At 40.5% G+C, this 57,384-nt stretch carries 47 protein-coding genes and 1 riboswitch; of the genes, 8 read left to right on the top strand and 39 right to left on the bottom strand.

The features are described from left to right. Window positions 1–103 precede the first annotated feature (103 nt). From LKD48_RS10390 to LKD48_RS10335, 12 genes are all read right to left on the bottom strand, one after another. Window positions 104–1,537 carry an NCS2 family permease gene (locus tag LKD48_RS10390; protein WP_308731986.1) on the bottom strand — a complete coding sequence of 478 codons (1,434 nt, stop codon included), beginning with the start codon at window positions 1,535–1,537 and terminating at the stop codon, window positions 104–106. Further along, window positions 1,524–2,666 carry a DUF4317 domain-containing protein gene (locus tag LKD48_RS10385; protein WP_066562826.1) on the bottom strand — a complete coding sequence of 381 codons (1,143 nt, stop codon included), beginning with the start codon at window positions 2,664–2,666 and terminating at the stop codon, window positions 1,524–1,526. The genes LKD48_RS10390 and LKD48_RS10385 overlap by 14 nt, the downstream gene beginning before the upstream one ends. A gap of 40 nt (window positions 2,667–2,706) precedes the next feature. Continuing rightward, window positions 2,707–3,900 carry a pyridoxal phosphate-dependent aminotransferase gene (locus tag LKD48_RS10380; RefSeq protein ID WP_308731985.1) on the bottom strand — a complete coding sequence of 398 codons (1,194 nt, stop codon included), beginning with the start codon at window positions 3,898–3,900 and terminating at the stop codon, window positions 2,707–2,709. A gap of 30 nt (window positions 3,901–3,930) precedes the next feature. Beyond that, window positions 3,931–4,788 carry a patatin-like phospholipase family protein gene (locus LKD48_RS10375; RefSeq protein ID WP_066562831.1) on the bottom strand — a complete coding sequence of 286 codons (858 nt, stop codon included), beginning with the start codon at window positions 4,786–4,788 and terminating at the stop codon, window positions 3,931–3,933. Window positions 4,789–4,897: 109 nt separating this feature from the next. Next, window positions 4,898–5,515: an NUDIX domain-containing protein gene (locus tag LKD48_RS10370; protein WP_118613995.1), complete on the bottom strand. Its 618-nt coding sequence runs from the start codon at window positions 5,513–5,515 to the stop codon at window positions 4,898–4,900. 225 nt (window positions 5,516–5,740) lie between these two features. Then, window positions 5,741–7,402, bottom strand: coding sequence for a type 2 periplasmic-binding domain-containing protein (locus LKD48_RS10365; RefSeq protein WP_308731984.1), 1,662 nt, complete (start codon window positions 7,400–7,402; stop codon window positions 5,741–5,743). Between the two features lie 15 nt (window positions 7,403–7,417). Beyond that, window positions 7,418–8,293, bottom strand: a complete 876-nt coding sequence (locus LKD48_RS10360) for a sugar ABC transporter permease (RefSeq protein ID WP_331466837.1) — start codon at window positions 8,291–8,293, stop codon at window positions 7,418–7,420. Next, the gene (locus tag LKD48_RS10355) at window positions 8,290–9,663 is read right to left on the bottom strand and encodes a carbohydrate ABC transporter permease (RefSeq protein WP_308731983.1); all 1,374 of its coding nucleotides are present in this window, start codon (window positions 9,661–9,663) and stop codon (window positions 8,290–8,292) included. Before LKD48_RS10355 ends, LKD48_RS10360 begins: the two co-directional genes overlap by 4 nt. Before the next feature lie 103 nt (window positions 9,664–9,766). Further along, window positions 9,767–11,056, bottom strand: a complete 1,290-nt coding sequence (locus LKD48_RS10350) for an extracellular solute-binding protein (RefSeq protein ID WP_308731982.1) — start codon at window positions 11,054–11,056, stop codon at window positions 9,767–9,769. Between the two features lie 119 nt (window positions 11,057–11,175). Next, window positions 11,176–12,900, bottom strand: coding sequence for a sensor histidine kinase (locus tag LKD48_RS10345; RefSeq protein WP_227102305.1), 1,725 nt, complete (start codon window positions 12,898–12,900; stop codon window positions 11,176–11,178). Continuing rightward, complete coding sequence (locus tag LKD48_RS10340; protein WP_308731981.1) at window positions 12,887–14,443, bottom strand: response regulator transcription factor; 1,557 nt, start codon at window positions 14,441–14,443, stop codon at window positions 12,887–12,889. Before LKD48_RS10340 ends, LKD48_RS10345 begins: the two co-directional genes overlap by 14 nt. 117 nt (window positions 14,444–14,560) lie before the next feature. Then, on the bottom strand, window positions 14,561–16,816 hold the full coding sequence (locus LKD48_RS10335) for a glycogen/starch/alpha-glucan family phosphorylase (RefSeq protein ID WP_331466836.1): 2,256 nt from the start codon (window positions 16,814–16,816) through the stop codon (window positions 14,561–14,563). A 195-nt stretch (window positions 16,817–17,011) separates the two neighbouring features. Between LKD48_RS10335 and LKD48_RS10330 the strand changes: the two genes are divergently transcribed. Next, the gene (locus LKD48_RS10330) at window positions 17,012–17,890 is read left to right on the top strand and encodes an AraC family transcriptional regulator (RefSeq protein WP_308731980.1); all 879 of its coding nucleotides are present in this window, start codon (window positions 17,012–17,014) and stop codon (window positions 17,888–17,890) included. Window positions 17,891–17,947: 57 nt separating this feature from the next. On the opposite strand, the gene LKD48_RS10325 is transcribed toward LKD48_RS10330, so the two are convergent. The 3 genes from LKD48_RS10325 to LKD48_RS10315 are packed head-to-tail and all read right to left on the bottom strand — an operon-like array spanning window position 17,948 to window position 22,067. After that, on the bottom strand, window positions 17,948–19,855 hold the full coding sequence (locus tag LKD48_RS10325) for an ABC transporter ATP-binding protein (protein ID WP_308731979.1): 1,908 nt from the start codon (window positions 19,853–19,855) through the stop codon (window positions 17,948–17,950). Next, entirely contained in the window at window positions 19,855–21,615 is a 1,761-nt protein-coding gene (locus LKD48_RS10320) for an ABC transporter ATP-binding protein (RefSeq protein WP_308731978.1), read from the bottom strand. Before LKD48_RS10320 ends, LKD48_RS10325 begins: the two co-directional genes overlap by 1 nt. Window positions 21,616–21,617: 2 nt before the next feature. Beyond that, a complete protein-coding gene (locus LKD48_RS10315) occupies window positions 21,618–22,067 on the bottom strand; it encodes a MarR family winged helix-turn-helix transcriptional regulator (RefSeq protein ID WP_308731977.1) in 450 nt (149 codons plus the stop codon). A 196-nt stretch (window positions 22,068–22,263) separates the two neighbouring features. Between LKD48_RS10315 and LKD48_RS10310 the strand changes: the two genes are divergently transcribed. Further along, the gene (locus LKD48_RS10310) at window positions 22,264–22,629 is read left to right on the top strand and encodes a metal-dependent transcriptional regulator (protein WP_308731976.1); all 366 of its coding nucleotides are present in this window, start codon (window positions 22,264–22,266) and stop codon (window positions 22,627–22,629) included. Between the two features lie 2 nt (window positions 22,630–22,631). Further along, complete coding sequence (locus LKD48_RS10305; protein ID WP_308731975.1) at window positions 22,632–24,380, top strand: hypothetical protein; 1,749 nt, start codon at window positions 22,632–22,634, stop codon at window positions 24,378–24,380. A gap of 41 nt (window positions 24,381–24,421) precedes the next feature. Here LKD48_RS10305 and LKD48_RS10300 read toward each other — a convergent pair whose 3' ends face one another. Together LKD48_RS10300 and LKD48_RS10295 are read right to left on the bottom strand one after the other, a co-directional pair. Then, the gene (locus LKD48_RS10300; protein WP_066558101.1) at window positions 24,422–25,300 is read right to left on the bottom strand and encodes an ROK family protein; all 879 of its coding nucleotides are present in this window, start codon (window positions 25,298–25,300) and stop codon (window positions 24,422–24,424) included. Between the two features lie 95 nt (window positions 25,301–25,395). Then, window positions 25,396–26,337 carry a type I phosphomannose isomerase catalytic subunit gene (locus LKD48_RS10295; RefSeq protein ID WP_308731974.1) on the bottom strand — a complete coding sequence of 314 codons (942 nt, stop codon included), beginning with the start codon at window positions 26,335–26,337 and terminating at the stop codon, window positions 25,396–25,398. Between the two features lie 188 nt (window positions 26,338–26,525). Between LKD48_RS10295 and LKD48_RS10290 the strand changes: the two genes are divergently transcribed. After that, on the top strand, window positions 26,526–27,098 hold the full coding sequence (locus tag LKD48_RS10290) for a thymidine kinase (RefSeq protein ID WP_227100657.1): 573 nt from the start codon (window positions 26,526–26,528) through the stop codon (window positions 27,096–27,098). A 64-nt stretch (window positions 27,099–27,162) separates the two neighbouring features. On the opposite strand, the gene LKD48_RS10285 is transcribed toward LKD48_RS10290, so the two are convergent. Genes LKD48_RS10285 through LKD48_RS10275 form a run of 3 tightly spaced genes read right to left on the bottom strand, consistent with a single transcriptional unit; the run spans window position 27,163 to window position 31,887 of the window. Further along, complete coding sequence (locus LKD48_RS10285) at window positions 27,163–29,004, bottom strand: ABC transporter ATP-binding protein (RefSeq protein WP_308731973.1); 1,842 nt, start codon at window positions 29,002–29,004, stop codon at window positions 27,163–27,165. After that, a complete protein-coding gene (locus LKD48_RS10280; RefSeq protein WP_308731972.1) occupies window positions 29,001–30,899 on the bottom strand; it encodes an ABC transporter ATP-binding protein in 1,899 nt (632 codons plus the stop codon). Before LKD48_RS10280 ends, LKD48_RS10285 begins: the two co-directional genes overlap by 4 nt. Further along, window positions 30,892–31,887 carry a glycosyltransferase gene (locus LKD48_RS10275; RefSeq protein WP_118612271.1) on the bottom strand — a complete coding sequence of 332 codons (996 nt, stop codon included), beginning with the start codon at window positions 31,885–31,887 and terminating at the stop codon, window positions 30,892–30,894. Before LKD48_RS10275 ends, LKD48_RS10280 begins: the two co-directional genes overlap by 8 nt. A 165-nt stretch (window positions 31,888–32,052) precedes the next feature. Here LKD48_RS10275 and LKD48_RS10270 point away from each other — a divergent pair, with 165 nt between their 5' ends. Beyond that, complete coding sequence (locus LKD48_RS10270; protein ID WP_308731971.1) at window positions 32,053–32,262, top strand: hypothetical protein; 210 nt, start codon at window positions 32,053–32,055, stop codon at window positions 32,260–32,262. On the opposite strand, the gene LKD48_RS10265 is transcribed toward LKD48_RS10270, so the two are convergent. The 3 genes from LKD48_RS10265 to LKD48_RS10255 form a co-directional block, all read right to left on the bottom strand. Further along, on the bottom strand, window positions 32,259–34,154 hold the full coding sequence (locus LKD48_RS10265) for a helix-turn-helix domain-containing protein (RefSeq protein ID WP_308731970.1): 1,896 nt from the start codon (window positions 34,152–34,154) through the stop codon (window positions 32,259–32,261). The two genes, LKD48_RS10270 and LKD48_RS10265, sit on opposite strands and share 4 nt — an antisense overlap. A gap of 62 nt (window positions 34,155–34,216) precedes the next feature. Then, entirely contained in the window at window positions 34,217–34,579 is a 363-nt protein-coding gene (locus LKD48_RS10260) for a type II toxin-antitoxin system HicB family antitoxin (RefSeq protein ID WP_308731987.1), read from the bottom strand. Then, complete coding sequence (locus tag LKD48_RS10255; RefSeq protein ID WP_118612274.1) at window positions 34,563–34,820, bottom strand: type II toxin-antitoxin system HicA family toxin; 258 nt, start codon at window positions 34,818–34,820, stop codon at window positions 34,563–34,565. The genes LKD48_RS10260 and LKD48_RS10255 overlap by 17 nt, the downstream gene beginning before the upstream one ends. Window positions 34,821–35,116: 296 nt before the next feature. Here LKD48_RS10255 and LKD48_RS16545 point away from each other — a divergent pair, with 296 nt between their 5' ends. Both LKD48_RS16545 and LKD48_RS10245 read left to right on the top strand, forming a co-directional pair. Then, window positions 35,117–35,275 (top strand): thymidine kinase, encoded by a 159-nt coding sequence (locus LKD48_RS16545; RefSeq protein ID WP_334303537.1) that lies wholly within the window; start codon window positions 35,117–35,119, stop codon window positions 35,273–35,275. After that, window positions 35,272–36,285, top strand: a complete 1,014-nt coding sequence (locus LKD48_RS10245; protein WP_308731969.1) for a helix-turn-helix domain-containing protein — start codon at window positions 35,272–35,274, stop codon at window positions 36,283–36,285. Before LKD48_RS16545 ends, LKD48_RS10245 begins: the two co-directional genes overlap by 4 nt. On the opposite strand, the gene LKD48_RS10240 is transcribed toward LKD48_RS10245, so the two are convergent. The 13 genes from LKD48_RS10240 to LKD48_RS10180 all read right to left on the bottom strand — a co-directional run bounded on the left by LKD48_RS10240 (window position 36,271) and on the right by LKD48_RS10180 (window position 51,454). After that, entirely contained in the window at window positions 36,271–37,164 is an 894-nt protein-coding gene (locus LKD48_RS10240) for an ABC transporter ATP-binding protein (RefSeq protein WP_308731968.1), read from the bottom strand. The genes LKD48_RS10245 and LKD48_RS10240 overlap by 15 nt on opposite strands. 61 nt (window positions 37,165–37,225) lie before the next feature. Then, a complete protein-coding gene (locus LKD48_RS10235) occupies window positions 37,226–38,290 on the bottom strand; it encodes a FecCD family ABC transporter permease (RefSeq protein WP_308731967.1) in 1,065 nt (354 codons plus the stop codon). Further along, complete coding sequence (locus tag LKD48_RS10230; protein ID WP_308731966.1) at window positions 38,287–39,285, bottom strand: FecCD family ABC transporter permease; 999 nt, start codon at window positions 39,283–39,285, stop codon at window positions 38,287–38,289. The genes LKD48_RS10235 and LKD48_RS10230 overlap by 4 nt, the downstream gene beginning before the upstream one ends. Then, window positions 39,282–40,367, bottom strand: coding sequence for an iron-siderophore ABC transporter substrate-binding protein (locus tag LKD48_RS10225; protein ID WP_308731965.1), 1,086 nt, complete (start codon window positions 40,365–40,367; stop codon window positions 39,282–39,284). The genes LKD48_RS10230 and LKD48_RS10225 overlap by 4 nt, the downstream gene beginning before the upstream one ends. Window positions 40,368–40,496: 129 nt before the next feature. Then, window positions 40,497–41,672, bottom strand: a complete 1,176-nt coding sequence (locus tag LKD48_RS10220) for a cation:proton antiporter (protein ID WP_308731964.1) — start codon at window positions 41,670–41,672, stop codon at window positions 40,497–40,499. Between the two features lie 142 nt (window positions 41,673–41,814). Further along, a riboswitch (Fluoride riboswitch) is annotated at window positions 41,815–41,898 on the bottom strand. A 56-nt stretch (window positions 41,899–41,954) separates the two neighbouring features. Further along, window positions 41,955–42,617, bottom strand: a complete 663-nt coding sequence (locus LKD48_RS10215) for a GntR family transcriptional regulator (RefSeq protein WP_308731963.1) — start codon at window positions 42,615–42,617, stop codon at window positions 41,955–41,957. Window positions 42,618–42,634: 17 nt separating this feature from the next. Next, window positions 42,635–44,035 (bottom strand): hydroxymethylglutaryl-CoA lyase-like TIM-barrel protein, encoded by a 1,401-nt coding sequence (locus tag LKD48_RS10210; RefSeq protein ID WP_308731962.1) that lies wholly within the window; start codon window positions 44,033–44,035, stop codon window positions 42,635–42,637. A gap of 144 nt (window positions 44,036–44,179) precedes the next feature. Continuing rightward, window positions 44,180–45,283, bottom strand: a complete 1,104-nt coding sequence (locus tag LKD48_RS10205; protein WP_308731961.1) for a hypothetical protein — start codon at window positions 45,281–45,283, stop codon at window positions 44,180–44,182. A 269-nt stretch (window positions 45,284–45,552) separates the two neighbouring features. Continuing rightward, window positions 45,553–47,541, bottom strand: coding sequence for a helix-turn-helix domain-containing protein (locus LKD48_RS10200; protein ID WP_308731960.1), 1,989 nt, complete (start codon window positions 47,539–47,541; stop codon window positions 45,553–45,555). A 77-nt stretch (window positions 47,542–47,618) separates the two neighbouring features. Beyond that, the gene (locus LKD48_RS10195) at window positions 47,619–48,395 is read right to left on the bottom strand and encodes a hypothetical protein (RefSeq protein WP_308731959.1); all 777 of its coding nucleotides are present in this window, start codon (window positions 48,393–48,395) and stop codon (window positions 47,619–47,621) included. A 75-nt stretch (window positions 48,396–48,470) separates the two neighbouring features. Then, the gene (locus LKD48_RS10190; protein ID WP_308731958.1) at window positions 48,471–49,028 is read right to left on the bottom strand and encodes an RNA polymerase sigma factor; all 558 of its coding nucleotides are present in this window, start codon (window positions 49,026–49,028) and stop codon (window positions 48,471–48,473) included. Between the two features lie 85 nt (window positions 49,029–49,113). Next, window positions 49,114–50,481, bottom strand: a complete 1,368-nt coding sequence (locus LKD48_RS10185; RefSeq protein WP_308731957.1) for a hypothetical protein — start codon at window positions 50,479–50,481, stop codon at window positions 49,114–49,116. 73 nt (window positions 50,482–50,554) lie between these two features. Then, window positions 50,555–51,454, bottom strand: coding sequence for a glycosyltransferase family 2 protein (locus LKD48_RS10180; protein WP_308731956.1), 900 nt, complete (start codon window positions 51,452–51,454; stop codon window positions 50,555–50,557). 213 nt (window positions 51,455–51,667) lie between these two features. Here LKD48_RS10180 and LKD48_RS10175 point away from each other — a divergent pair, with 213 nt between their 5' ends. Then, window positions 51,668–51,886, top strand: a complete 219-nt coding sequence (locus LKD48_RS10175) for a DUF1858 domain-containing protein (RefSeq protein ID WP_066558154.1) — start codon at window positions 51,668–51,670, stop codon at window positions 51,884–51,886. 413 nt (window positions 51,887–52,299) lie between these two features. Here LKD48_RS10175 and LKD48_RS10170 read toward each other — a convergent pair whose 3' ends face one another. The 3 genes from LKD48_RS10170 to LKD48_RS10160 all read right to left on the bottom strand — a co-directional run bounded on the left by LKD48_RS10170 (window position 52,300) and on the right by LKD48_RS10160 (window position 57,191). Then, window positions 52,300–53,961 (bottom strand): DUF3794 and LysM peptidoglycan-binding domain-containing protein, encoded by a 1,662-nt coding sequence (locus LKD48_RS10170; protein ID WP_308731955.1) that lies wholly within the window; start codon window positions 53,959–53,961, stop codon window positions 52,300–52,302. A 257-nt stretch (window positions 53,962–54,218) separates the two neighbouring features. Then, window positions 54,219–55,157 (bottom strand): glycosyltransferase family 2 protein, encoded by a 939-nt coding sequence (locus LKD48_RS10165; protein ID WP_308731954.1) that lies wholly within the window; start codon window positions 55,155–55,157, stop codon window positions 54,219–54,221. A gap of 36 nt (window positions 55,158–55,193) precedes the next feature. After that, entirely contained in the window at window positions 55,194–57,191 is a 1,998-nt protein-coding gene (locus tag LKD48_RS10160; RefSeq protein WP_308731953.1) for a DUF7657 domain-containing protein, read from the bottom strand. Window positions 57,192–57,384: the final 193 nt, after the last annotated feature.

Raw genomic sequence — 57,384 nt, 5'->3', positions numbered from 1 at the left:
AATATCGCCAGCCATAGCATGGCTGACGATACAAAAATTTATTATTTTTTATTGTCCTCTTGACGGGGAGCATACCACTTTCGATGGCGATGCTTTTTTATTTTTAAACTACTAAGAAGAACTTTAATAAGAAGATTGCTGAAATAATGTAAGTCAGCACGGATACATCCTTTGCCTTTCCAGTAAATACCTTCATGACAGTGTAGGAAATCAGTGCAAGACCAATACCATGTCCGATAGATCCAGAGATTGGCATAGAGATTAACATGATTGCTGCTGGAACAGTCTGATAGATATCAGTAAAATCTACCTTTGACAGACCAGAGATCATCAGGATACCAACATAAATCAGTGCTGAAGATGTAGCTGCTGCCGGAATAATTGCTGCGATTGGTGCGATGAACATACATGCCAGGAATAAGATTCCAGTTGTAAATGCAGTCAGACCAGTTCTTCCGCCTGCCTCAACTCCAGATGCAGACTCTACGAATGTTGTAACTGTTGAGGTACCAGTTATTGCACCTGCTACAGTTCCAACTGCATCTGCTAACAGTGCTTCCTTCATCTGCGGCATATTTCCGTCCTTATCAACCATACCTGCACGTGATGCAGTACCAACAAGTGTTCCGATGGTATCAAACATATCGATAATGCAGAAGGTAATGATAAGTGTGATTGCTGTGAACCAGCCGATCTTTACAAAACCTGCAAAATCAAAATGGAACAGAGTTGTCTCTGCCATATCTGCAAATGGAGGTACGAAGCTTGCACCCTCAAGACTTGCAAATGGATTAGTTCCAAGGAAAATTGCCTCACCTGCCCAGTAAATAATGGATGCTGCAAGCATACCAAGAATTACAGCTGCCTTTACACCCTTCTGTGCCAAAACGATGATGACAAATAAACCAATAAACATAGTTACTACTGTCAGAACCATCTGGGTGTAGCCGCTTCCCATTGCATCCTGAGCAACACTCGGTGTCAGTGCACCAAAGAAATCTCTCATTACAAAGAATGGTCCGCCATTCTCTGAATAGATACCAGCATTTGAACCAACACCGATATTTAAAAGCATAAGACCGATTGCCGGGGAGATACCAAGACGAACACCAAGCGGAATCGCATTTACAATCTTGTCACGAATATTTAATACAGACAGGATAATAAAGATAATTCCTTCAAGTAAAATGATGCACAGTGCTGACTGGAAAGACTCCAGATAGCTCATGCCCGTCAAACCAACAATATTGGCAACAACTACAGCAAAAAAGCTGTTTAATCCCATACCAGGAGCCATGGCAAATGGCTTATTTGCAACAAACGCCATTACCATCATACCGATAAAGGATGCGATACAAGTCGCTAAAAATACACCATTCCATAAATTCTGTCCCTCTGCACCAAATCCAGTCAGAAGATTCGGATTTAAGGCGATGATGTACGCCATCGTCATAAATGTGGTCAAACCGGCAATGATTTCTGTTTTCACTGTCGTATGGTTCTCCCTGATCTTAAAGATCTTCTCAATCTGTTCCATTTGTACCCTCCATAGTTACATTCATTCCATTAATTTGTACGCCGTCCTCCATCGGAATTACAATGCAGCGGCGTCCCTCTACTAATTGGATCTGTACAAGATCCATGCGCTGCGGACTGACCTTTATTGTCACATCCGGAGTCTTGACGGCAACGCTTTTTGCCTCAACTAAGTTTGCCGCCTGAAAGAAAGCATCCTCTCCTGCAGTCTCCTCATAGACTTGCTCGAAATTTTCAAGCTTTTCTTCTTTGATTCCACTATTTTGAAGAAGCTTTTTTACATCTGATTTTTGAAGCTTGAAAGGCTGCGGCTCTTCCTTATGCTCCTCAATCAGCTCTGTCAGATTCTCCTGAATCTGGCAAACAGTATCATAGTTTACAACATCTCCGACAGTCTCCTCTATGATCTCCTGAAATACAGCCTTCTGTGTCTTAAAGGACATAGGTGCCGGACCACCGATACAATCATTGATAAAGTCCTCGTGAAGCTCCTCTGTCTTTTTTGTATAGTACAAAAGGCTGTGAATATTACTGCTGCGATCGTCAAATGCAGGGAATAAAAAGGCATTTACAGGAGCCTCTATCCACTGATCACGCATACGTTCCTCGACGCGGTTTGTCTGTGTATTGTAGCATAAACCAGCCTCTGACAGCTTAACAGGACAGATGCAGCAAAGAATAAATTCATATACCTCCTCTGAAGCATCATCCATATCTAAGTTGTCGCTTCCTCTTCCCGGAACGTCATAATTACAATGGATCATAACTACATAGTAGCTTTCGCCAAAATGATATGTCTCTGCTACCGACTTGTAAAACTCCTCTAAAACAGTTTCATCCTTTAATCCAGTCGCCTTTAGCTGCATCAAACGCTTATGGCCTTCCCCCGAAAGTTCCTGATCAAGCGTGTAATCGAGTGAATGAAGATTTTTACCCAGACTTCCAGAAAGCGCCTTTCGGAAAATTTCAAAATACTTGTCGATTTCCTCCTGTGACAGCGACAAAAACATATCGCTAAATGTCATGCGGATCTGCTGCTCACCATCTATCAGGCAGCCGCAAATGCGGTCAATTGCACCGCCGTCTCTCTTAAAAAGACTTTTTATCTCGGATACTTCTTTTTTGTTCATTCGAAACACTCCTTGTTTATTACGTTTTTGTTTGCCTGACTTATCTGTCTGGATACTCTGTCTTTACAAAGCGCTCCAATGCATCGAGTGAGCGCACAACCTTCTCTGTATCGATGCAGTATGCCATACGAAAATATCCAGGGCATCCAAAGGAATCACTTGGAACTAATACCAGGTCATACTTTAATGCCTTGTTGCAAAATGCCACTGCATCCTCCTCAAGAGCCTTTGGAAAAATATAAAATGTTCCTGACGGACGCACACAGGAAAATCCTAACTCAATGAGTTTGTCATAGAGCAGGTTCATGTTAGTCTCATAGACAGTCATATCAGACGTCTCATCTAACACATCCTCCACACCCATCATAATAAGTGATGATGGACAGTTGTGTCCGATTCCTCTTGAGATTTGGGACATCATTGGCACTAACAAATCAGCATCGGTACATGTTGGATTAACAGCAACATAACCTATACGCTCACCTGGAAGAGAAAGTGACTTGGAAAACGAATAGCATGAAAGCGTATTGTCATAAAATTTTGATACATATGGTGCTTTCTTTCCATCAAATACGATTTCTCTGTATGGCTCATCGGAGATTATAAAAATATCATGGCCATACTCTTTTTGCTTGTCTTCCATTAGCTGCGCCAACTTTTTTAGCGTTTCTGCTGAGTATACAGCACCAGATGGATTGTTCGGTGTGTTGATCAAAACAGCTGACACATTTGACGTCAGCATCTTTTCAAACTGTTCAAAATCCACCTGAAAATCAGCTGTGTTTGCAGGTACCACTCTCAGATTTGCTCCTGTCATGCCTACATAGCAGTTATACTCTGGAAAATACGGTGCAAATGTAAGCACATCGTCTCCCGGAGATGTTACTGCACGAAGTGCATGAGCTAAGGCTCCCGCAGCTCCTGAGGTTGGAAAAATATGATTTGCCGTATAGTTCATATCAAAACGCTTGTTAAGCGATGCAGCCACCTTTTCTTTAAATGAAGGCAGTCCGACACTCGGGCTGTAGCCGTGAAGCTCGCTCGATGTCTTTGTCTGAAGTAGGCGAATAGTATTGTCTGTGTAGTCCTGCACAACAGGAACAGATGGATTTCCTAAACTGTAATCAAAAACGTTCTCGTATCCAATCTCCTGTCCTCTCTTTGTTGCAAATTCGGATAATGTACGGATCACTGATTTTTTCTGAAGCATGTCTTTATATTTTTGTGTTACCATACTGCCCTCCCATTCTGCCGCCTATGCGGCTCATTTACTTAAAAATGCATGAATCTGATCCAAATTTTTCATTGCATCCTCTCGGCCAAGCTGATACAATGCTTTTAACTTTTCTGGATCCTTTTCAAGTCTTGACACTTCGATCAGACGACTTGGGCGAAGCACCATGACTTCACCTTTTTCCTTTAATTCATCAATCTTCTTTAGTGTTTTGTTGTATATCACATAGCGGTGTGCCATCGCCTTAGCCAGATTTGGATAACGATGAAGGATTTTGTTTATGGCACCTTGAAATTTCATTTTTTTCTTTTGGTACCCTTCAGGTCTTGTTAAAATAACAAGATCTTTTTTGTATCCCTGTCTGCGAAACCACATGATCGGAATAGAATCGGCAACGCCGCCGTCAAGCAGCTTATATCCATCTATTTCTACCACCTTTGATACAAGCGGCATTGATGCAGATGCCTGCATCCACTTAAGATCATCTCTGCCGCAATCTGTGCATTTGTGATAAACAGCCTTTCCTGTTTCCACGTCTGTGCAAACCACAAAAAATTCTGCTGGATTTTTGGCAAATGCCTCATTGTCAAATGGATCAAGAATCTCTGGTATCTGATGATAGCATAAATCAACATCATAAATATCACCTGTTTTTAAAAGTGAATGAAGTGTGCCATAACGCTTATCACCACAAAACTTCATATTGTAACGCAGAGTTCTTCCTATCTGTCCAGACTTATAGTTACAGCCAAATACAGCTCCCGCCGAAACTCCAATCACGCCGTCCACCTGGATTTTTTCTTCCATCAAAACATCCAGAATACCTGCCGTATACATTCCTCTCATGGCACCGCCTTCAAGAACAAGTCCTGTTTTTACTTCTTTCATGATTTGCCTCTCTTTCCAACCTTACACATTAAAAGAGCTTTTTTATATTTTTGCGAAACAAGGCTATCATACCACGGTTCATGAAAAACATCAAGGCAATTACACTTTCTTACTGCTCATCCAAAAATGCCAGCGGATCTCCTTTGGTATGAATAAAGTGCATAAGCATGTATGCACACATAATTGCTACATTTTCTTCCTTTAAAATGCGCTTACATTCTTCACGGTCTGCTAATACAATCTCGATATCCTCTGATTCTTCCTCGTGCTCGTTTGTTGGTGTTCCACTACAGTAGCCATAGATTGTTCCGCAGCTTTCGTCTGTCATACCGACTGTCGTAAAAAATGGTCTTGTGTATGCACCTTCTGTAACCTTTGGCTCGAAAACAAGCCCTGTCTCCTCGTAAATTTCACGTATACCTGCCTGTGCCATCTCCTCACCTGGCTCTACAAGTCCTGCCGGAAACTCATACACATATGCATTGATTGGATAACGAAACTGCTTTATAAGCACGATTTTATCCTTTTTTTCTCCATATACACTATAAATAATTACACCATCAGATGTATTTTTATGAGTTGCTGCTTTAAGCTGCGTTGGATCCTTCTTTCTGGATGCCACATAATATTTGCCTGTTTTTCCATTTCTTTTTTCAACATCAAAATTATAGAGATTTAAAAATGGATTATCAGTTACCTTCTCTACTCCTTTTACGCGATCTACCATAGCTGTACCTCTCCTTACCGGCATTGAACAAATCTTTACACTATGCCATATTTTCAACTCGATTCCGCTAGAAATCAGCCTTTTTTATTATACCGTACTCGTGCGCAAAAGAAAAGCCCGCAAAGCAAAGTTTCCCTTGCCTTACGGGATATCGGTTAGTATTCATGGCTTAGTCGAAACCATTGCACCGAAGGGCTTTCGTAACATAGTACCGTGAAACATACATTATCGTACAGCCTCCCTGACTTCCTGCGTGATAGTCTCGCCTCCATTTTCATACCATTTGGTGACAAATTCATCAAATGCATCAATGTCACGCTCTCCTGTGACGATCTGAAGGTAATATTCTTTTTCCATTTGGCGAAGCTTCCACCACTGCGTGCCCATAGTTTCTGTCTCATCAAAATAAAGTGATTCAACCTTATTTGTTTTTGCATCCGCCAGCAAAGAGCAGGCTGTGATTCGGGAGGTGTATGCCGCCCACTCCTCTGGCGTAGCACTATCTGTGTTATCCAGATAGGCCTTACAGGATCTATAATATGAATACTCCAATAAATCAAGATCTTCTGGTTCTTTTTTTCCTGAAAGCACATCTGTTAATTCGTGATAACATTTTGTCAGCGCATAGCTGTAATCAACATTGATTGCAAGTGGTCTGGCTGTTGGGTCTACATTGTTCTGATAATATTCTTCAAACTCACTGTTATATGTTCCATCATAGCGCACATAATCAAACAATCCATTTATAATTTTGCAGGCGATCTCAGGATGTTCATAACCCTTTCTCACAACAACATACTTGTAAGTTGGATTTTGTGAATAATAGCTTGTGCTTCCATCGTCATCTGTCTGAATAAGAAATGGCTCCCAAACAGCATCGGGATTAGCTGCAATAGCTTCCATAAGTGGATTATTCGCTGCCCACCAAGGTCCAAAAAATGATCCGCAAAGTCCCTTCGTTATGAGTTCAATATTGTTTACAGAGGTACGAAGCAAAAAATTCTGATCTAATATATTGCGCTCATACATGCTTTTAAGCTTAGCCAATGCATCTTTTGCCTGCGGCAAAACTGATCCGTAAGAGACCTCTCCATTTTCATCTTCAATCCATTGTTTCGGATAGGCACCATTTGCTGCAAACACAATATCCATCAAATATTCGCTGCTGTAGCCGCACTCACCCGATAACTCCGGATCACATACAAAACCAACTGTCTTGCCTTCTCCATTTTCACCAGGATCCTTCTCTATAAATGCCTGAACAATTGCCTCTGCATCCTCTATTGTTTTAGGACTTTCAAGACCTAGCTTATCCATCCAGTCGCGCCTTAGCCATAAAAGGTTTGGACCATCATCAATATTTGTCTCTGGAATTGCCATTATTTTTCCATCAAAGGTAACACCATCTATTATGCCCTCTCCATAGCTTGCATAAATATCTTTGATTCGGTCTGTCAAACAATTTTCATAACTTTTTGTCAAATCCTCAATCAAATCAAGCGCTACGAGCTGGCGCAAATCCTCAATACTCCCTACAAGCATTAAATCTGGAAGATTATCAGAAGACATAGCCACTGACACACTGACATTATACTGATCATTCTTTTCCTCAAATACATCCTTATTTTGAATGTTAAAGTACTCACGCAGATAACGTGTATAAGCATTGTTCTCGTAAGTCTCACCTTTAGGAAGATTGGAGTTATTTGCTCCAGTCATTTTTCCAAGCGTGTATGTTACAAGCTCTGGATATTTGCCATCAGGTGTTGTACTGGCATACTCCCACTGCTCTTTTTTTGCTAATTCGTTTGCCGGCACTGTCTGACAAACAGACAGCACCGATACAAACATCACTGCCAACACACTTTTTGGAATTTTCTTTTCCATAGACATTCTCCGTTTTTATCCCTTAACAGCTCCTGATACACCTTCCTGGTAGCATTTTTGCATTGACATAAATAAAATGACAATCGGAATGGAAATCAGCACGGCACCTGCTGCGAAGCAGTTAAACCAACTGTTTACATATTCCTTTTCAAGCATGTTCCAAAGACCAATTGATACCGTATAGTACTTTGCATTCGCACGGCAAATTACTTTCGCAAAGATAAAATCAAGCCATGGTGCCATAAATGCCTGCAGGATCGTGTAGACAATAATAGGCTTACTAAGCGGAATAGTTATCTTTGTAAACACCTGAAATCTTGTCGCACCATCCAGATAAGCAGCCTCATCAATAGACTTTGGAATAGTGTCAAAAAAGCCTTTTGCAATATAAAAGCCTAAGCCCGCACCGCCAGAATATACAAGCACTAATGCTACACGAATCATCGCACCCTCTGACAGACCAACTGACTTTAAAATATAGTAAACAGCGATCATTGACATAAAGCCCGGAAACATACCAAGAACAAGTGCAATGTTCATCATCGGTTTTCTCATCTTAAAACGCATACGTGACATACAATATGATACCGACAAAACAAAGAAGGTAGAGATTGCGCAAGAGAAAATTGAGATGATAAGTGTATTAATAAACATCTGCGGAAAATTTAAAATCTGCGTATCTGTAAACAGCTTCTTATAGTTGTTCAGTGTAAATGTCTTCGGAATAAGTGTGGAAATATATTGTCCACTCTCTCCTCTAAAGCTGATCATAATAATCCACGCAATCGGAATGACCCAAATAACTGCCAAAACAGCAAGAATCACATGAACTATTGTGTTTGTAATAAATCTTTTGCTTTTTGCCGAAGCAGTATTTTGCTTTTTCATCATTGGAAGCCCTCCTCATTCTTATAGGAACCTGTATTCCGATACGTGATCAGTGATACAACGGCCAGAACCACGAAGGTCAAAATACCGATGACTGCACCAAGATTATAATACTGGTTATCAACTGTCAGCTTATACAGCCAGGTAACGAGAAGATCCGTCCTTCCTGCTGTTGATCCTACAGGTGTAGGATTTCCGCCTGTCAGCAGATAAATTACATTAAAGTTATTTACATTTCCAGTAAAGGTTGTAATAAGATATGGACCTGTTACAAACAGCATATACGGCAGTGTAATTGAGAAAAATGTTCTCACCGGACCTGCACCATCCACTGTTGCCGCCTCATACAAATCTGCCGGAATATTCTGAAGAACACCAGTTACCTGAAGCATGGTAAATGGAATACCAACCCAGATATTGATTACAACTACCATCACTCGTGCCAGCGTTGTATTTGACCAGAACGGAATAGCCTTTTCAATGATGCCTGCATTTAATAATAGCGTATTTACAATACCATTCTGACTAAAGATCGTTCTCATTAACAGCAGTGAAACAAACTGCGGAACTGCTGCTGAAAGGACAAAGCAAAAACGCCAGAATGCCTTACATCTTGTACCCTTACGGTTGATGACAATTGCAAGAATCATACCTAAGATATAGTTACTAAAAGTCGCTGCTACAGCCCAGATAAGAGTCCAACCAAGTACTGACCAGAATGTACTTCCAATGGAATCACCAATATTTAATACCTTCGCAAAATTTGCCAGTCCTACCCAATTAAAGATTGTTGTATGAGCATCTACTTTACTATAATTTGTAAATGCCATACAGATCATAAATACAAGCGGAAGAACTGTAAAAATTAGTATGCCAAGAATTGGCAGCGTAAGAAGTGTACGATGCAGATCTTTATCAAAAAGACTCTTGATATCTTCCTTAAAAGTAGGAATCTTTTTGCCAGCCTCTGCCAGACACTGCATTTTATATGCACTCTTTACGCTTCCACGCCAGAAAATAATAAATGCAGCAACTAAAAAGCATGTAGCCACACCAAACAAAAGCATAAGAAGTGAATTATCACCCTTTGTATACTCATAAATCTGCTTTGCCTCACTCCATACCTTCTGCTGCTCCTGTCCTCCAAGGTGAACAAGATCTACAATATAGCCTGCACCTTTCATCACCATAAATGCAATAAAAGCAATTTCAATGGCAAGCATGCCAAGACCCTTTATTATCTGATGATGTGCAATGTTTCCGAGTCCGAGTACAACCATGGAAAGCTTTGTCAATGCATTTCCCTTTGTAACTGCTTTCGCAACAGAGTACGGATTATCAAATTCTTTGCCCCCTTTTTTCTTTTCGGACATAAAAAACCTCCCGTTCAATCTTAATAGTTACATGAATTTGAAAATAAATGCCCCAGGCCCGCAAGGCGGAACCCGGAGCTCTTTATTTTATTTCACTTTTTATTTAGTCAACGATGCTCTGATTCATTGAATCACTTAACTTATCAGTCATCTCTTCTGCATTATCTAATGTAACCTCACCGTTTACGATAGACTTACCGAAGTTCTCTGCCGGTGTCCAGTAGTTATTCATAGCGCTTACGAACGGCTGCAGGATAGAAGTCTCATCAAATGTCTCATTCTGAGCGATTACAAGCTCATCCTTCTGAATTTCTTCTTCCGCTAACAGATCAGTATTGCAAGGAACGATGCTTCTTGCATCATAGTGCATCTGCTGTGACTCCTCATTTCCAAGGAACAGTGCAAGTGCTACTGCTACCTGCGGATACTCACAGTTAGGATTTACACCGATTGCCTTAGAACCTGCGAATGATTTCATCTGGAGTTCTTCACCGTCTAAGTTGTAGGTTGGAAGCTTTGCTATTCCAAGATTGTCACCCATTGCTTCTGACAGCTTGGTGTAATCCCAAGAACCACTAAACATTGCATTGATGCTTCCATCACACATACCAGAAACGCCAACACCTGACTCATCATTTACAAAGTTCTTATTTCCTACAAGATTTACAAGATACTTGGTAACTGCTGCACCCTTCTCACCAGCAAAATCAATGCCAGCTTCCTCATCTTTGCCATCCTCACCAAACAATGTGCAGCCGTTTCCTACATAGAAAGCGCCAATGTACCAGGAGTTTGTTAATGGGAAGGAAACCTTACCCTTTTCCAACATGGTATCAAGACTCTTAATATCGTCCTCACCATATACGCTCTTATCGTAGAACATATACCAGGTATTAGTAGTGAACGGAACACCATATACACAATCATTTACTGTTACAGAATCTATGATTGCCTCGGAGTTTGTATTCTTAATATAATCAACAGTTTTGCCGCCAAGCTCTGCGATTGCACCTGCATCAATCAGTGTCTGTAGCTGGTCATTTGCAAACATGTAAACGTCTGCAGAACCAGATGGATCCTGAGAAATTGTCTTTCCTGCATCTCCCTCTGAGCAGGTACCATACTCAAATGTAAGATCCCAATTTACATGAAGCTCATTGAATGCTTCGCAGCGCTTCTGCAGCCACTCGCCGTACTCTTCTGCCTGATCCTCTGCTGGTCCCCATACAGTGATAGTTGCTGTAATCGGATCCTCTGCTGAATAATCTACTGTTTCTTCCTCTGCTGCCTCTGAACTTGTCTCTTCATCAGCAAATACACTCATTGCACCGCCAAAAGTTGATAAACACATAGCGCCTGCTAAAAATAAACTGGATGCTTTTCTAAATTTCATAATACAAAATCCTCCCTGTTTTCTGTTTCCATTCGGAAATCCTTATGTCATTATTATAAGAAATTTTGGTGATTTCGTATATATCAAAAATATTAGATTCATGTTGTTTTTTTCTGAAATTACGATATCCTCTTTGGAATCCTGATACTCGCCTTAGTTCCCTGCCCTATTTTGCTTTCAATCTGCAGACTATACTGTTCTCCATAGTAAAGCTTTATGCGCTCATTGACATTTCTAACGCCATATCCCTTTGACTCTTCTGTTAAAATACGAGCCGCCTGCTCATCACTCATGCCTACACCATTATCTGCTACAGTCAAAACTATCAGATCACCATCTTCCTTTCCAGTAATCGTCAGCTTTCCTCTGCCGTCTGTCTTCACATCGATTCCATGAGCAATAGCATTTTCAATAAGAGGCTGAAGCATAAGATTTAATGACTGATACTGACCAATTGATTCATCTACATCAAACTCCACATCAAATTCGTAGTCATGCATCATCAGCTGAATATCAAGATAAGAACGCATGTTACGAAGCTCATCTGAGAGTGACATGACATTCTTTCCTTTGTTTAACGAGGTTCGGTAAAAGGTAGAAAGTGCCAGCGTAATTTTACTTATATCTTCCGCATCTGCCTCAATTGCCTTCCAATTAATTAACGACAGCGTATTGTATAAGAAGTGGGGGTTGATCTGCGCCTGAAGCGCCTTCATTTCATATTCCTTTTCTTTAATGCGTCCTTCATAAACTTCCTTGATTAAGGTATTTAATTGAAGAAGCATTGAATCAAAACCATTGACAAGATCACCTATCTCATCACGGCTGTCACTAGTAATATTAACCTCAAAATTTCCCTGCTCTACCTCTTTCATTCCAGATCTAAGTCTTCTAATCCTCTTTGTAACAAAGCTCGTCAAAATCATCATGGCTATCACTGACATCAGTGTCATAATAAACACCGCAATAAGCGCAATTCGTGTAATTGGCGTTACTGACCATACTATTAAGCTATTTGGCTTATACAAACATGCTGTCCATCCAGTCGCAGATGATGTTTCTGAAAGAATCGTATACTCATTTTCCTGATTTTTCTTCTGATCAAGAAGCTGCGCGGCGTTTAACTCATATTCCCGATATTTTTTATCAAAGAATGCTTTTTCATACACTGCATTGCCCTTCTCATCGAAAATAACAATGCCATAATTATTCTGAAGTGTCTGCTTAAATGTCTCAAACATGCTGTCATACTCAACGCTAATGTACAAAATACCATCTAATCCATAGCGCTTTAGCATACTCATTGGGCTTACCCCAAACACAATTTCTTCATTTTTATCAACAAACCACTGCATTTCTCCAGAATCTGCCACACTCCTATACCAATTAGTATCTATAATCTCTGAAATTGGTGCCAGCGTGTCACCATGCTTGATCATATCCTTATCTACATAAATCGTAACTTTGCCAACATCGTTGTGAAAATATTTCAGTGAAGCAAGCATTGGGTCAAGTATCGTAACAAGCTGATTGTACATCTCATACACTGAATCATACTGGTATCCAATCACCTGTGAGATTGTCTGGTTATAACAAATATAGTTATTTAAATTTGTGTAGATTGCAAGCTTATTTTCCATTGAGGCAAGTGCCTGATACAGATACGATTCCATACTGTCTCTCTCATTTTGCAATAAAATCTGCTTCATCTGAACATAAGTAACTGACAGCACCGCCACAACAGGAAGAAAACCTGACAGCGCATATACAATGGCCAGCTTATAACCAAGCCTTACATTTCTAAACCAACTGACAATTCGGCTGCCAAGCTTACTTTTCTTCAATCATTTCATCCCCGCTTTCTCTAAATTTTTGTGGACTAATTCCATAATACTCACGAAAGCTAGAACAAAAATATGAAACATTTGGATAACCGCATGCAGTGCTTATATCTACAATTTTCATCATCGTCTGCTCCAAAAGATCCTTTGCCTTTTCCATACGAACGCTCTTGATAAAACGATTCAAATTCTGACCCGTTTCTTTTTTAAATACACTGCTTAAGTAGCTTGGAGCCCTATAGACAAGCTCACTTAGTCGCTCCACACTCATTTCATCTCCATAATGAGCAGCAATGTAGCGCTTGACAGCCTCCACCTCACGATGGCCTGTCTGTACTCTTCCTGAAAATGTCTTTTCCAATAGATTTATGGAATCGCTTACAATATCTGTAACCTGAACAAAGTCAAATGAACGATAAAGCTGATCAATCTTCGTATTTAACTGCTTCTCTCCCTCTCCTGGTACTGCATCATAAATATCCTTTAGTAAGTTGGCAAATAAAAATTTGATATACATCTGGGAAAATGCAGTCTGGCTTCTGTATCTCTGGCTGAAACGCTCAAAATGATCACGCAGGCTCTGAACATCCTTCATTCGAATATCCTGCTTCATCTGCTTAATTAATGTATCATCATCTATTTTAATGATCTCACAATCACTGCTCTTCATTCCACTGTAAAACAGTCTGACATTCGGATGATAAAATTTATTTTCCATAAGCTCCTCAAGCTCATCCATTGCGCAAATAATCTGCTCTGCACATGAAATTTCTGAAGAAATGGATGCTGTACAACTATTTTCATATTCCTCTTTAATCTGATCTAGCAGCTTATTTGCAAACTCAATAGGATCAATAGATCTATCTTTTAATAAGATGATAGACTGCTGCGGAGTCAGATTTAAATAAAGAAAGGCTTCGCTAGCGCAAACTTCTTTTATTTTTTTTGCCAGAATGCGCTCCTGCAAATCAACACCATTTTTTCCGAAAAAATCATCATCTGTCTCAAGCATTAGAATACGGCAAAAACAATCAACGTCTGATTTTGTCAAAACACCGCCGCTTTTCTCAAGCACTTCTGCTACATTTACTCCATTTACAATCTGATATAGTGCATGCTCACGCATTTGCTGCATACTCTTTTTTTTCATATTTTTCTCGGCACGTTCTGCTTCAAGTTCCTGAATGACCCGTGTAATAGTCTCTTTAAACTCACTCGGATCAACTGGCTTTAAAATGTAATCAGAAACACCTAGACGCACTGCTTTTCTGGCATAGTCAAACTCACTGCAGCCCGAAAAGATTACGCATTTCATATCCTCGTTTCTGTCGTCTTTTTTACATTCCTCTATCAGCTGAATGCCGTCCATAAATGGCATCTTTACATCTGTAAGCAAAATATCTGCCGTATGCTCCTTTAAATACTCAAGCGCATCTCTTCCATTTGCAGCCTCAGCAATCTCACATGGCAGCTGCATGTGGCGCAGCAGCATTTTAATGCCATTTCGTTCAATTCGCTCATCGTCTACCACCAATATCTGATACATATCCCCCTATCCTTTCTGTACGCAAATTATCTGTATTCCATTTTACCCTAATAAACGATGAAAATCAACGAAAAAAAGGTGGCAGCGTGTTTATGCTGCCACCTTTTTTAATATTTATTATAACTTCCAGATTTCTTCGTTATATTGTGCTATAGTACGGTCGGATGAGAAAAATCCTGCCTTTGCGATGTTGATGAGCATTTTCTTTGCCCATTTCTTTCTATCTGCGTAGTCATTAAGCACCTGCTCTTTGCGTGCTATATACTCTTTTAAGTCAAGGAGGGTCATAAACCAGTCTTTATTTATCAGTTCTTTATGAAGCTGTGTTAAGGTTTCTTCGTCTCCTGCTTCAAGCATTTGCTCACTGATAAGGAAATCGACTGCTGTGTGTATGTCTTCGTCTTTTGTGTAGTAATCTTTTGCACAATAATCTGCATTTTTATAATGTTCAATTACCTGCTCGCTGCTCTCTCCGAAGAAGTAAATATTATCTTCTCCGACAAGCTCTCCAATCTCTACGTTTGCGCCATCTCTTGTTCCTAATGTTACTGCACCATTTAACATAAACTTCATGTTTCCTGTTCCTGATGCCTCCTTTGATGCTAAGGAGATCTGCTCGGAGATATCACATGCCGGTATAATTTTTGATGCCTTTGTTACGTTGTAGTTTTCTACCATAACTACGCGCAGATATGGGCTGACTTCTGGATCCTGCTCTGTGATCTGCTGTAAGCAAAGAATTGCATGAATGATATCCTTTGCGATTGTATAGGCTGGCGCTGCTTTTGCGCCAAAGATCAGCGTTACTGGTGTCTTAGGAAGCTTTCCATTCTTGATTTCAAGATATTTATGAATTGCCCAGAGTAAATTCATCTGCTGGCGTTTATACTCGTGAAGACGCTTTACCTGAATATCAAAAATAGAATTTTCATCAATAACAACACCCTGTGTATGCTTTAAATAGTCAGCAAGCTGGCGCTTTTTCTCCTTCTTGATCGCAAGAATGCTGTCTAATACGCTGTCATCATTTTCGAATGAAAGCAGCTTTTCAAGCTCACAGGCATCCTTTTTAAAACCACTTCCAATCTTATTTTCAATTTCCTCTGAAAGCTCCTCATTACATGAAAGCAGCCAGCGGCGGAAGGTGATTCCGTTTGTCTTGTTGTTGAATTTCTCCGGATAAATTTTGTAAAAAGCATTAAGCTCTGAATTTTTCAAAATTTCAGTATGCAGGTAAGCAACACCGTTTACACTGTGACCATAGTGGATATCCATATGTGCCATGTGAACTCTGTCATTCTCATCAATAATCGCTACCTTCGGATCTGAATATTTTGCCTTTACACGCTTATCAAGCTCCTTGATGATCAATACTAACTGTGGAACAACCTTCTCTAAATATGCAAGCGGCCACTTCTCAAGTGCCTCTGACAGAATTGTGTGGTTTGTATATGCGCATACCTTTGTGACAAGTTCAACTGCCTCATCCATAGTGATGCCGCGCTCAAGAAGCAGACGGATCAGCTCAGGAATAACCATTGACGGATGAGTATCATTGATCTGAATAGCAGCATACTCATCTAAATCGGTCAGCTTACAGCCGCGTGCCGTACACTCATCTAAAATCAAGTGTGCTGCATTGCTTACCATAAAATACTGCTGGTAGATACGAAGTAAGTTTCCTGCCTCATCACTGTCATCTGGATATAAGAACAGTGTCAGATTCTTTGCGATATCTGTCTTGTCAAAGCTTATGGTACCGTCCTTAATAAGACTCTCATCTAAAGTATCAACATCAAACAGATGAAGCTTATTCGTGCGTCCCTCATAGCCTGTCACCTCAATGTCATACATGCGTGAGGTCACTGTCAGATCACCAAATGAAACTGGATAGCTTACATTAGTTTTGATCAGCCAGCTGTCTTTTTCAATCCATGGATTTGGTGTTTCCTTCTGGAAATTGTGATCAAACACCTGCTTAAACAGACCCATATGATAATTCAAGCCTACACCATCACCGTGCAGATTTAATGTTGCCATGGAATCCAAAAAGCATGCTGCCAGACGGCCAAGTCCACCGTTTCCAAGAGATGGTTCTGGCTCGATCTCTTCGATCTCACCAATATCCTTTCCTGCTGCTTCAAGTTCTTCCTTTACAGTCTTGTAAAGACCAAGATTGATAAGGTTGTTTGATAACAGCTTTCCAATCAAAAACTCTGCGGAAATGTAATATACCTTCTTCTTTCCAGCTTCGCTTTCCTTCTTTGCTGCCAGATCCTTTGTCATATCAAGCAGTGCGTAATAAATCTCCTTATTGGTGCAGCCAGATAACGGCTTATTATATTTCTTTTCACAAATTTCGTTTACCATCATTATTATTAAAACTCCTTTCATGAGTTGATGTGTGCAGTTTACTGCTTTTTTTGTCATTTTTCTTGCATTATGCCGCCTTTTTATGGTACTATCCTATCATGATGATACCAGGGTCAAAAGCTCCAACCACCGATCGTGTTTGCACGATGAGGGGGTTGAGCTTGGGACCCGCAAAAACATAAGGAGAGAGCCACGATGCAGATACCTGAATACGAAAATTATCATGAGACAAAATCACACAGCACACCTGATTTTCCTTACAATGCGTATATTTGTTCTATTCCACTTGATTTTGAGAAGGTGCCTCTTCACTGGCACGATGAGGTGGAAATCATCTATATTAAAAAGGGACGTGGGCGCGTCACATTAGATTTTACCTCTCTTTATGTAGAGGCAGGTGATATTATTATTGTCAGTCCCGGTCAGCTTCATGCAATCGGCCCAGCTGAATATTCTATGGAATATGAAAATATTATTTTTTCACTTGATCTTCTTTGTACTGGAAGCATGGATGCTCTAAGCAGTGAATTTTTTGAGCCTTTTTTGGCTGGTACCATTGGCTTTGAGCATCTTGTCTGCTGTGATGATGAACATTACCCTGTTCTCTCATCATGCCTAAATCATATTGACAGTATCAGCAGCAGTTTTCCAAAAGGCTACCGCCTTGCAATTAAGGGGGCTCTTTTTACCTTCTTCTACACCATATTCACAAATTCCACCGATATTCCTGCTCCCAAAAACGACCCTCACATTGAACGACTCAAAAGTGTCCTAAAATATATCGAAACACACTACATGAGTTCAATATCAATTGATGAGATTTCCGCTGTTTCTGGTTTTTCTGCTTCTCATTTTATGCGTTTTTTTAAATCTGCAATGGGTACCTCTTTTACTTCATATCTTTCCTCATATCGTCTTTCAATGGCAGCGCGTCTTCTCATGCTGACAAATGACTCTATTTTAGATATTGCCCTCTCCTGCGGCTATGAGAATCTTTCTTATTTTAACCGTTCATTTAAAAAACGATACAAAAAGACCCCCAGCGAATACCGCCGAGGGTCTAATGAAACATAACGATTTATTCGTTTTATCTTTTATTTATTTTTGCTCTTTGTGGTTAAAACTATGCACTCACTCGCTAATCTTATTTCCGGTGTATAACTGATAATATTTGCCTTTTTGTGCAATAAGATCATCATGAGTTCCGCGCTCAATGATGCGTCCCTGCTCTAAGACCATGATGCAGTCGCTGTTCTTAACGGTAGACAGACGGTGCGCGATAACAAATGTTGTTCTTCCGTGCATCAGCTTGTCCATACCATCCTGAACAATTTTCTCAGTTCTTGTATCAATGGAGCTTGTTGCCTCGTCAAGAATTAGTACAGGCGGATCGGCAACAGCTGCACGGGCAATGGCAAGAAGCTGTCTTTCACCCTGACTTAAGTTAGCACCATCTCCTGTGAGCATTGTGTCGTAGCCCTGCGGCAGTCTGCGGATAAAGCCATCTGCATTAGCAAGCTTGGCTGCTGCATGTACCTCTTCTTCTGTCGCATCAAGTTTTCCGTAACGAATATTTTCCATAACAGTTCCAGTAAACAGATGTGTATCCTGAAGAACAATTCCTAGTGAATGACGAAGATCATCCTTTTTGATCTTTCCGATATTTATACCGTCATAGCGGATCTTTCCGCTTTGAATGTCATAGAAACGATTGATCAAATTGGTGATTGTTGTCTTTCCTGCACCTGTTGAACCTACAAATGCAATCTTTTGTCCCGGCTGCGCATATAAGCTTACATCATGAAGTACCATCTTATCATCGTTGTAACCAAAATCCACATGCTCAAATACAACATCGCCTTTAAGCTGTCTATAATCTGTCGTACCTTCTGCCTTGTGATAATGCTTCCAAGCCCATGTGCCCGTTCTCTTATTTGATTCAGTGATTGTGCCATCTGCATTTACAACAGCATCTGTAAGAGTAACATATCCATCATCTACCTCTGGCTTTTCATCAAGCAGACGGAAGATTCTATCACCGCCGGCAAGTGCCATAACGATACTGTTTAACTGATTGCTGATCTGGTTGATTGGCTGCTGGAAGCTCTTATTTAATGTCAAAAAGCTTGCCAGACTTCCCAAAGTAAAGCCACCGATTCCATTGATCGCAACAAGACCACCAACGATTGCAACAACAACGTAGCTTAAGTTTCCAAGCTGTACATTGATTGGTCCTAAGATATTAGCATAACGGTTTGCATTATAGGCACTCGCATACAGATCGTTGTTTAACTGGTCAAAGCGCTCAATACTCTCATCTTCGTGACAGAATACCTTGACAACCTTCTGACCATCCATCATCTCCTCGATAAAGCCGTTTAAGGCACCGATATTTTTTTGCTGTGATACGAAAAACTTTCCGCTCTTAGAAGCAGCTGTCTTACTTGCCCATATAACAAGCATAACCATAACAATAGAAACAAGTGTAAGCGGCACACTTAAGATGATCATGTAAATCAGTACATTTACAATACTGATTAAGCTGTTGATAAACTGCGGAATACTCTGGCTGACCATCTGGCGCAGCGTATCAACATCATTTGTGTACATTGACATGATATCGCCATGCTTATGTGTGTCAAAATATTTAATTGGAAGGGATTCCATATGTTTAAACATATCATTACGGATGTTTCTCATCGTTCCCTGAGTAACATACACCATGATCTTAGTATTGCCAAAAGTAGCTGCAATACCAATTGCATATAAAATACCCATCTTGATAATTGCCTGCAGAAGCTCTGAATAATCTGGGTTAGCCTGACCTAAAAGAGGTGTAATATAACCGTCAATCAAAGTCTTCATAAACATAGTTCCCTGTACATTTGCATATACGCTGACAACAATACAGATAAGTACAAGCAGACAATGAACTGGATAACGCTTCAGCACGTAGGACATGATGCGTTTAAATACCTTTACTGGATTTTCGACCTTCTGCTTTGGTCCGAAATCACGTCTTGGTCCTGGTCCTGGCATTACTGATCACCGCCTTTCTCATCAAAATCACCGCTTCCGCCTGTCTGAGACTCATATACCTCACGGTAAATCTCATTTTTAGCAAGAAGCTCTTCATGTGTTCCAATTCCGTTAATCTTACCATCATCCATCACGATGATACGGTCTGCATTCTGCACACTTGAGATACGCTGTGCAATTATGATCTTTGTCGTATCCGGAATTTCCGTTGCAAATGCCTGACGGATCTTTGCATCAGTTGCCGTATCAACTGCACTTGTGGAGTCATCAAGAATCAGAATCTTTGGCTTTTTAAGAAGTGCTCTTGCAATACAAAGACGCTGCTTTTGTCCGCCTGATACGTTATTTCCGCCCTGCTCAATGTAAGTATTGTAACGCTCTGGGAAACGCTCAATAAATTCATCGGCACAGGCAAGCTTACAGGCACGGATACACTCCTCATCAGAAGCTGTTTTATCACCCCAGCGAAGATTTTCAAAAATGGTTCCTGAAAACAGGACATTTTTCTGAAGAACAACGCTGACCTGATTACGAAGTGCTTCCATATCATATTTTCGCACATCCAGACCGCCAACCTTTACAGAACCTTCCTGCACATCATAAAGGCGGCTGATCAAATTAACAAGACTTGACTTTGCACTTCCCGTTCCGCCGATCAAACCAATTGTCTCACCTGAACGGATAGATAAATTGATATCAGACAAAATCGGCTTTTCGCTTCCTGCATTATATCGGAATGTAACATGATCAAACTCGATGCTGCCATCCTTTACATCTGCAACTGGCTGATCTGGGTTCTTTAAATCCGGCTTTTCGTTTAATACTTCGCAGATACGCTCTGCACTTGCAATACTCATTGTAAGCATAACGAAAACCATAGACAGCATCATTAAGCTCATTAAAATACTCATGCAATAATTTAATAAACTCATCAACTCTCCAGTTGTCAGTGCAACACCGCCTGTTCCGATGATCATTTTTGCGCCAATCCAGCTGATTGCCAGAATACAGCCATATACAGCAAAATTCATAACCGGGGAATTTAATGCAACAACGCCCTCTGCCTTAACAAATATCTTGTAAATATTTTCGCTTGCCTTTACAAACTTATTCTTTTCATAATCCTCACGCACATAAGCCTTTACAACACGAATAGCAGAAACATTCTCCTGAACACTCGCATTTAACGCATCATACTTCGGAAATGCAGCTGTAAAATATTTTCTTGCTCTGTTGACAATAAAAAACAAAGCAATGCCAAGAACAATGATAACGCCTAAGAAAATTGTAGAAATTCTTGCATTTGTAATAAATGCCATTGCAAGTGCACAAATCAGACTGGCCGGTGCTCTCATACACATACGAAGTATCATCTGATATGCATTCTGAATATTAGTTACATCCGTGGTCAGTCTTGTTACGAGACTGGCAGTTGAAAATTTATCAATGTTGGAAAATGAAAAGGTCTGAATATTATCATACATTCCTTTTCTAAGATTACGGGCAAATCCTGCTGATGCTTTTGCACCATACACACCGCCCATGATTCCGGCAAATAAGCCGATTGCTGCGATCACAAGCATGCCTGCACCAACCACACAGATATGCTTCATATCGCCCTTATTGACACCGTCATCAATAATGGAAGCCATCAGATAGGGAATCATCATCTCCATCAAAACTTCCAGAATCATGTAGCACGGTGTCGCAATTGATGCACGCTTAAATTCTTTTACATATGCACCTAGTGTTTTTATCATGGCTACTCTCCTCCTGTTATTTTCTCTACATTTTTACAGATCTTTTCCAATACCTCAAAGCAGATCCTTCTCTCTTCATCTGTAATACCAGCCTCCATCGCATCATGTGCTGAGTCGATTACTGCAATCGTATCAAGGTGAACCTTTTTCCCTAACTCTGTCAGTTCTAACCGCTTAAGCCTTGCATCATGCTCATCGGTAGTCCTTGTCAGATACCCCTTTTTCTCCATCAGCTGCAGGATGTTTGTCACCGTTGAACGGGCAATACCAAAATTTGATTCGATATCCTTTTGGTAGACTGGTTGCTGTGCGTGATACAAAAAGCCCAGAATCCACCCATGCATGTTAGTGATTTCATCAAAACCAGCTGCCGCGAGGCTTGTGTGAATGCCTCTCTCCACGATATGATTGACCCTCTTTAGGCTAAAGCATATCGACTTTTCCTTTTCCATACAGCCTTCCTTTCCCGGAACGCAAAATAGTTCGATTCCGAATTGTTCGATACAGAATTATTATAATACCTGATTTTATTTTGTCAATGACTTTTTTTCGCAAAATGAATCGGCGAAGTTATGTTGAACTTTTTTCATATTTATGGTATTCTTATAGGTAATTGACTTAGATATATTTTACACAGGAGGTTTGCTTATGCAAATACATGAATCTGCCGAAAACTATCTTGAAACAATCCTTATGCTCAGCAAAAAGCTGCCAGTTGTGCGCTCTGTCGATATCGCAAATGAATTGGATTTTAAAAAATCAAGTGTCAGCATCGCAATGAAAAATTTACGAGAGGGCGGAAAGATTACCGTAACTCAAGCCGGTTATATTTATCTTACTGACAGCGGCCGTGCGATTGCCGAAATGATCTATGAGCGCCATGAGTGGCTGACAAATTGGCTTATTAGCCTTGGCGTTGACAGCAGCATTGCTGCTGAGGACGCATGCAAAATGGAGCATGTAATCAGTAAGGAGAGTTTTGAAGCACTGAAAAACCATTTTGGTCAGTTTTGATTATGAAAACACGAATAATTCATACTGACAGGATAAAACAATTTCTTCACGCTTTTCTATTTTGCTTTTTTATTTTCATCACTGCTTGTATGATGAGCGGCTGCGCAAAGTGCCCGCCAATCACATTCTCTTCTGTATTAGATATTCAGGCTGACGAATCAGGTACACGCACGATGTCTGTTACAGCCAATAAAAGGACACTGCAGAAGCTTTTCCACAACAGCAATTTTTCTTTTCAAAGCTTTATCACGGCTAACTGCCCTAAGGGACTTGAATGGAATTATGTGGACACTGCTTCTGCCTATGAGTTGACTTTTGTTCTTTCGTTTAATTCGCTAGATGAATATCAGGAAAAAATTGATGCGCTTACAGGCATTGAACAATTTTCTTCAATTTCACGACCGCAAGTCGGTGTAAAAACTGGCTTTACCTTATCTGAGCCAGATGATGTGATGGCTGTTTTTGCCTGGTTTACTGATGCTCTTAAGGAGCGCACAGGACTTAGTGACTCAAAGCTTTTATCCTACCTGTCTCAGCAGGAAAATGAACTTATCTATAACGGACGAAGCTATAAAAGCCAAAATAATGCACTTGTCTGCAACGCAGAAAAAATTCTTGATGCCAAGCGAATTGATATTTTAACATCACTTTCTCTTGACAAATGGAACCGTACTATCTATATCATCTTTCCTGATGAACTGCGTGACAATGCTTCTAATGTAAAAAGCTATCTTGACGCTATCGTCCCAGATGGAATTGAGGCTGTCTGGAATAATGATACCACATGGCAGCTGACCTTCAGCGCTGAAAGCTTTAAAGAATTATGTGTTCAGACAAGCCAGCTGTTTCAGTCATCAAGCCAATCACTTGCGTCTGAATCGATTATCGCTGAAAACTCTATGAAAATCGTGCACTCTTATGCAGAACCATTTCAGTTTTCCTTCTTTGTTCCCGATTCAGGAACAGCAAGGGCACGCTATTTCTACAGCACCGACACAAATGCAGCACTTGCTGTATACGACAATGATCATACGCTTCAAAAGCTTCCGCTTGCACGCGATGGTTATGATGGCTATGTCTGTCTGTTTGATGATCTTGTGGAAGGGGGATGCACCTATAACTATGATGCCATCTTCCAATATCAGCCGCAGCAGATCACAGTTTCTACACAGATAAAATCTATACAGCTTCTGACGCGCACAATTACTCTCTCACTCGGCGAGGTACCTAAGCTTCATCAAAAGCTTATCACAGATACTGCAAAGCGTGATACTTACAATTTCGGAACTATAACCGCCAAAACTGATGATGAAAATCACCTGACTCTGTTCTTTACACAGACTGGCACACCATCTTATCTCGCAAAGGGATTTGAAGCTTTCTTTGGCGGAAAGGAATCAATTGACTACTGTTCTCATACTATGGCGCTGTTTCAGCCAAAGCATACATATCGCTTCACAGAAAGTATGGACTTTTCCAATTTTCTTGTGCAGCCAGATGCAACATTAATTACTGTTATGGTGCAGCTTCCAAACGGTACTTCCATAATATCTGATTCTCTTGAAAGCAGTCTTACAACAGAAAACAATATCTTAGATAATGTTTACTCTGCCAAGACAACAGATAATGTTCTGTCACTTACCATGACGCTGTCTCAGCCAAATGCTGTCTATTATCTTTGTCTGCTTTCACTTATTATCATTGTAAGTGCGATTCTTTTTTCCATATACAAATGGCTCAGCCACCGCTAAACGCGGTGCTGAGCCTTTCATTTTATCTGTATTAATCAGATTTATTTTGCTGCTGTAAGTGCATCCATTCCAAGCTTTGCACAGCCAAGGATTCCCTGATTGTCATTCAGGCTTGGAAGCACAATGTAGTTTTCGATATCGGAAAGCTCCTCTGTGTCAATGTACTTGTTGACCATACGAAGCGTTTCCTTACGAATCAGATCCATCACATGAGTCTGATGCATAACACCGCCGCCAAGTACAATACGCTCTGGTGAGAGAAGCATGATCATGTCTACAAGACCCTGTGCCACATAGTAAGCCTCTAACTCCCAAACTTCCTTCTTGTCAGACAGCTCATATGCCTTCTTGCCCCAGCGCTCTTCAATTGCCGGACCGCTCGCCATACCCTCTAAGCATCTTCCATGATATGGGCATTTGCCCTTATATGTATCATTTGGATGAGGTGCTACTAAAATATGACCGCCTTCCGGATGTTGCATACCGTGAAGCATCTTTCCATCTACAATAACTCCTGCTCCAATTCCTGTTCCAACTGTGATATAGATGCTGTTCTTTAAGCCCTTTGTGATGCCCCATGTTGCCTCACCAAGCGCTGCTGCATTTACATCTGTATCAAATCCAACAGGAATCTGCAGTGCCTTCTTAAACTCATCAAGTACCGGATACCACTTCCATGCAAGCTTTGGTGTATTGCCGACACAGCCATACTTTGGAGACTGCTCGTTTAAGATAACCGGGCCAAAGAATCCGATTCCAAGTGCTTCAACTTGCTGCTCCTTGAAATATGCAATCATCTTCGGCATTGTAATTTCTGGTGTCTCTGTCGGAATGGATACACGATCCAAAACTTCCCCATTTTCATTGCAGACAGCAAGCACCATCTTTGTGCCGCCGCCCTCTAATGCGCCAATTCTCATTTCTATTCTCCTCTATTTCCCTTGTCTTCTATTTTTTTTATTTTCTTTTTTGAAGGGATCTTTCCTGTTTTATTTTGATTTTGGCTGATTACTTCTTACTTTTCTGTGATATAAGAATAAATCATCATCAAATTCTTGCCCTCTGCCTTCATCTTTCCATAACATGCCGGAACGATAAGGTGAGTGCCCTTCTTTACTGGAGTGCCGTCAAAACTTCCCTCTCCATCCAGAACACTGATATCTACAAATGGCTGATTCCAATCAAACTCTGCTGTTCCATTTACAGTTGCCTTGCATACAGTATAGCACGGGCAGCTTACAAGCTTCTCGGCCTCTGCACCTTCAACGTCAAGCTTTTCATGCTCTGCCACTGCCGGTTCAAATGGTGCCTTAATAACGTCAATACTCTGCTGTACATGAAGTGCTCTCGGCTTTCCATCCTGCAGACGATCATAGTCATATACACGATATGTAATATCACTGTTTTGCTGAGTCTCAAGAATCAAAGTTCCACCCTTAATTGCATGAACACAGCCTGGATTGATCTGGAAGAAATCACCCTTCTTTACAGGAATCTCGCGGATAAATTCTTTCCAGCGCTTGCCGCGGATCATCTCTTCTACTTCCTCGTGATTCTTTGCATTGTGACCGATCACGATAGTGCCGCCTTCCTTTGCATCAAGAATGTACCAGCACTCCATCTTGCCAAGAGAGCCATTCTCGTGCTCTGCTGCGTATGCATCATCTGGATGAACCTGAATGCTAAGATCTGCCTTTGCATCAATAATCTTAATCAAAAGCGGAAAGCGGTCTCCCTGTACATTGCCAAATAATTCTCTGTGATTTTCCCACAGCCAGCTTAATGTCTTTCCCTTATACTCGGTATTCTTAATTGTACAGTCTCCGTGCGGATGAGCACTGATTGCCCAGCACTCTCCTGTATTATCTCCCGGAATGTCATAACCAAAATCATCCTTTAAACGGCTTCCGCCCCAAATCATCTGCTTAAACACAGGCTCAAGTAATAAAAGTTCCATGGTAGTTCCTCCTTATGCGATACAAACAGCACTTGCAGATGCTGTTTCTTCTGTGTAAAGTATATCGAATTTGGGCAGAAGTTACAAGTGATATTTTCGATAGGTTTGGGAAAAGTCCTTCTCCCCTTGACCACACGTGCAAAACAGAGTATAGTTAGGAGCAGCATATTATGAAGGGAATTAAAGACATGGCTAAGCTTGTATTTAACTATGGAGCAATGGGCTCCTCTAAAACCGCTAATGCACTTATGGTTGCATATAATTACGAAGAACGAGGGCAGCACGCTCTGATTTTAAAACCGGCTACTGACACTAGAGATGGCATTCACACCGTTTCTTCAAGAATCGGTCTTTCAAACACATGCCGCCTGATTGACGAATTTCTGGATGAATTTACAAAAAATCCAGACTGTGTATTAAATTACAATGCGATTATCGTTGATGAAGCACAGTTTGCTTCTCCAGAGCAAATTGATTTATTTTCTGATATCGTAGATACCTGGCAGATTCCTGTCTTATGCTATGGACTAAGAGCTGATTTTCAGAATAAATTTTTCCCAGGCAGCCGCCGCTTGATGGAAATTGCTGATGAAATCAAGGAAATCAAAACGATCTGCTGGTGCGGCAAAAAAGCAACCTGCAATGCCCGCTACGATGATCACGGTATTATAAAAGAAGGCGCCCAGGTGGTACTAGGCGCAAATGATAAGTATATTGCTCTGTGCAGAAAGCACTTCAAGGAGGGAAATTTAGGAAAATGATTTATCACCCGGGACAGATTGTGAGCCGCCGTTCCTGTCCCGGTGGTTTCTCCGGTGGTTTTTCTTATTTATAGTACTGTGCCTGCGCATTCCACATCTGACGATACAGTCCGTCTTTACTGATCAGCATCTCGTGGTTTCCCTGCTGCACAATCCTGCCATCGCAAAATACGATGATATCCTTTGAGAATCGGCACGCAGACAAACGGTGCGATATAAACAGAGCTGTTTTATCCTGCACAATCCGATGAAAATCGCTGTAAATCTCGCTCTCGGCAATCGGGTCTAGTGCCGCTGTCGGCTCATCAAGAATAACAAATGGCGCATCCTTATAAATAGCGCGTGACATTGCTGTTTTCTGTGCCTCGCCACCTGAGATTTCCATGCCAGTTTCAGAAAAATCTCTATTCAAAATAGTATTTAAACCGTCTGGCATCTTATTATATAAGCGCATCAGATCCACACGGCGAATGGCATCCATCGCGCGCTCCTCATCTACCTTTTCTCCTGCCGCAATGTTCTCCCCAAATCTGAATGAAAAAATTTTAAAATCCTGAAAGACAACTGCGAACAGCTTGCGATACTGCGCCTCTTCGTACTCCCTGATATCCACTCCATTTAAGAGAATATATCCTTTGGTTGGGTCATAAAGCCTGCATAAAAGCTTAATAAATGTAGTTTTTCCTGAGCCATTCAGCCCTACAAATGCCGTACTTTCTCTGGCACTTATCTTTACATTAACATCACGCAGCACATACTGTTCTGTCCCTGGATAGCGAAAAGATACATCTACAAACTCAACTTCCGGATTTTCCATATCAGTCAAACTAACAGGGCGAGACGCCTTTTTCATCTTATTTTGCAGACCCATGTACTCAAGATACTCATCCATCTGCATTCTGTCATGATGTAGTCTGCTCCATCCTGCAAACAAATCAGTCATTCCCTGAATGAACTGCTGCACAGCACCTGCATAACGCACGATATTTCCGATTGTAATCATCCCACCGTATGCACAGAATGCCACATACAGATAGATGATTCCGCCTACACACGAGGAAAGCATTCCCTGTAAGCCAAAATGACACACATCATTCTTGGCATATTGAAGCGTCATTCGTCTCCAGTTTGCATTCATCTGATCACCGTAATGTTCCATCATCGGCTCCTGATGAAAAATCCGAATGTCCTTTCCTGCCTTTTGGGACAGTACAACTTCATTCATCATATAGCTGTTTAAACGATTCTCATCCTCATGCTCCTTGTGGATTGCCAAACGGCGTTTGCCTTGCTCTAATACAGAGCGACGATTCAGATACAACACAGCAAACAATGCAACTATTGCTATAATTCGAAACAGCGTTTCCTGTGTCCTAGCTGTCTTTGAAAACTGTTTTGCAAAAAATGGACCGATTGTGATAATTGCTGCCACCATACGAACTGCCGCCGTCAATAGAATTTCAAGCTGTGTTAGAAAACGCTCAAACACATCCTTCTCGCGCTTTCGGTACTCATCCTGGCGTGCCCGAAGAGTACGCACGCGCTCATCCCCGATCTGCTCATAATCCATCTGCATTGTTTTTGTCATGATGGGTTCTGTCATTCGATGCTGCATGCCCCACCACATAATATTTTTCTTTTTTGTGACAAGATGACGAAGAATTGCTGTGACAAAACTCGCGCCTGTTCCTGCAAGAACAAACAGTGCCATTTCCTGCATAGAACGTCCAGAATAGAGTGCATCTAGTAGCATTGATGAGAGAAAAATTGCAATAAACGGGAAAATGCCTTCCAACAAGACACCAATCAGAATGATCTTCCATCCCGGATTGTACTCATTTAGAAGGTGAATCATTTGAATATACGTTGCCGCATCCTCGCGAAACTGTGACTTTTTCATCTTCATGCGCACACCTCCTCTACACCATCTTTGTTTACCCGATAATATTTTCCCTGTATCTCAAACAACTGCGCATATCGGCCATTTAAGCAAATCAGCTCATCATGTGTTCCCTGCTCAATGATCGTTCCATTCTCTAACAGCAAAATACGATCACAAAAACGCGTGCTTGCCAGTCGATGTGAAATAAATACTGATGTTCGTCCTTCCACCATCTCCATATATTTCTGATAAATCTGCTGCTCGGCTAATGGGTCTAGTGCTGCTGTCGGCTCATCTAAAAGAAGCATCGGTGCATTTTTATATAGCGCACGCGCCATCCAAAGTTTCTGGTTTTCTCCTCCGGAAAGTGCGATTCCATCATCAAGAATACTAGCACCAAGCGGTGTATCTTCTTTTTGAGGCAAGCTGCTAACTTTTTGCCATAGTCCGGAAAGCGTTAAACATTCACGCACCCGCTCACGGTCAATGTGTGTTCCAACATCGGATGCCACATTCTGGGCAATAGTCATAGGTAGAAGCTTTACATCCTGAAAAACAACTGCAAGCAATGAAAAATATTCCTCTTTACTATATTCTTCCTGTGGTCTTCCATTGATAAAAATCGTACCCTGCGTTGGACGATACAGTCCACAAAGAAGTTTTACAAGCGTTGATTTACCAGCACCATTCAGACCGACAAGTGCGATTCGTTCACCTTGGCGCAGCGTGACATTGATATCCTTTATGGTAGGTTTTGTGCTACCCGGATAGGTAAAGCCTACATGTTCCAGACGAATTTCAACTGCATCGCCTGCTAATTTATGCGCTGCCTTGTCTTTTGTTTCCGATTTTTCATTGATACTGTTGTCTTTTTCAGAAATAGTTCCACGAAAAGCTGATTTTTCCCATGAGTACAGAAACTGACGAAGACGTGAATAGTCAAAGCTTAGCCGTCCCAGTTTTTCTCTGCTGTCAAGAAGTGCACTGCATGCCTCTTGACAGCTTGCCGCAACCGCTGTATACCAAACAAAATCTGAAACTGCCATATTGCCATTTATGATTTTCCAAATAAAATAAAGGTAGATTCCAAAATCACGTATAAAGCAAAAAGCTGCATCGCAAATATTAACTGCAAAATAGCCGTTCTCCCAATGCTTCACGTAGCCGTCAGCTGTTGCCTGTTCTCTATGAAAAATGGCAGTCAGCCACCCAGTCAGATCATACATGCGAATGTCCTTGCCGCCAGTTAAATCACAGGCGCATTCCTCCACATATTTCATCTTTCGGCTTGCCTTATCTGCTTTGGGGCGAAGTTGTCTGTCAAACGCTGCCGCACGCTCCTTTAAACCTAAAATCAATAGTGCAGGTACCCATACAAGAAGTACAGCTACAATGCTTTGTCTTATTAAAATCGCACTGTATAAAACAAGTCCTGCTGTAGCAGTCAAAAAACGCTGCCAGATCATGGAGCCATCACGCAGGACGGAATTATTTCGATACAGCGAGTCAAATACTGCATGTGCATCATCATTAAATTTTTTGCTTTCTAACACATTATAATCTACGTACAGTCTTTTCTTTAGCATACGCAGATTAAAATCATCCTCAAATGGTCCCTGCATACGTTTTATGTAGGCATCAAGTGCGCTTTTTATCATGTTTCCCATTGCCAAAATAAGAATCAATATACCTACCTGCTGCACAAGCTGTTTTAATTCAATATGCTCCTCCAACCCACAAAGCACCTGCTTTGGAAGTCTCGCATTTAAAAGTGGAAGCCCCACGGCAATTATAGAGAGGGCAATCACCGCTGCCGCCATGCGCGGCTCACGCCTAAACTGCTCCTTCCAGTGCCATGCAGCATTAGAAGTGAATGTGTATGTGCCATTCGTTTTCATTTCAATTTTCTCTTTACTCATGTAACTCACCATCCATCCTTACGACTTCCTTTCCCTTTTCTAAGTCCCACAGCATTGCAAGTAAAATCATGCGCTTGAATGGTTTTAAATTCGTGAGGATATAGCAAAGATACTTCTGCGACTCTGACTGAAAAAGCTCATACTGCTCTTTTATAAATGTATCATTCGGATCATTTTCCTTCACTGTGTAAGTATATACACGTATCATCCACATCACTAGTGCATACGCATTTTCCTGTTCTAGCTCTGGAAAATCGCGTTTCGCATCTTTATATCGCTTGATTACTGAATCCAGCTCATCTACTCTTTTTTGATGAGAATTTGTATTAACAATACTATCTTTACGAATATAATAATTATATTTACTTTCAGGCAAGTACACTAATTTTTCTGTTTTTCTAATCAAATCATACATTACACTAATATCCTCGTATATTACTCCAATTGGAAAATATACACCCTGAAATAATTTTCTTTTATATAATTTATTCCACACATAGTTTTGAATTTTCCTATCAAACAGTAATTCTTTAACTGCTTGCTTCTGATTCATTACAATTAAGGATTTATCTTTTGGTTTGGCAATTTTTTCACCCATTTCTATTTCGCTATATGCTACCATGGATATATCAGCATCATATTGACATATCAAATCATATAATAACTCAAAAAAATCCTTTTCTACTGTATCATCACTATCTACAAATCCAATATATTGCCCTGTCACCATATTTAAAGCAAAATTTCTTGCTGCAGCAGCTCCACCATTTTTTTTATGTACCACCTTTACTCTATTGTCTTTTCGAGCGTAAAAATCACAAATATCGCCAGATTTATCAGTTGATCCATCATCCACAAGAATGATCTCCAAATTGGTATAGGTCTGACATAAAATACTTTCAATACATCTTGCAAGATACTTCTCAGTATTATATATCGGAACGATTACGCTAATTCGTTCACATATTATCTCATTTTTACCTTCCATAGCTTTATCTCCTTTTTTCTGTTTTTATATCATAAAAAAGTCCTTTTCGTAAACAGACAAATCACTTCCATTTTTTTTGGAAGTGATTTGTCTGTTTACTTTTTTTGTTTTATATTATAAAATCATTTTCATCACAAACATTTTAACTTCAGGAGGTACTTAACCATGAAAAAAAAATTATTTATCCCACTAATTTGTCTTACTTCCGCATCAATTATTACTTTATCTATTAGTTACGCGGACACAGCTTCTTCAAAGGAAAAAAACTACACCATCGAAGAAACAAGCACTGAATCCGAAACTAAGATTGAGTCAGGTTCCGATGAAAATGTACCATTGAAGCCATTATCTGATATAGCTCCCAACAAACATTAATCGCCTTTCAGATATTTATTTTCTCGCATTTTCAGTAAATTTATTAGCTCTTCTTTTCTATTAAATTCTGCAATACGCTGCGCAGTCCAAAACTTTCTCTGGATTTTTTGATTATTTTGTTCTCTGTCAATTTCATAATAAGCCCACGCTTGGTTATATAACAAATTTTCAATGTGAATTAAATTAAAATCATTTAATTCATATTGAAGATTCACGCTATCAATATAAAGTGCCTTTTTGTAATTCATTATATTTCCTAACAAGCGTGAATATTGTCCCAAAATAATAGCACTAGCAGAAGAATTTGTCTTCAAAAGCATTTGTTTTTTTTGATAAACCGAACTCAATTTTTCAAAAAGTTCTTCCGATTTTTTCAGATTTCCCATATCATGATAAATATCTGCTATATTACTAATAATAATCCCCTCTTCACTTCTAATAAATGGAAGCTCTTCAAGCGAAAGCCATGAAAGTTCAAAAGTATAGGATAATGCTTCGTAATATTTTTTTTCAGCTTCACTCACAGTAATCTTGTTAGCTTCCAATTCATACATAGCCTCTATAAACTGAATCTCCTGCTGTATTTGTGGTTCTTTATAATCTTCTGCCCTTATTTTAGTCTTTAATTGTTCCAATATATTTTTAGCTTTTTTCCATTGACGCATACCAATAGCGTAAATAATATCTTGTCTCATCGATAAAACTTCTATCGAATCCGTTTCAAGCATCGGCATAATCCAATCAAGTTCTCGTCCCATCTTACGGGTCAGGAATTGAAAATTCTCTGTAGATGGTCGATTTTCCCCTTTTTCTATACGAGATAGCTGACGTACATTTAAAAACGAAAAACCTTTTTCATCTATGCATACTTCTTCCTGTGTCTTTTCCTGTGCCATCCGCATTCTTTTTAATACCATTCCAACATCGTAGCTATTTTCTATACTTCCACACTGCCATACTCGCATATACGGAATTTTATTTTCTTCATACAATATCGCAAATGCTTTTTGAAATTTCAGAAACTGCTGCAATTCCTCAGATTTCTCTTTTTCTAACATTATTCCAATACGCACTAACTCCACCAGTAACGGATATACGTACCGCTGACTGCTCTGCTGACGCAATAATTCCAAAGATTCTATTCCAATCTTATATGCAATATCAATTTTCTGCATTCTTTCATACAGCTTTATTCCAATTAAAGCGATCTGCGCACAGATCATTTCTCTCATGCGAGGTTCCCAATTGTGTATCTTAGGATATCTTTGTATTTGATCAAATAATCTAAATGCATCCATCAGTTCATTTTTCTTTAAAAGGGACCAAACAACTAACAACATAGCTTCTAATTCCTCTGGTCCCACATAAAGTGCGGACAAATTTTCTTTCCAATCTTCTTGTACTGTGCAGCAAACAGCATCCTTGCTTAACTTATAAAGTTCCTCTCCACTTTTTTCATTTCGCGAAAGCAGCCATTCAATCTTTAAGCAAAACTGTCTCTCTATGTTAGACATCTTTATATGCGAATTTCTGTATTCTTCTAATAGCTTTTTTGCCTTTTCACAATCTTCACACACAGAAAGACAAATATCTTCTCTACATCTCCAGTCTTTAAGCTCTTTCCTTGATACAACTGTTTCAAAATAATCTGTAACAATTCCTATACGATGCATCAAAAATTTCCAGTTTTCTCTTGAAAGCACACTTTTTCCTTTTTCAATATCCAAAAATGCTCGCCGGCTTATTACTCCCGATACGATTTTTTCCGTGCGAATCTTTTTTTCTTTTCTGTATGCTGTAAATATGCGAAAAAAACTAACACCAGACTGATGCAAAATTGCATTTTCAGATAACGGTATTTTTGTCAGATTCCCTTGTATGTCCATACTCATTCAAAACCTTTCTTTTTTGTAAGCTATACTGACTTACCCCAGTGGCAAGCCACTGGGGTAAGTCAGTTCGAGTACATCGCATCATTTTTAGAAAGAAGATATACACAATACTGGTTCATGCTGATTCCCTCTCTCTGAGAATGTTCTGCCAGTGATCGGTGCAGACTTCGTGGAATCCTCAATTTGAACTGCCCGGAATAATCTTCCAGACTGTCCGGCTCATGAATCTGTACACCTTCTTCCAATGCTGCTTCTAACCACGCTTTTTTTGCATCCAGTGCGTTTTTCACCGCACTTTCCACAGTCTCTCCACAGGTAATACAGCCAGGCAAATCCGGATAAGAAACCACAAATCCACCTTCATCTTTGTCTTCTACAATTTCCATGCGATAGGACATTGCCATGTAATCATTCAGCGTTTTCATCATTCTTCGCCTCGCTTTCTACAATCTGCCTTACCATTTCCACATATACTTTCTTAATCGGTTCGTGCTTCGGTATAGTAATCGGCATACAGCCCTGCTTTCTGAATGTATAATGACTACTTCCGCTTCTCGGAGCATTCATTTCATACCCACAGCTTTCCAATACTTTCCGCAGTTCATCAAACCGGAGGTCTTTCGATAAATTGCATATACGTGTTATCAGTTTATCCCATTTTGACATCTGTTATACCTCCTACTTATAGTATATGTGGTATCATATATGGTGTCAATCATTTTCTTTAACAATTGATAGTTTATTTTTAAAGGCCGTCGTTCCTGTCCCGGTGGTTTTTAAGAAATAACTGCTTTAAGTGTCCGTCTCGTGAAATCCATTCACCTTCGGGCTTGTCCGCAATATTGACTTATCATGAACTGTAACATATTTACATCAAAGCACTTCTCCCCTTGACCACACATGCAAAACAGAGTATAGTTAGGAGCAGCATATTATGAAGGGAATTAAAGACATGGCTAAAAATCAAGACGATCTGCTGGTGCGGCAAAAAAGCGAACTGCAATGCCCGCTATGACGATCACGGTATTATAAAAGAAGGCGCCCAGGTGATACTAGGCGCCAATGATAAGTATATTGCTCTATGCAGAAAGCACTTCAAGGAGGGAAATTTAGGAAAATGATCTACCATCAGGCAAAGGATCCAGACTCGTATCAAACCATTTTCTACAAACAGATTGGTCTAAAGCGCCAGTCTGCTTCTTTGCCTGAAAATGATTGGGCAAACGATCAGATTGGCTCTATCTATACCTATGGTCGCATGGATTCCATTCAGTTTGGAATCGGTGATTACACAATCCCAGAGGATTTTTTTGTTGAATTTCAATACGATACCGAATATCTGCATGCCGGTATCATCTACGAGGGCATCACCTACTCTCTCGTTGAAAATCGTATGGAAAAATCCGCGATACCATCGCCGTTTCTCGCGATTGAGCAGGCGAGCGGCGGTATCAACTGTTGGAAGCATGGTCAACATTTTAAAGGAGTCGAAATTTCGATTGAGATGAACTATTTAAAAAAGAAGATTCTTCCATATTTAGGCGCATCTGATGATTCACTCGATTTTCTAGTTAAAAATGTCCGCCACATCCATCTTCCAAAGGAACTGATTGATCTGATTATGCAGGTTCAAAGCTTACTAGAATCACATTCTATGACACCAGAGCTGTTGCTCGCCCTGGGCACTGCCTTTACTGCCCTTTTGATTCGTCAAGCGAATCGTCAATTTTTCTTTTCCGGTGCCGATTTGATGTCGGAACGCATTTTTGTCGGAAACAGACCCATTCGAATCCGCCCTGATGAGTATAAAAAAATCATTGCTGCCCACGATCTGCTTCGTGATCACGCTGATTCCTTTGTCACGATCTATGCACTCAGCCAGACACTTGGCCTTGGTGAGCAAAAGCTAAAAGCTGGCTTTCAGGAACTTTATCAGCAAACCATCTGGGACTATGCCAATCAGGTTCGCATGACAAAGGCTGCCGCTTTATTAAAGAACACCGATAAGACAGTTGACGAGATTGCTAGACTGACTGGCTATCAAAGTCCGGCTGCCTTTCGCACTATGTTTAAAAAATGGAGCCAAACTACCCCTCGGAAGTTTCGCTCCTATTTTTCAGGCACAGATTGATTCTGTCTTGATGGATGCTTCAATCTGCTCTTTTTCTGTTTTCTCTTCAACTGTATCTTTCTTCGCTGAAGTATTTTCTTGTCTATGATGACGACCTTCCGGCACAATAAGTGGTGTGCCTGATACCGGATCTTCAATAATCTGACAATCCAGACCATAAATTTGTTTCATTAACTCTCTTGAAATCACCTCTGATGGACTGCCCTGTGCAATTAGCTTTCCCTTGCTCATTGCAAAGATGTGATCGGCATAGCGAGCCGAAAGATTGATATCATGAAGAACCATCAAAATTGTCGTGCCTCGTTTCTTATTCAATTCCATTAAAAGATCTAATATTTCAACCTGATAAGCAATATCAAGATATGTGGTTGGTTCATCAAGCAGCAAAATATCAGTCTGCTGCGCGAGTGCAAGTGCAATCCACACACGCTGACGCTGTCCGCCGGAAAGTTCATCTACACAAGCGTCTGCAAGCTCAGTAATGCCCATCATCTCAAGTGCCTCTTCTACAGCTGCAAAATCTTCTTTTTGCAGACCGCCCAAAAGTTTTCGATATGGAAAGCGTCCTCTTGCGACAAGATCAGTCACTTTAATCCCTTCCGGCACAACAGGTGACTGCGGAAGAAGTCCTAGCGTCTGCGCCATCTGCTTTGACGGCATTGAAAAAATGCTTTTTCCATCCAAAAGAATGCTTCCCTGCTCTGGCTTTAGCAGTTTTGCAAATGTCTTTAACAGAGTTGATTTACCACATCCATTTGCGCCAAGAATTACGCTAATTTTATTTTGTGGAATCGTAATATTGACATCTGAAACAATTGTCTTTCCGTCATAGCCTGCTGACAAGTCCTGTGTCATCAGTTCTAGTTTCTTATTCTCCATAAGTGCCTGCCTTTTCTTAATTCTTAATGTTTCACTAGATACGGTCTATCGCAATTAATCGTTACACATGCTCACTCTTCTTATTCATTCGAAGAAGTAAAAAGATCAAATACGGTGCACCCAAAATTCCTGTTACAACACCAACCGGATAGCGTGATGGAAGTGCAAACTGACCGATTAAATCCGATGCCAACACCAAAACACTTCCGACAAGTGCAGACGAAAGCATATTGGTTCTTCCGCCACCGCACAGACGTGATGCAATCGGTCCTGCCAAAAAGGCAACCGATGCGATTGGTCCTGTCACTGAGGTAGCAAACGCAACCAATAGAAGGGATAGTAAAATCAGTATAAGACGAATCCTTTTTGACTTTACACCGAGCGTAATTGCGTGGCTTTCTCCCATCTGAAGCATTGTTAATTGCCGATTCAACAGAAGGATTCCACAGCCTGCCACGCCGACAACAATTGCAAGCGGCAAAACTTCAGAAAGCTTCACTCCATTTAAACTTCCAGAAAGCCAGCGAAGTGCATTCGCCACATCATACTCGGATGCCTTTAATAAGAGCCATGAAATAATCGCATTTAAAAATGCCTGCATACCAATTCCAGTTAAGATCAGCCTCGCGTTGGAAAATCCGCCTCCCTGAGACAAAACATAAATCAGGCACGAGACAAAAAGACCTGAGACTACAGCAAGAAGTGATACGATGCCAGTTGGAAGCTTCAAGACAAGAATGCCAAATACAGCAGCAACACTTGCTCCCGATGTCACACCGATGATATCAGGGCTTGCAAGCGGATTTCCCAAAAGCTGCTGAAACGTGTTTCCGGCCATACCAAACGCAAAGCCTGCCAAAATTGCAGTGAGCATTCTTGGAAGGCGAAGCGTCTTCACCGTGAAGACTGCACTACCCTCCACTTCCTTTAAGGCATCCCATACCTCACTTGGCGTATAAATTGTATTTCCGTAAAGCATCATAACTGCTGCTAGCACGAGCGCGATTGCCAAAAGTACAAGCGAAACCACGATGCTTTTTCTCTGTCGTCTGTGATATCCTGCCTCTACATTAGAGATTCCATCAAAAGACACATTTTTAGATGTTTGCAATGTCGTTTCTTTCACAGTGACTTTACCTTTGCCTTTCTGATGATGAGAATAAATACCGGTGCACCGATCAGTGCTGTGACAATACCTGATTCCAATTCGCCAGGACTTCCCAAAATTCGTCCCATTGTATCTGCAAATAGAAGTAAGGCTGCGCCACCAACTGCAGACAGCGGAAGAATCTTTTTCATATCTGGACCAATTACCAGACGAAACAGATGCGGAACCATCAGACCCACAAAGCTGATCGGTCCGGCAAGTGCTGTCGTTGATGCACACAAAAGTACGCCTGCAAGAGAAGCAAATGCTCTTGTAAGCGGCACGTTCAAGCCAAGTCCAGTTGCCGCCTCATCCCCAAGTGCCAATGTGTTTAGCGGAGCTGCCATGCAAATGCTGACGACAAATCCAATCACAAAATATGGAGCAAGCAAGCGGATATCTGTCCAACTTGCTCCGCCAATATTTCCTGTCTGCCAAAAGCGAAACTGATCCATTACCTGATTGTTTGGAAGCATGACTGTGTTGACAAGAGATTGGAGTGCCGTTCCTGCTGCCGCACCGGCAAGTGCCAATTTAATTGGTGTTGCACCATTTCCACCAATTGATGCCAAGCCATATACGAGTACTGCTGTCGCAGCTGCTCCGGCAAATGCCAGCCAAATATACTGACTGCCCTTACTAATATGAAAAAAAGCGATTCCGCATACAACAAAAAGGGAAGCCCCCGTATTGACTCCTAAAATACTTGGATCCGCAATCGGATTTCTTGTCACTGCCTGCATCAGTGCGCCTGATACGCTAAGCGATGCTCCTGCTAAAATGCCAAACACAGTTCTTGGGATTCTCGCCTGCACAACATTATTTTCAAATGTCTCCTCGCCCAAATGAAAAAGACTTCGAATAACAGTTGGAAAGCCCACGGATTTTGATCCGCAGGCTATCGATGCCAGTACACAAAACAGCAAAAGCATGATAGAAGCAGCTGCTGTTAATAGGAACCGTCTGTCTCTCATTTGATATTCTCCGCTGCATCAGAAAGTAACTGAAGATACTCGTCAATCTCATACGGGATCGAAAGAATGGACGGAGTGCAAGCGCCTGCAAGTGCAGAGGTACTGTCAACCAATGCAACTGCACCGTTTTTGATTGCCGGAATCTGACTCATTAACTTATCCTCCTGTAAAGACTTCAACAGATCCTCATCTCCGTAAACAACCATAAGCTGAATATCATCAAGCTGATCCGCATTCTCACGACTCACTGTGATATTAAAATCATCCGTCTCGCCAGCAAGCTTCTGTACACTCTCTGGAAGTGTAAAACCAAGATCTAACAGATATGCTGCTCTCGGATCGGCCGGAAGATATACATAAAATGTGCTGAAATCATCTGCACTGATCCAACAAAATGCAGTTGGGATTCCTTCAAGCTGTGGATATTCCTCAAGCTTTTCTGCAATCAGCTCCTCCACTTCCTTTACCTTCTTCTCGCCCTCTGACTTCATGCCCATACCCTCGGCATTCTCGATGGTCTGCTCTCTCCAGCTTGTCTGCCAAGCCTTCTCCTTATACGGAATAACTGGTGCGATCTGGCTTAACGTATCATAGTCTTCCTGAGTCATACCTGAATATGCTGCCAAAATGACATCTGGATTGCAATCACTGATCTGCTCTAAATCCAGTCCATCCACATCATCAAAAACAACCGGCTTCTCTACGCCAAGATCTGCAAATGCCTCATCGGTCCACAGATGCAAATTGTTATCAGTTACCAGTCCATAGTTTGCTGCAGAAACACCAACCGGTGCAACACCAAGTGCAAGTGGGGTATCCTGATTTTCCCAACCGATTGTTGCAATACGCTCTGGCTTGCTCTCAATTACTGTCTCGCCAAATGCATGCTCAATGGTAATTGGGTAGGTGACCTCCTCACTGGTCTCCTCCTCAGATTCTACCTCGGTCGCTTCCTCACTGCTTGCCTCCTCGGTTGCTTCTTTCGCGCTCTTTGCATAGGAAACGCCTGCCTGCGCAAACAAACTCATACCGGAAACTGCTGTACAAAGTGTGCCAAGAAAAAGTGCTTTTTTGATTCTCATAATTTCCTCCATATGTCAAACTTTAATTAGTGTTTTCTAACTTTCGGTAGGAGTATAGCACGAGATCAAAAATCCGTCAATGATGACACCCTAAAAAAAAGCTTTTCACCTGATTCAGTCGTTTTGTGACTACTTCATCAACAACTTCTTATAGGTTCCATCAATTAAAAAAGCCCCTAGCGGTGCAGTGATCAAGATTGATAGCACAGCCACTGTCAAAACAATATTTCCACAGGAAAGTCCCATCGCAAGCGGCATGCCGCCTATAGCTGCCTGCACAGTTGCCTTTGGCATATAAGCGAACATACAGAAAATACGCTCTTTTTTATTAAGATTTGTTCCTAACATACAGCACCACACACCAGCCATTCGGAATATTAGAACACCTAAGATTAGAACAACAGCGGCAATACCTGCAGATGCAGCATAATGAAGATCAACAGTTGCTCCGACAAGAACAAACAGCATGATCTCTGCCATGACCCACAGCTTATTAAACTTTGATGACAGACGTACTGCTACAACAGCACGCTTTCTTTTTAATGCGATTCCCATACCCATGACAGCTAACAATCCAGAAAATGGAATCACCTCGCCAAAACGATCCTCTGCTGTTACAAGCAAGAATGAAATACTAAGCAAAATCATTACCTTTGCCGTATCGCGGATATGAATTTTCTCGAAATAAACAGCAAGTAAGTATCCTACAAGAAAGCCTGACGCCGCGCCAAATATAACAGAAAATGGAATCTTTATAAAGCTTGCCGCCGATGCGCCTGTTCCAAGTGCTACCCCGGTAAATGCTGAGAACAATACAATGACAAACACATCATCAACCGATGCTCCAGCTAGAATCAGCTGCGGAATAGACTTTTTCGTGCCCCATCCTTCTTCTGTCAGCTTAATCATGCGCGGTACAATGACAGCTGGTGACACAGCTCCCACGACAGCACCCATGATTGCAGCGTCCAGACGTGATACACCAAGAAGAATCGGTGCCAGAATAATCATTCCTGTCACCTCAAAGCAAGCTGGAACAAAACACATCAAAATGGCTGGGCGCCCTGCTTTTTTCAAATCCTCCAGATTTAAAGATAGTCCTGCCCTAAGCAAGATGATGATCAATGCAATCCGACGCAGCTGTGATGAAATATCAAGAATAGATGAATCCAGCCAGCCCAGTCCATATGGACCCAGAATCATACCTGTGGCAATCATACCTACCAGTCCAGGCAGCTTTACTTTTTTGCACAGCCACCCGAGTGCCATTCCGAGCAGCAGCATTAATGCGATACTTTGTAACATCTTTTTTCTCCTTTTTCTTGCATAAGTTTTGACCGTTCAAGGGACGCACATCAATTCATCAAATCTTCATGCAAGCATGAGATTTATCTGAATTCAACGTGACGCTTGAACTGTTGAACAAAAAAGGCTGACAATCCCTGCGAAATTCGCAGAAGTCATCAGCCTTAACCAGCGGTTTGTGATACAAGGAATGTATCAATGGGAGAACTTCATTCCCAAAACATATTTATTATACTGTGTTGCCTTCGGTCTGTCAAAGGGATTTTTGTTTTGTTAAGCGAACTACGGTTCACAGGACGTGTGAACTGTTGTAGCAATGTTGTCTCTTGCATTTTTAATGTGCTCTGCCGTAAGCTTTTCTGCAAGCTCCCCATCATGCTTTGTGATCGCCTCTAATATCGCGCGATGCTCAGAAACAGATTCCTCGGCACGTCCCGTCACACAGACAGAGACGGCACGAGCACGCCTGATATAGTTATGAAAGCTTGTCAGCACATTTTGGAGCGGACGGCTCTTTGATGCAGCGAAGATAATTCGATGAAACTCACCGTCTAACTCGCCCATTTCTTTTGCACTGTCTTGTTTTTTTAAATAATATTCCTGAAGTGCCATACACTGCTCAAGCTCTTCGAGTTCTTCATCTGTGATCTTTTCGGCGCAAAGACGTGCAGCCAATCCCTCAGTTCTAATACGAATCTCGTAAATGTCCTCTACATCCTGCTCTGAAATGCCAACTACGACTGCCCCTTTATTTGGGATGTTTTTGACAAGTCCCTCAAGCTCAAGCTGCATCAGAGCTTCCCGCACAGGAGTACGGCTCACACCCAGACTCTTTGAAAGCCTCAGCTCATTTAAGCTATCTCCTTCCTTGTAGCTTCCGTTTAAAATCGCATCCTCCAGCGTATTAAATACTTGAATGCGAAGCGGATCTCCACTCTGCTGCATACCCTTTTGTCTCCTTCTTATTTATCTTCATAATCCACGTCTCTGTGGAATACATACTGTTCTGCATAACGAATCATCTCTGTCTCACTGATAACAGTAATACGTCCATTTGCATATTCCTGATCAATCAGTTCCTTGATCGTTACAACGCCTTCGTTCTTCTTATCAATTGCCTCTGCACCCTTTAAACCATAATACTGGTTAATCCATACGGCAATACCTGCCAGACCAGAAGTGTTGCTGATAGCAACCATCGGCGGACGATTCAAGATCAGCTCGGTATCAAAGATGTTATAAATTTCTGGATCCTTCATGATACCATCGGCATGAATACCTGCTCTTGTCAGGTTGAAGTTTCTTCCAACAAATGGTGTCATCGGCGGTGTTTCATAACCAGTCTCTTTCTCAAGATATTCCGCAATCTCTGTGATTACAGTCGGATTCATTCCATCAAAATCACCGCGTAATGATGCATATTCAAATACCATTGCTTCAAGCGGCACATTTCCGGTACGCTCACCGATTCCAAGCAGAGAACAGTTTACTGCGCCTGCACCATACAGCCATGCGGTAGATGCATTGACAACACCCTTGTAAAAATCATTATGTCCATGCCACTCCAACATATCACTTGGCACACCGGCATAATGCTTTAAGCCATAGATGATTCCCGGCACGCTTCGCGGAAGTGAAACACCTGGATAGGAAATTCCATAACCCATGGTATCGCAGGCACGAATCTTAATCGGAACACCACTGTCCTTTGACAATTTCATCAACTCAGTAGCAAACGGAACAACAAATCCATAATAGTCAGCTCTTGTGATATCTTCAAAGTGGCATCTTGGATGAAGACCAGCCTCAATCGCGTCTGAAATAATACCCAGATACTTTTCCATTGCCTGCTTTCTTGTCAAATTCATTTTTTTAAAGATATGATAATCAGAGCAGCTAACAAGGATACCTGTCTCACGAATACCAATATTTTTTACCAGTTCAAAATCACTCTTTGTTGCTCGAATCCACGTTGTGATCTCCGGGAACTCATATCCAAGCTCCATACAGCGCTCTAACGCATCACGGTCCTTCTTTGAGTAAACAAAAAACTCAGTCTGACGCACAATACCATTTGGACCACCGAGACGGTGAAGCATTTTATACAAATCTACCATCTGCTGTGTGGTATATGGCTCGCGTGACTGCTGACCGTCACGAAAAGAGGTGTCAGTGATGTAAATGTGTTCCGGCATATCCATCGGTACATGGCGATAGTTGTAGGATACCTTTGGAACCTCGTTATATGGGAAAATCTCCCTAAACAGCTCCGGCTGGCTGACATCCTGCAGCTTGTACTCATACAGATCCTGTTCTAGCAGGTTGGTTTTGGTGCTCAGATTAATTGTCTTATTTGCCTTCATAGTGTCGTCCTCCTCTGTTGCTCCTCATTTGCAGTGCATCTGTTACAGCACTTTTTCTGTATACCATTCTGCCACGTTACCGTGATGAATTTGTATCATTGTATACAATTATACAATTCAATTTAAATCTGTCAAGTACATTTTTTATCTCTGACCAAAATTGAGCCACTGGGGACAGTCAACCCAATCTTCCCATTCACCTGTTTCCTCATTTAATTTTCTTATTTTTCCATCTGATGTGTAATCTACATACTGTCCATCCACTCGATTTAAACTCTTGCATTCTCCATCATATGGATATTGTACGCCATCATAGGTTATAATGTATGTATTTTCTTGAAGATCATTTCCCCAAAAACATCCATTCTGTTCATACCATTCTCCTGCTAATTCAATACTCCAGTCTTCTTTTTCTTTCTCTAAATCATAGCAGACAAGATAATATATCTGATCTTCCCCGTTTCTTTTTTCCAAATAATAAACATCCGTTCCTTTTATATAATCCCCACTGGTTGACCGACATTTTTCGCTAATTGTTTCAATTTCTCCTGTTTTCATATCAATTGTATAAAGATCTGAATATCCGCCATCAGAAGTTGATGTAATCAATTTATCGCAAACTGCCTGAATATATGCTCCTTCCATATAATAAGAACTTCTTACTCTTATTTCTTCTTTGTCTTTGAGATTCAAAATCACAAGGAATCCACTTTCTTCTTGCAAATTCTGCTCATATGATTGATCCATAAACACTAAATAATCACTATATTTTCCAAGCAGATACAAATAATTCGGTGTGACAAGATCTTCAGCAGCAGAATCTTTATATGGTTCAGAATAAATCTCTTTTATCATTCCGTTTTTTTCATCATATGCCATAATCTTATGCATTCCATCTGCTTCTACTGAATAATACAAAACCTTATCATCATAAATTAAATAATATCTGCCATTCATATATTCGCACATTAAATCTGTTGCAATCAGATTTTTTTCTTCATCAGACATTTCAAAAATTAAATTCGTTTCATATGCATAATACGTTCCAAACTCAGTATTGATTCCTTGATAAACTGCCGGAATCCAAAGTACATCCTGTTCCTCATCATTTTCACTTGATGTTTCTTGCTCTTTTGTTGCCTTCTTATTTTCTATTTGAATTACCGAAGCGGCTTCTGCCGTCACATACAAACTATTTTGGCACAAAAATAGCATTACACAAATTAATGTTGCAAGTCTTTTTTTCATATAAATTATCCTCCATTTCGAATTAGTTAACTACTCATAACCACATTGTTTACTTATAGTATACCAATTTTTTTAATTCCCGTAAATAGACAAATCATTTCCCATAATCGTAGAAATTAATTTATCTAATTTTTATTAAAACTCTAAAAAAAACTATAGAAGAAACAGAGGAAAGCACATCTGCTATCGAAACAGGAGAAAGCAGTAATAATGGATCTGTACCACTTCCGATATCCGATCTTGATCCTGGTCCTCAAAAATAAAACTCATTAATTTAAATACTTTTTTGCTCTTTGCTCAAAAAAATCAACAAGCATCTCATTTTTGCAAAACTCTGCAAACCGCTGGGCACAAATGAATTCCCGGCGGTATACATCTCTATATACTTCTTTATCCAGTTCATAATAGTCCCATGCCTTATTATATAACAGTTCTCCAGAAAAAACTATATAATATGCTGCCAGTTCATGTTCAAGATTATTTTTATCAATTTCCAAAGTTCTCTGATATTGTGCGTTATCTCCCAAAAATTTTGAATATTCCGCTAATATTACAGAACATGCCGGCGCATTTATTTTCAAAAACTGCTGCTGTGGATGATAAACGTCATATAGTTTCTTGAATAATTTTTCTGCACATTCAATATTCCCCATTCTTCCGTACAAATTTGCGATATCTCCAATTATCATTCCTTCTTCTCGCTGAAGAAACGGAAGTTCTTTGCGCGATAGCCACTCTAATGGAAACGTACATGCCAAAGCTTTCTCTTCACGCTTTTGTGCTTCTTTCGGCAAAATCATCTTCATTCTAAACAAACTCATTGCATCAATAGATTGAATTTCCTGCTGAATCCTCGGCTTTTGGCATGCTTCTGTTCCCATTTTTTTGCATAGCACATCCAACATTTTTTGCACTTCATCCCATTTGCGCATATTTGTCAAATATATCATATCCTGCCGCATGGATAATGTTTCGATGGAATCGGTTTCCAGTATTGGCATAATCCAGTCTAAGGTTCGTCCCATCCTTTTGGTTAAGAGTTGAAAATTTTCTTTTGACGGACGATTTTCTCCTTTTTCAATCCTAGAAAGATGACGCGCCTGTAAAAATTCATTTCCATTCTCATCGGTGCAGATTTCTTCCTGCGACTTTTCTAAAGATAATCGCATTCTCCTTAACACCAAACTGACATCGTAGCAATTTTCTACACTGCCCCTCTGCCATACACGCATACACGGCAAATGATTTTCCTGATACACAGTCTGAAATGCATCTCGAAAATCCTTAAGTTGCTGTATATTCTCTGGTGCTCTGTTTGTTTTCTTTAATTTTTCTCCTACATCAATCAATGACAGAAAAAGTGGATACGCATAGCGCTGGCTATTTTGCGCACGAAGCAGCTCTAACGCAGAGTTGCCGATATCAAATGCTTTTTGAAATTCACCCAACTGCTGATACAGCTGCATTCCAACCAGAGCGGCCTGCGGACAAAGTAATTGCGTCATCCGATCTTCCCAGCCTTTTTTCTTAGGATAGTTCCAGACTTGATGAAATAGAAACAATGCTTTTTCTGTTTCTCCCAGAAGTCCAAGTGACCAGCTTACAAGCAAAATAGCTTCTAGCTCAGCTGGTGCCAGCCAAAGTCCTGAGAGTTGTTCCTGCCACTCTTCTTTTACCGTGCAACAAACTGCTTCGCATGCAAGCTCATAAAGCACTTGTGGACTGGCTATCTCCTTTTTCAATAGCCATTCCATTTTAAGGCAGAATAATTTTGCCATTGAGGTCATTTTGGGATGTGCCTTTTCATAAGCTTCCAGCTTCGTCCTTGCCTCTTTGGGACTTTCGCAAACTAACAAACAAATGTCTTCCCGCTCTCTCCAGTCTTCCAGTTCTTTTCTCGACACAATTGCTTCAAAATAATCAGTCAATGCACCCATTCGGTGCATAAGAAATTCCCAGCTTTCTCTGGAAAAATAGCCGTCTCCTTTGATTATAGTTGAAAGCATTCGTCTCGTCATTACACCGTTTACCAGCTGCTCTAGTTTAATTCCACGCTGTTTGCGAAGATTATTAAAAAGCCGAAAAAAGCCCCTACAGCTGGACTGGCACAGTACTTCCTCCTCTGTGGGATGACCATTTTTCCACACATACTCATTTTCTTGTGCGTCCGCTCTGCTTTCTGTTTGGGTTTCTGTTTGGGCTTTTATTTTATTTTTTTCTTTAACCTGTGTATCTGTTTGTGTCAATGTCTTTTCCATGCCTCAAATGTCCTCCATGGCTTTTAAGTCTACAACCATACTAACACAGAAATCGTTTTTGGACAATAGGCAGCTAGCTAGCGAGATGAACTGAGTTCATCCCCAGCGGTCAGGGTCAACAACACGGTGATGCTTTTTGCATCATTTCCGTTTTCGTCATACAAAAGTGCAGTTTGTATATAGGTTCCATTATCATCAAACTCATACACGATTCTGGCTTGCCCTGAATAATTTATCAGCTCATTTAGCTCTTTGCACAAATCACTAGATAATGAGTAATGCCAACTATTATCAACCTGATAAAGCATTACCGTACAAATCACCTGATTCTCATATACAACCGGAAGTACATACCCCTCTGAACAGGTTTCTCCAGATGGTGTCTTATTCCATGTTTGGAATGGCTCCATAATAAAAAACTCAGCGTCATCTATGTACTCAGTTTGACTATACATTTCAAAATGCTCTATCCATTCATTAGATACTGCCTTTATATACTCGACCATATCCTGTGTATACACCGCAGGTGCCAGTGCAATCTTCACAAGTTCTTGTGTCTCTTCTGCCGTTGTTTTCATCTCTTCATCTGCTTTTGCAGTTGTTTTTGTCTGCGTATCATCCAGCAGAACTCCATTTTGACCTGACTGCTTTTGTGGTGTGTGACCTGGCTGCAACGAGAAGAAAAAAACGCCTGCTACCGCAATTGCAATAGCTGCCACAGCTGTCACTTCTGTCACAAAAATATGCTGTCTACTTTTCAATTGCTCCCTTCGCTTTACTGCAAAACGATCTGCTTCTGCAATCATTTCTTCGTCAATCGCATTTAATGATTTTAACAAGCTATGAACTTTCATACATTTTCCTTTCCCTGCTGTCATACTATTTCTAATCCCATATCCACTTTTCCATTTTATAGCAAGTGCTTTCTTTCAATGAGATTCAATTACACCCTGACAAACCAGCATTTCTTTAAACTGTTCTCTCATGCGAAATAGAGAAACCTTGACACTGCTTTGTGTCATATGGAACATAACCGCCAATTCCTTAATCGAATCTCCATACCAATATCTTCGAACAAACAATATTCTTTTATCAGAAGGCAGGCTTCTCAGATAATCTTGAATATACATCGTCAATTCCCCCTCTGACGTTTTCTGAAATGTCTCATCTGGTATAGTTTCTTCGAGTTCCTTTGTCATCTCAACCATCACACATTTTCTTTTTTTTGCTTCTCTTCTTTCCAAACGGTTCATTGCATTGCAGCGACATATCCGCATGATAAATGCCTTGAGATGAATGGGGCGATTAGGTGGGAGCGCATTCCACAAGTCCCAGTAAGTGTCGCTGCAGCACTCTTCTGTATCCTGATAGTCAAACAGCAATCGATAGGCGAGCTGCTCCATTGTTTTTCCATATTTTTCTTTTGTCTGTATAATGGCAGACTCTTCTCTTTCCCAATAAAGCTGTATGATTTTTAAGTCCTCCATACTTTCCACCTTCTTTCTCTTTTGCTTTTTCTATCCATTGACCATTATATCAAATTGTTCTGCATTAAAGCGAATATTCACAAATTCATCTCCACCAGAATATCATCTTTTCTACTTGAGTCAATATCTGTGGATTCTGTTCCGTAAAATTTCCATCATATGGAACAAGAATAAGTAAGGGCAAAATTAATAATGTCATAACTGCAGTTATCCATACAAAACGATTCCAGCCCCTATTTTTTGCCGTTTCACACCTAAACCCTACCGCTACAAAACAAGCAATTCCTAATAAGAAATTTACATCAAGCTGATATCTTGTCACCATATAGGGTGTATAAACACTATCGAACACTGTAATTCCTATTATTAATGCAATAAGTATATTTATTATTGCTGTCAGATGTTTTTCCTTTATTTCCTTCTTCACTGAATCCTGCAAAAAAGCGGCAATGCACCAAAAAACAGGAAATGCAAACAAAATTCCTTCATAGCTTATGTATGGAAATTTTCCTTGTATTGGACTCCACGAAGCAAATTGATATACGAGTCCGTTTATAATTTTGTCTAATCTGAATCCTGCAAATAAACTATATAAGCGTTGATCTGCCACCGTTAGCTGATAGTGTTGACCAAATTCCCATATACTTCCAAATCTTGCATAGTTGTACCACATCAGCAATATAGCTGTAACCAAACATGGAATCCCTGCTGTTAAACAGGCTTTCATACTTTTTTTCTTTGATTTTAGTTCATGCAGATGCAAATAAAACAGCATAATCTGGAGTATTCCGGAAAGTGCAATAGTCGGTCGGCATCCAAATGCCAATGATGCACACAGAAAACTTCCTGACAATTCTGCCATTTTTCTTCCTTTTTTCTGCTCTGAATCCCACACCACTCTAACCATCAGGTTCAAGCTTATTATTTCCATACACACAGCTGACATGATCGCTGTGCAATATAATGCTGGTGCCGCGATTGCATACCATACACTTACAAATGATAGTACCATTGATAAGATCAAATATAGGTCAAATGGCATTTTAGGAAAAAATTTTTTTCGTAAGAAATCAAATAATGCAAAAATAGCAAGGATTGTCCCCACAGTAAAAATCTGTGTTGCTTTGTATGTAGTAAGCGCATTTCCTGTCAAAAGCTGATATGGAAGAAACAAAAGAACTACAGGAACAATTCCAAAATACATATAGTATTTTCCATTATAAAATGCATGATCCCAATGATAATAAATACCTAGTTCCTTCCTTGCCTGTGGATCATAGGGATTTTCCATTTCAGATAATCTTGGATCAACATCTTCATATTCAAGGTACAAATGACCATTCAAAATAGATTGTGCCATCCTCTCATATTGATCTCTATGACCCGGAATTGTTCCATTCCAAACAGGCGAAAGTGACATGGGATAAACGCTTAGCACAATTGTAATTATCATGCAAATAAATCGTTTTGCATCGTTGCGTTTTAACCACATAGTATCAATTTTTTTCCTCCTACGATACATGTTTTTATATAATTTCAGAATATATTTTTTTATTTTGAAGTCTAGCTTCAGAATCCATTTTATTTTTGTAATGTATATTCTCAATTAAAACAAGCGCAATCAAAACTTGCATTCCACTTGAAATATGTAGTAAATTTTCTCTTATATTTGAGATTTTTTTTACTTTAGCATTTTTAATTTCTACGAATCCTGCCACAAACACTACTATTTTCCAAAGTTTTTCAGGTTTATAAAAACAAAACAGATGCAGTAATTTTTTTATTATGCTTATGCCATCTCTTATTGTGCTTAATTTTGACTGACTACCATTTGGTCGTTCCTTATACGCTACAGCAATTTCTTCTACCTGCAGATTATTTTCTAATGCATAAACTGTCAGTTCAGTTTCTATTTCAAAGTTCTGGCTCAATACTGGAATTGTCTTTGCAAAACGGTAACTCAATGCACGATACCCTGTCATTACATCTCTTACCTTCCCACCAAACAATTTTTGTACTGCCAAGCGCATAAAGCGATTTCCTGAATTATGAAATCTCCGCTTGTTTACCTTAAAGTACGTGGAACTAAGTCGATCTCCTACTACCATATCAGCATGATATTTTAAAACTCGTTCCGTCATCTTTGCCGCCTCCGACGCTGGATAGGTATCGTCTGCATCAACCAGAATGTAGCACTGTGCTTCTACCTCCTGAAACATTCTTCGCACAACGTTCCCTTTTCCTTGTTGGTACTCATGTCGAACAATTGCACCAGCTTCTTTTGCTTTTTCCACTGTTTTGTCAGTAGAATTGTTGTCATATACATATACCGTAGCTTGCGGCAATGTCTTTTTAAAGTCTCTCACCACCTTTCCAACCGTAATTTCTTCATTGAAGCATGGAATTAGTACTGCTATCTCATCCATTTTTTTCCTCCTTTCACCATTTAAGTCCGATTTTATTTTCATTGGTTACATTTTTTTATAACTCAATCACAAATTTTACGAAATTCGTACCATCATCATATCCATTCGCAAAACTGCAAAATATCCCCTTGCTTTTCTATTTGATACCCTTTATAATGAAGGTTGATTAGACATTTTGGTCTGATTCCAAGCATTTTTTATGGAGGTTTTAATATGACACAGATTTCAAAAGATATTACAATCGGTGAACTGCTTCAGGTAAACACCGGTGTTATTCCGATTCTTATGGCTGCTGGTATGCATTGCCTTGGCTGCCCAGCATCTCAGGCTGAGTCTATCGGCGAGGCTGCTGAGGTTCACGGACTTGATCCAGATGATCTGGTTGATAAGATCAATGAGTTTTTAGCTGAGAATGCTCAGGATGCTCAGTAATACTTTTTAAGGGGCTGCGAAAAAATGAAAGTTTTTTCGCAGCCCTGTTTCTGTTGTGGATAACTCCAACTGTTTTCTTTTTGAATTTGACAGTTTATCTTAAACAAAACACCATGGATACTAGAAACAAAATGATGGAGATTTTTATGAGAGAGTTTGATTATATCACAAGTCCTGCGAAGTTGCTGACACCTGAAATTGTTCAGATGGTAGACAGCATCCACGAACACAAAACCGGCTGCTTCTGATTATGTATCCGGTCCTTTCGGACCGGGTAAGATCTATCAGAAGCAGCCGGCAGTTTCGTGCGCAACCTGCGGTATCCGCCCTGCTGCGTTACAATATTATGTTATGCAATACGTCAAGAAATGTTCCTATCCTATCATTTTTTAATATTCCCTATTACAATTCTCTTATCGCACCAAAAGAAGTTTTTGTCCTGGCTTTGTGCCAAGCTCTTCTGGCGATTTTCCTTCTTTTTGCATACTGGAAGCGGTAGCATTTAATAAATCTGCTTTTGTATTATCTTGGTTAACCTCGCGGATCCGCTCAATGCTCATTCTATATTTTTTTGCTATTGACCAAAGATTATCACCCGGCTGTACAATATAGCCAATCATTCCTGGAAAATCATTTGGATCAATCTGTTCACCTGTAAAGCTCACCTGATCGAGCACTGAAATTTCATGTTCTGAGAGCACAAATGTATCAAGGCTAATGACTGCACGTACTTCTCCCTGACCTCCTGGCGCAATCATTGTTGTAATTTGTTCTAACATTGGGCTTATAGTAAAACAGCTTCCCGGCGTAATTCCTCCTGCTTCAATTACATGGCTGAGCGGAATCACACCTGCCGCAGCCTGCATTGGCCGTTCATCGTTTGCTGCCAGATATAATACAGTCACATAGACAGCACCCTCCACACGAATGCCCTCTGATACAATCTCTGTACGATCAATTGACACTGTTCCTTCACTGTGACAAATTTGGAGCATGGTGTCAGTGCTGTGAAGCGGAATCTTTTCAGTGATTCTGCACTTTGCTTTATTTTTCATCTGAAGTGTTTCCAAATGAGCCGTCTTGTAGCTTGTGTCTACTTCTTTTGTTGTCGAATAAGCGTCACAGAGCAAATGTACCTTTTCCTCAAGATACAGCTTCATATCAAGCTCCACTACTGCTTCCACATGGAATATTCGATTTTCTCCATCTTCGTCTGGATGAATACTAATCTCTTTTTTTATCAAAACTGGCTCCACCGATGGAATCATCTCATGACGGCATCCAACAAGCGGCAGTTCTCCTGTAAATGAGATCGTCTTTTCCATCCACTGCATAGGAAGCTGCTCCTGTCCTGCCTCATAAATTACAAATAAGGCTGCCTCTGCCTGAATGAGCATTTTGTCTTCCTGAGCCTGATATTCCATACTTCTAAGACTAAGTGATTTCCATAAAAGTGACTGTGCAAGCGGTTTTCCCGGAGCTACTACTACATCATCCTCCATACGAAACGTATCCTTTTTTTGCAGCTGCAAAGACACCACTTCCATATCTTTTCCAAGTACAGCGATATCTTCTTGTCCTGAAAGCGATCTTGCTGCCTCCTCAAGCTGTGCCGATGCGGCAAAAAGTTCCGCACCAAGCACGGCACTGATATGAAGCTTTCTTGAGTTGACAACACGAATACTGATATCTTCTACCTTTGTGCGGCAGCGCACATAATCGCCCGGCTCAAGTCCTGGATAGCTCACATTTTCTTCAAATGTAAGTGCACCAGACAAATTTTTCATTCTGCCAGAACCCTCTACGGCATATAAAATTTCAAAGTCAAGCCGTCCTTTTATGATTACCTTTTCTGAAAGCTGGCGAAGTTCCTCCATCACGGCATCTGCCTGCTTCAGCAGTACGCTTCCCACATCTGGCTTCGCATCTGGAATATTAAAATCCTCATCAAATGTAACCTGCGCACTCACTGTATTTTTGCTCCTGCTCATATGTATCTGTTTTTTCTGCAGCTCTAACATAATCGCCTCCATATACTGATATTGGGCTTTGCCGCTTTCAGTCGGTTTTGACATGACCGACTGGCCCTATTACTAGTATATGAAGGCGATTTATTTTTTATGATGAAATATTTAATCTTTGTTACTGTTCATGCGTCACGCAACAAAAGCCCTTCGGTGCAATGGTTTCGTCGACGGACCAAACTCAGCAGGTTCCTTTTATGTTCTTTATTATTATACATTACTTTGAAAGACCTGCTTCAAGTGTCCGTCTCGTGAAATCCATTCACCTTCGGGCTTTGCCGCAATATTAGCTTATCCATGAATAGTAACTAATCTTTTTCTGTTCGCTCCTGAATTTCTGCATGATACAGCTCTAATTCAAAATCCTGGCGATTTTTGTGAAGCATATTTTGGAGTGATATTCCAATGCCTGCAAGCTGTATTGCTGCGACTGACAAAAATCCGCTGACAATCAGTGTTGGATAGCGCGGCACAAGGCCTGTTTCAATATAAGTGATTAATACTGGCACAAACATTACTAGCGAAATTAGAAACAACATTATGCTTATTATACCGAAAAAGGCAAATGGATTGTAAATACGGAAAAGACGAATCAGCGTCTTAATTACACTCCAACCATCTAAGAAGGTATTCAGCTTTGACACGCTTCCTTCTGGTCGATCACGATATGGTACAATCACGTTTTCCACCTGCATACGCTTGTCAATCGCATGAATACTCATTTCTGTCTCTATCTCAAACCGACATGATAAAATTGGAAATGTTTTTACAAAACGGTAGCTGAATGCACGATACCCCGTCATGATATCGCGTATGCTTCCGTGGAAAAGTTTTGATACCATTCCCCGAACAAGACAATTGCCTATATTGTGGAATGGGCGCTTGTTTTCCTCAAAATAAGTAGATGACAATCTATCTCCAACTACCATATCCGCATTGTGTTCCTGTACAAGCTTTACCATTTTTGCAGCAGATTCTGCTGGGTAAGTGTCATCCCCATCCACAAGTATGTAGCAATGTGCATCAATTTCCTGAAACATTCTGCGCACTACATTTCCCTTTCCCTGCTGATACTCATGACGCACTATAGCTCCTGCCTTTTTTGCAAGCTTCTCTGTGTCATCTGTTGAATTATTGTCGTACACATAAATGACGGCGTCAGGCAGCACACGTTTAAAATCTGATACCACCTTTTCAATTGTTTTGTCCTCATTATAACAGGGGATCAATACAGCAATATCATCCATGTCCTCTCCTCCTTTCAAATTGGTACACTGCAAGTTTTAATAAACACATCTAAATATTGATAGCTGTGCTCCTTCATAGTATTTTTGAAATTCAATGCCACTGTCTGTAAAAATATTAGTTATTCCAGCTGCTATTTTTTCATCAAAATCATTTGTACTGACTATATATCTGATATTTAATTTCTTTAGATCTTCTGGTGAAAGTGTTACTTCTACATAATCTGTACTAACTAACTCAAGCATCGTCTTGCTTCCAAGTGATGCTCTAATATGACAATACCTATTGTAGATATCTTCACATTCTCCCTCCTGATTTAGCATCTCCCAGCGTGTTTTCTGAGGATATGTCTGCGTTGTATTCAGGCAATCTGCTCCTGCCATCGCAGGAATGTTAGTAGCCGGGTAGGCCATATCTACGACAAGCCATATTGCCTTGGGATCCTCTTTTACAAGATCACGAATTTGCTGCATCGTTTCACTTTTCGTAATTTCAGGTACCCCCTTTGCAACTGGATTTATCCAAATTGATGATGCTAATACTACTGTGCATACTCCTAAAACTGCCATTGTATACTTGCTTTTTCTTGCCCGATACAGCAGATAAAAAACAACTGCTAGAATTGCCCAGACAACTAAAATTTTCTCTGCTGTATCAAAATACTCATATCTAAGTCCGCCTGGCTCATACTTTGTAAATCCCAAGGCTAATCTCATCGGTACAGCTGATGAAATGACAGCTGCCAATGCTGCTAACCACCTTTTAGGTGCTTTTTCTTTTAATGCGACAGCTCTGACAAATAGAGTCAAGCGAAGAAAGCCTAACACCTGCGGTCCGCGATTTGAATTTACAAAACTAAGCAGTAGCATTTTGGCAAGCCATTTAGGAATACCAACACAATAGTACCAAGCCAAAAACAGATTTATTCCAAGTAAAAGAATGAGTAAAGGATCCTTCTTTTTTTCTTTAATGATTACCCACAGCGCAAGTATAAATCCTGTTGGTGCAAAACAAATGATGGATGAATTTTCTACAATTAGTTCATTCATACTAAATCTGCTGACAAGCGAAATCGGGTATTTCATCATCCACCAAAAACCTGTACCGCCTGATGACGAAGGTGCATTTCCGGGATAAACTGAATTTAATTCTGCTTTAATCACATCCCATGAAGTGACAGCAAGTACTGTAAGACCTGCTGCTGTAATCACGAAAATAAGAAGCCATGGCACCACATCAACTCGTCTTAACACCTTCCTGTTAAATTTCCAAATGACAACCCACAGAAATAATGGAACAAAGCCCCATGCCACTGGCACCATCCATGTCGGGTAGAATGTCAAAACATACCCTACCGCACAAACTGCCATACCGACTGCCACTGCGATTTTTCTTGGATTAAATGCACGTGATACCAAATAGTTACTTCCAAGCACAAAACAAGCACCGTAAATCAGCATCTCAACAAGTCCATTGATTGCAAACCACCATTGTAAAAATGGTGCAAAGCTCACACAGATTGATAACATTACAGATAATTTTTTCTGCCCATCAGTAATAAACATTCCGAGTTCAAACCATGCCAAAAACAGCACGATCAGACGTGAACACCAAAACCATGAAAGTCCTCTCTCGCTTCCAAAGAAAAGATATCCCCAATAAAATGGGCGAAATAATGTCAAAATATCCCACGATGGCTGTCCATACACGAGCATGTTATCTGTCAATATACTGCCAAGTGTTTGGCTATAGCGATTATATGCACCGAGCGTATTATATTGCTGACGAAAACAAAGCGGCGTCAATGTTCCCCACTCATCACTTCGCCAGACACGCGGTTCTCCCAAACGAATACCGCTTTCGCCATCTCCCAAAAACAACTTCCAACACCCCATAGATGATCCGCTGATTTTGAATGAAACCAACATGATTAACAGCAAAAATGATAATACAAAGCGATATTTATAAATCAGCTCAAATCCCTGTTTCAAGCCTCTTTGCTTTTGTTTTTTTTCATTCATTTTTTCTTTCTCCAAAACTTCTCCCTTCTTTTTAGTGTTTCCATTATCTTACCGCATCTAGGTGACATCTCTCTTACTCTTTAGTGACAAATTTGTCACTTAATTTATATCAATGATGTTGGGGTCAAAAGGTATTTTGACCCCTTTGATACCAGATTGCTACGTGCTTTGCACTCTCGCAATCTTCAAAAACATTCGTAATCCGCTC

Source organism: Anthropogastromicrobium aceti, from assembly GCF_020687335.1.
Taxonomy (GTDB): Bacteria; Bacillota; Clostridia; order Lachnospirales; family Lachnospiraceae; genus Anthropogastromicrobium; species Anthropogastromicrobium aceti.
This window is presented reverse-complemented; position numbering and strand designations above follow the sequence as displayed.

Coding starts and splice junctions, on each gene's coding strand:
- LKD48_RS10285 (WP_308731973.1), bottom strand. CDS start 29,004: ATGAAGATGAAAAAGTCACAGTTTCGCGAGGATGCGGCAACGTATATT.
- LKD48_RS10260 (WP_308731987.1), bottom strand. CDS start 34,579: ATGAAAACGCTGAATGATTACATGGCAATGTCCTATCGCATGGAAATT.
- LKD48_RS10215 (WP_308731963.1), bottom strand. CDS start 42,617: ATGCAGCAGAGTGGAGATCCGCTTCGCATTCAAGTATTTAATACGCTG.
- LKD48_RS10300 (WP_066558101.1), bottom strand. CDS start 25,300: ATGAGAATTGGCGCATTAGAGGGCGGCGGCACAAAGATGGTGCTTGCT.
- LKD48_RS10320 (WP_308731978.1), bottom strand. CDS start 21,615: ATGATAAAAACACTAGGTGCATATGTAAAAGAATTTAAGCGTGCATCA.
- LKD48_RS10205 (WP_308731961.1), bottom strand. CDS start 45,283: ATGAAAAAAAGACTTGCAACATTAATTTGTGTAATGCTATTTTTGTGC.
- LKD48_RS10185 (WP_308731957.1), bottom strand. CDS start 50,481: ATGATAATTACAATTGTGCTAAGCGTTTATCCCATGTCACTTTCGCCT.
- LKD48_RS10375 (WP_066562831.1), bottom strand. CDS start 4,788: ATGAAAGAAGTAAAAACAGGACTTGTTCTTGAAGGCGGTGCCATGAGA.
- LKD48_RS10220 (WP_308731964.1), bottom strand. CDS start 41,672: ATGTTACAAAGTATCGCATTAATGCTGCTGCTCGGAATGGCACTCGGG.
- LKD48_RS10165 (WP_308731954.1), bottom strand. CDS start 55,157: ATGGATGATATTGCTGTATTGATCCCCTGTTATAATGAGGACAAAACA.
- LKD48_RS10365 (WP_308731984.1), bottom strand. CDS start 7,402: ATGGAAAAGAAAATTCCAAAAAGTGTGTTGGCAGTGATGTTTGTATCG.
- LKD48_RS10340 (WP_308731981.1), bottom strand. CDS start 14,443: ATGTATCAGATATTGGTGGTAGACGATGAGCGAATTGAACGAAATGGC.
- LKD48_RS10330 (WP_308731980.1), top strand. CDS start 17,012: ATGCAGATACCTGAATACGAAAATTATCATGAGACAAAATCACACAGC.
- LKD48_RS10280 (WP_308731972.1), bottom strand. CDS start 30,899: ATGAGTAAAGAGAAAATTGAAATGAAAACGAATGGCACATACACATTC.
- LKD48_RS10170 (WP_308731955.1), bottom strand. CDS start 53,961: ATGTCAAAACCGACTGAAAGCGGCAAAGCCCAATATCAGTATATGGAG.
- LKD48_RS10335 (WP_331466836.1), bottom strand. CDS start 16,816: ATGATGGTAAACGAAATTTGTGAAAAGAAATATAATAAGCCGTTATCT.
- LKD48_RS10380 (WP_308731985.1), bottom strand. CDS start 3,900: ATGGTAACACAAAAATATAAAGACATGCTTCAGAAAAAATCAGTGATC.
- LKD48_RS10305 (WP_308731975.1), top strand. CDS start 22,632: ATGAAAACACGAATAATTCATACTGACAGGATAAAACAATTTCTTCAC.
- LKD48_RS10240 (WP_308731968.1), bottom strand. CDS start 37,164: ATGGAGAATAAGAAACTAGAACTGATGACACAGGACTTGTCAGCAGGC.
- LKD48_RS10355 (WP_308731983.1), bottom strand. CDS start 9,663: ATGTCCGAAAAGAAAAAAGGGGGCAAAGAATTTGATAATCCGTACTCT.
- LKD48_RS10175 (WP_066558154.1), top strand. CDS start 51,668: ATGACACAGATTTCAAAAGATATTACAATCGGTGAACTGCTTCAGGTA.
- LKD48_RS10180 (WP_308731956.1), bottom strand. CDS start 51,454: ATGGATGAGATAGCAGTACTAATTCCATGCTTCAATGAAGAAATTACG.
- LKD48_RS10390 (WP_308731986.1), bottom strand. CDS start 1,537: ATGGAACAGATTGAGAAGATCTTTAAGATCAGGGAGAACCATACGACA.
- LKD48_RS10290 (WP_227100657.1), top strand. CDS start 26,526: ATGGCTAAGCTTGTATTTAACTATGGAGCAATGGGCTCCTCTAAAACC.
- LKD48_RS10210 (WP_308731962.1), bottom strand. CDS start 44,035: ATGAAGGCAAATAAGACAATTAATCTGAGCACCAAAACCAACCTGCTA.
- LKD48_RS10385 (WP_066562826.1), bottom strand. CDS start 2,666: ATGAACAAAAAAGAAGTATCCGAGATAAAAAGTCTTTTTAAGAGAGAC.
- LKD48_RS10265 (WP_308731970.1), bottom strand. CDS start 34,154: ATGAGTATGGACATACAAGGGAATCTGACAAAAATACCGTTATCTGAA.
- LKD48_RS10275 (WP_118612271.1), bottom strand. CDS start 31,887: ATGGAAGGTAAAAATGAGATAATATGTGAACGAATTAGCGTAATCGTT.
- LKD48_RS10230 (WP_308731966.1), bottom strand. CDS start 39,285: ATGAGAGACAGACGGTTCCTATTAACAGCAGCTGCTTCTATCATGCTT.
- LKD48_RS10190 (WP_308731958.1), bottom strand. CDS start 49,028: ATGGAGGACTTAAAAATCATACAGCTTTATTGGGAAAGAGAAGAGTCT.
- LKD48_RS10200 (WP_308731960.1), bottom strand. CDS start 47,541: ATGGAAAAGACATTGACACAAACAGATACACAGGTTAAAGAAAAAAAT.
- LKD48_RS10245 (WP_308731969.1), top strand. CDS start 35,272: ATGATCTACCATCAGGCAAAGGATCCAGACTCGTATCAAACCATTTTC.
- LKD48_RS10350 (WP_308731982.1), bottom strand. CDS start 11,056: ATGAAATTTAGAAAAGCATCCAGTTTATTTTTAGCAGGCGCTATGTGT.
- LKD48_RS10195 (WP_308731959.1), bottom strand. CDS start 48,395: ATGAAAGTTCATAGCTTGTTAAAATCATTAAATGCGATTGACGAAGAA.
- LKD48_RS10270 (WP_308731971.1), top strand. CDS start 32,053: ATGAAAAAAAAATTATTTATCCCACTAATTTGTCTTACTTCCGCATCA.
- LKD48_RS10360 (WP_331466837.1), bottom strand. CDS start 8,293: ATGATGAAAAAGCAAAATACTGCTTCGGCAAAAAGCAAAAGATTTATT.
- LKD48_RS10295 (WP_308731974.1), bottom strand. CDS start 26,337: ATGGAACTTTTATTACTTGAGCCTGTGTTTAAGCAGATGATTTGGGGC.
- LKD48_RS10225 (WP_308731965.1), bottom strand. CDS start 40,367: ATGAGAATCAAAAAAGCACTTTTTCTTGGCACACTTTGTACAGCAGTT.
- LKD48_RS10370 (WP_118613995.1), bottom strand. CDS start 5,515: ATGGTAGATCGCGTAAAAGGAGTAGAGAAGGTAACTGATAATCCATTT.
- LKD48_RS10315 (WP_308731977.1), bottom strand. CDS start 22,067: ATGGAAAAGGAAAAGTCGATATGCTTTAGCCTAAAGAGGGTCAATCAT.
- LKD48_RS10310 (WP_308731976.1), top strand. CDS start 22,264: ATGCAAATACATGAATCTGCCGAAAACTATCTTGAAACAATCCTTATG.
- LKD48_RS10325 (WP_308731979.1), bottom strand. CDS start 19,855: ATGCCAGGACCAGGACCAAGACGTGATTTCGGACCAAAGCAGAAGGTC.
- LKD48_RS10255 (WP_118612274.1), bottom strand. CDS start 34,820: ATGTCAAAATGGGATAAACTGATAACACGTATATGCAATTTATCGAAA.